This is a genomic window from Acidaminobacter sp. (assembly GCF_030247605.1).
Lineage (GTDB): Bacteria > Bacillota > Clostridia > Peptostreptococcales > Acidaminobacteraceae > Acidaminobacter.
In genome coordinates this window covers 1-56359 of the sequence record NZ_JAOTSB010000019.1, presented here as the reverse complement: position 1 = coordinate 56359, position 56359 = coordinate 1, and the positions used below count along the sequence as shown (strand labels likewise).

The 56359-nt window shown below is 50.5% G+C and carries 43 protein-coding genes, 17 tRNA genes and 2 rRNA genes; 14 read left to right on the top strand and 48 right to left on the bottom strand.

What is annotated here, in order from left to right:
• Positions 1 to 244 precede the first annotated feature (244 nt).
• Positions 245 to 1540 (bottom strand): S-layer homology domain-containing protein, encoded by a 1296-nt coding sequence (locus OEL90_RS10075; protein ID WP_300688320.1) that lies wholly within the window; start codon positions 1538 to 1540, stop codon positions 245 to 247.
• A gap of 392 nt (positions 1541 to 1932) precedes the next feature.
• Between OEL90_RS10075 and OEL90_RS10070 the strand changes: the two genes are divergently transcribed.
• Together OEL90_RS10070 and OEL90_RS10065 are read left to right on the top strand one after the other, a co-directional pair.
• Positions 1933 to 3159: a YibE/F family protein gene (locus tag OEL90_RS10070; protein WP_300688318.1), complete on the top strand. Its 1227-nt coding sequence runs from the start codon at positions 1933 to 1935 to the stop codon at positions 3157 to 3159.
• Positions 3160 to 3363: 204 nt separating this feature from the next.
• Complete coding sequence (locus OEL90_RS10065; protein WP_300688316.1) at positions 3364 to 4542, top strand: ISL3 family transposase; 1179 nt, start codon at positions 3364 to 3366, stop codon at positions 4540 to 4542.
• A 207-nt stretch (positions 4543 to 4749) separates the two neighbouring features.
• Here the strand turns inward: OEL90_RS10065 and OEL90_RS10060 are convergent, their stop codons facing one another.
• The 3 genes from OEL90_RS10060 to OEL90_RS10050 all read right to left on the bottom strand — a co-directional run bounded on the left by OEL90_RS10060 (position 4750) and on the right by OEL90_RS10050 (position 6854).
• Positions 4750 to 5304, bottom strand: a complete 555-nt coding sequence (locus OEL90_RS10060; protein WP_291399915.1) for a hypothetical protein — start codon at positions 5302 to 5304, stop codon at positions 4750 to 4752.
• Positions 5283 to 6416, bottom strand: a complete 1134-nt coding sequence (locus OEL90_RS10055) for an AAA family ATPase (protein WP_291399913.1) — start codon at positions 6414 to 6416, stop codon at positions 5283 to 5285. Before OEL90_RS10055 ends, OEL90_RS10060 begins: the two co-directional genes overlap by 22 nt.
• A gap of 180 nt (positions 6417 to 6596) precedes the next feature.
• Positions 6597 to 6854: a hypothetical protein gene (locus OEL90_RS10050; protein ID WP_291399911.1), complete on the bottom strand. Its 258-nt coding sequence runs from the start codon at positions 6852 to 6854 to the stop codon at positions 6597 to 6599.
• 330 nt (positions 6855 to 7184) lie between these two features.
• Here OEL90_RS10050 and OEL90_RS10045 point away from each other — a divergent pair, with 330 nt between their 5' ends.
• Complete coding sequence (locus OEL90_RS10045) at positions 7185 to 8588, top strand: ATP-binding protein (protein WP_300688311.1); 1404 nt, start codon at positions 7185 to 7187, stop codon at positions 8586 to 8588.
• A gap of 257 nt (positions 8589 to 8845) precedes the next feature.
• On the opposite strand, the gene OEL90_RS10040 is transcribed toward OEL90_RS10045, so the two are convergent.
• From OEL90_RS10040 to OEL90_RS10030, 3 genes are all read right to left on the bottom strand, one after another.
• A complete protein-coding gene (locus tag OEL90_RS10040) occupies positions 8846 to 9256 on the bottom strand; it encodes a hypothetical protein (protein WP_291399907.1) in 411 nt (136 codons plus the stop codon).
• 120 nt (positions 9257 to 9376) lie between these two features.
• Positions 9377 to 10210: a GNAT family N-acetyltransferase gene (locus OEL90_RS10035; protein WP_300688307.1), complete on the bottom strand. Its 834-nt coding sequence runs from the start codon at positions 10208 to 10210 to the stop codon at positions 9377 to 9379.
• 137 nt (positions 10211 to 10347) lie between these two features.
• On the bottom strand, positions 10348 to 10797 hold the full coding sequence (locus OEL90_RS10030) for a hypothetical protein (protein ID WP_300688305.1): 450 nt from the start codon (positions 10795 to 10797) through the stop codon (positions 10348 to 10350).
• Between the two features lie 529 nt (positions 10798 to 11326).
• Here OEL90_RS10030 and OEL90_RS10025 point away from each other — a divergent pair.
• Positions 11327 to 12079 carry a molybdopterin-dependent oxidoreductase gene (locus OEL90_RS10025; RefSeq protein ID WP_300688304.1) on the top strand — a complete coding sequence of 251 codons (753 nt, stop codon included), beginning with the start codon at positions 11327 to 11329 and terminating at the stop codon, positions 12077 to 12079.
• 139 nt (positions 12080 to 12218) lie between these two features.
• Here OEL90_RS10025 and OEL90_RS10020 read toward each other — a convergent pair whose 3' ends face one another.
• Positions 12219 to 13541, bottom strand: a complete 1323-nt coding sequence (locus OEL90_RS10020; protein WP_300688302.1) for an MFS transporter — start codon at positions 13539 to 13541, stop codon at positions 12219 to 12221.
• Between the two features lie 60 nt (positions 13542 to 13601).
• On the opposite strand from OEL90_RS10020, the gene OEL90_RS10015 reads away from it, so the two are divergent.
• A complete protein-coding gene (locus OEL90_RS10015; RefSeq protein WP_291399897.1) occupies positions 13602 to 14168 on the top strand; it encodes a TetR/AcrR family transcriptional regulator in 567 nt (188 codons plus the stop codon).
• Positions 14169 to 14433: 265 nt separating this feature from the next.
• Here the strand turns inward: OEL90_RS10015 and OEL90_RS10010 are convergent, their stop codons facing one another.
• From OEL90_RS10010 to OEL90_RS09975, 8 genes are all read right to left on the bottom strand, one after another.
• Positions 14434 to 15918, bottom strand: coding sequence for an alanine/glycine:cation symporter family protein (locus OEL90_RS10010; protein ID WP_291399895.1), 1485 nt, complete (start codon positions 15916 to 15918; stop codon positions 14434 to 14436).
• Between the two features lie 287 nt (positions 15919 to 16205).
• The gene (locus OEL90_RS10005) at positions 16206 to 16976 is read right to left on the bottom strand and encodes a dimethylarginine dimethylaminohydrolase family protein (RefSeq protein ID WP_300688300.1); all 771 of its coding nucleotides are present in this window, start codon (positions 16974 to 16976) and stop codon (positions 16206 to 16208) included.
• Positions 16977 to 17068: 92 nt separating this feature from the next.
• The gene (locus tag OEL90_RS10000) at positions 17069 to 18769 is read right to left on the bottom strand and encodes a M20/M25/M40 family metallo-hydrolase (protein WP_291399890.1); all 1701 of its coding nucleotides are present in this window, start codon (positions 18767 to 18769) and stop codon (positions 17069 to 17071) included.
• A gap of 114 nt (positions 18770 to 18883) precedes the next feature.
• Positions 18884 to 19759: a dimethylarginine dimethylaminohydrolase family protein gene (locus tag OEL90_RS09995; RefSeq protein WP_291399888.1), complete on the bottom strand. Its 876-nt coding sequence runs from the start codon at positions 19757 to 19759 to the stop codon at positions 18884 to 18886.
• Positions 19760 to 20157: 398 nt separating this feature from the next.
• Positions 20158 to 20811 (bottom strand): GntR family transcriptional regulator, encoded by a 654-nt coding sequence (locus tag OEL90_RS09990; protein ID WP_291399886.1) that lies wholly within the window; start codon positions 20809 to 20811, stop codon positions 20158 to 20160.
• A gap of 201 nt (positions 20812 to 21012) precedes the next feature.
• Entirely contained in the window at positions 21013 to 22446 is a 1434-nt protein-coding gene (locus tag OEL90_RS09985; protein ID WP_300688295.1) for an SLC13 family permease, read from the bottom strand.
• A 233-nt stretch (positions 22447 to 22679) separates the two neighbouring features.
• Entirely contained in the window at positions 22680 to 23702 is a 1023-nt protein-coding gene (locus tag OEL90_RS09980) for an anti-sigma-I factor RsgI family protein (protein WP_300688292.1), read from the bottom strand.
• Positions 23699 to 24454: a sigma factor gene (locus OEL90_RS09975; RefSeq protein WP_291399880.1), complete on the bottom strand. Its 756-nt coding sequence runs from the start codon at positions 24452 to 24454 to the stop codon at positions 23699 to 23701. The genes OEL90_RS09980 and OEL90_RS09975 overlap by 4 nt, the downstream gene beginning before the upstream one ends.
• 401 nt (positions 24455 to 24855) lie before the next feature.
• Here OEL90_RS09975 and OEL90_RS09970 point away from each other — a divergent pair, with 401 nt between their 5' ends.
• Positions 24856 to 26445: a sigma-54 interaction domain-containing protein gene (locus OEL90_RS09970; RefSeq protein WP_300688289.1), complete on the top strand. Its 1590-nt coding sequence runs from the start codon at positions 24856 to 24858 to the stop codon at positions 26443 to 26445.
• 217 nt (positions 26446 to 26662) lie between these two features.
• Here the strand turns inward: OEL90_RS09970 and OEL90_RS09965 are convergent, their stop codons facing one another.
• Positions 26663 to 28036, bottom strand: a complete 1374-nt coding sequence (locus OEL90_RS09965) for a cation:proton antiporter (RefSeq protein ID WP_300688287.1) — start codon at positions 28034 to 28036, stop codon at positions 26663 to 26665.
• A 610-nt stretch (positions 28037 to 28646) separates the two neighbouring features.
• Here OEL90_RS09965 and OEL90_RS09960 point away from each other — a divergent pair.
• Entirely contained in the window at positions 28647 to 29816 is a 1170-nt protein-coding gene (locus tag OEL90_RS09960; RefSeq protein WP_300688284.1) for a glycosyltransferase, read from the top strand.
• Positions 29817 to 30112: 296 nt separating this feature from the next.
• Here the strand turns inward: OEL90_RS09960 and OEL90_RS09955 are convergent, their stop codons facing one another.
• Together OEL90_RS09955 and OEL90_RS09950 are read right to left on the bottom strand one after the other, a co-directional pair.
• Entirely contained in the window at positions 30113 to 31027 is a 915-nt protein-coding gene (locus OEL90_RS09955) for a hypothetical protein (protein ID WP_300688281.1), read from the bottom strand.
• A gap of 334 nt (positions 31028 to 31361) precedes the next feature.
• On the bottom strand, positions 31362 to 32081 hold the full coding sequence (locus OEL90_RS09950; RefSeq protein WP_291399870.1) for a YebC/PmpR family DNA-binding transcriptional regulator: 720 nt from the start codon (positions 32079 to 32081) through the stop codon (positions 31362 to 31364).
• A gap of 302 nt (positions 32082 to 32383) precedes the next feature.
• On the opposite strand from OEL90_RS09950, the gene OEL90_RS09945 reads away from it, so the two are divergent.
• From OEL90_RS09945 to OEL90_RS09935, 3 genes are read left to right on the top strand one after another with little or no spacing between them, the layout of a single operon-like run.
• Positions 32384 to 33094 carry an ABC transporter ATP-binding protein gene (locus tag OEL90_RS09945; RefSeq protein WP_291399868.1) on the top strand — a complete coding sequence of 237 codons (711 nt, stop codon included), beginning with the start codon at positions 32384 to 32386 and terminating at the stop codon, positions 33092 to 33094.
• Entirely contained in the window at positions 33094 to 35484 is a 2391-nt protein-coding gene (locus tag OEL90_RS09940) for an ABC transporter permease (RefSeq protein WP_300688278.1), read from the top strand. The genes OEL90_RS09945 and OEL90_RS09940 overlap by 1 nt, the downstream gene beginning before the upstream one ends.
• A 43-nt stretch (positions 35485 to 35527) precedes the next feature.
• Entirely contained in the window at positions 35528 to 36790 is a 1263-nt protein-coding gene (locus OEL90_RS09935) for an efflux RND transporter periplasmic adaptor subunit (protein ID WP_300688275.1), read from the top strand.
• Positions 36791 to 37096: 306 nt separating this feature from the next.
• On the opposite strand, the gene nadE is transcribed toward OEL90_RS09935, so the two are convergent.
• The 5 genes from nadE to OEL90_RS09910 all read right to left on the bottom strand — a co-directional run bounded on the left by nadE (position 37097) and on the right by OEL90_RS09910 (position 42243).
• Complete coding sequence (nadE, locus tag OEL90_RS09930) at positions 37097 to 37876, bottom strand: NAD(+) synthase (RefSeq protein ID WP_291399862.1); 780 nt, start codon at positions 37874 to 37876, stop codon at positions 37097 to 37099.
• A 365-nt stretch (positions 37877 to 38241) separates the two neighbouring features.
• Entirely contained in the window at positions 38242 to 38637 is a 396-nt protein-coding gene (locus OEL90_RS09925; protein WP_300688272.1) for a CoA-binding protein, read from the bottom strand.
• A gap of 270 nt (positions 38638 to 38907) precedes the next feature.
• Positions 38908 to 39597 (bottom strand): YigZ family protein, encoded by a 690-nt coding sequence (locus tag OEL90_RS09920; RefSeq protein ID WP_300688270.1) that lies wholly within the window; start codon positions 39595 to 39597, stop codon positions 38908 to 38910.
• A complete protein-coding gene (gene hflX, locus OEL90_RS09915) occupies positions 39590 to 41092 on the bottom strand; it encodes a GTPase HflX (protein ID WP_300688269.1) in 1503 nt (500 codons plus the stop codon). Before hflX ends, OEL90_RS09920 begins: the two co-directional genes overlap by 8 nt.
• Positions 41093 to 41244: 152 nt before the next feature.
• Complete coding sequence (locus OEL90_RS09910; RefSeq protein WP_291399854.1) at positions 41245 to 42243, bottom strand: transposase; 999 nt, start codon at positions 42241 to 42243, stop codon at positions 41245 to 41247.
• A gap of 296 nt (positions 42244 to 42539) precedes the next feature.
• On the opposite strand from OEL90_RS09910, the gene OEL90_RS09905 reads away from it, so the two are divergent.
• Positions 42540 to 43334, top strand: coding sequence for an EcsC family protein (locus OEL90_RS09905; RefSeq protein ID WP_291399852.1), 795 nt, complete (start codon positions 42540 to 42542; stop codon positions 43332 to 43334).
• A 434-nt stretch (positions 43335 to 43768) separates the two neighbouring features.
• Complete coding sequence (locus tag OEL90_RS09900; protein ID WP_300688265.1) at positions 43769 to 47005, top strand: transglycosylase domain-containing protein; 3237 nt, start codon at positions 43769 to 43771, stop codon at positions 47003 to 47005.
• Positions 47006 to 47079: 74 nt separating this feature from the next.
• Here OEL90_RS09900 and OEL90_RS09895 read toward each other — a convergent pair whose 3' ends face one another.
• Genes OEL90_RS09895 through OEL90_RS09885 form a run of 3 tightly spaced genes read right to left on the bottom strand, consistent with a single transcriptional unit; the run spans position 47080 to position 50186 of the window.
• On the bottom strand, positions 47080 to 47772 hold the full coding sequence (locus tag OEL90_RS09895) for a B3/4 domain-containing protein (RefSeq protein ID WP_300688321.1): 693 nt from the start codon (positions 47770 to 47772) through the stop codon (positions 47080 to 47082).
• A gap of 30 nt (positions 47773 to 47802) precedes the next feature.
• On the bottom strand, positions 47803 to 49005 hold the full coding sequence (thiI, locus tag OEL90_RS09890; protein WP_300688262.1) for a tRNA uracil 4-sulfurtransferase ThiI: 1203 nt from the start codon (positions 49003 to 49005) through the stop codon (positions 47803 to 47805).
• A 2-nt stretch (positions 49006 to 49007) separates the two neighbouring features.
• On the bottom strand, positions 49008 to 50186 hold the full coding sequence (locus tag OEL90_RS09885; protein WP_300688261.1) for a cysteine desulfurase family protein: 1179 nt from the start codon (positions 50184 to 50186) through the stop codon (positions 49008 to 49010).
• A 352-nt stretch (positions 50187 to 50538) separates the two neighbouring features.
• On the opposite strand from OEL90_RS09885, the gene OEL90_RS09880 reads away from it, so the two are divergent.
• Positions 50539 to 51534 (top strand): asparaginase, encoded by a 996-nt coding sequence (locus OEL90_RS09880; protein WP_334296980.1) that lies wholly within the window; start codon positions 50539 to 50541, stop codon positions 51532 to 51534.
• A gap of 205 nt (positions 51535 to 51739) precedes the next feature.
• Here OEL90_RS09880 and OEL90_RS09875 read toward each other — a convergent pair whose 3' ends face one another.
• Positions 51740 to 52204: a nucleoside recognition domain-containing protein gene (locus tag OEL90_RS09875; protein ID WP_291399847.1), complete on the bottom strand. Its 465-nt coding sequence runs from the start codon at positions 52202 to 52204 to the stop codon at positions 51740 to 51742.
• 14 nt (positions 52205 to 52218) lie between these two features.
• A complete protein-coding gene (locus OEL90_RS09870) occupies positions 52219 to 52641 on the bottom strand; it encodes a nucleoside recognition domain-containing protein (protein ID WP_291399846.1) in 423 nt (140 codons plus the stop codon).
• A 47-nt stretch (positions 52642 to 52688) separates the two neighbouring features.
• Between OEL90_RS09870 and OEL90_RS09865 the strand changes: the two genes are divergently transcribed.
• Positions 52689 to 53660 (top strand): ribonuclease H-like domain-containing protein, encoded by a 972-nt coding sequence (locus OEL90_RS09865; protein ID WP_291399845.1) that lies wholly within the window; start codon positions 52689 to 52691, stop codon positions 53658 to 53660.
• A 79-nt stretch (positions 53661 to 53739) separates the two neighbouring features.
• Here OEL90_RS09865 and OEL90_RS09860 read toward each other — a convergent pair.
• From OEL90_RS09860 to OEL90_RS09770, 19 genes are all read right to left on the bottom strand, one after another.
• Positions 53740 to 53815: transfer RNA gene (locus OEL90_RS09860), tRNA-Phe, on the bottom strand.
• A gap of 46 nt (positions 53816 to 53861) precedes the next feature.
• A tRNA-Ile gene (locus tag OEL90_RS09855) sits at positions 53862 to 53938 on the bottom strand.
• Positions 53939 to 53956: 18 nt separating this feature from the next.
• Positions 53957 to 54033 (bottom strand) — tRNA-Pro (locus tag OEL90_RS09850).
• Between the two features lie 16 nt (positions 54034 to 54049).
• Positions 54050 to 54125, bottom strand: a tRNA-Trp gene (locus tag OEL90_RS09845).
• A gap of 25 nt (positions 54126 to 54150) precedes the next feature.
• Positions 54151 to 54242 (bottom strand) — tRNA-Ser (locus OEL90_RS09840).
• 6 nt (positions 54243 to 54248) lie between these two features.
• Positions 54249 to 54338, bottom strand: a tRNA-Ser gene (locus OEL90_RS09835).
• Between the two features lie 7 nt (positions 54339 to 54345).
• A tRNA-Lys gene (locus tag OEL90_RS09830) sits at positions 54346 to 54421 on the bottom strand.
• A 27-nt stretch (positions 54422 to 54448) separates the two neighbouring features.
• Positions 54449 to 54524: transfer RNA gene (locus OEL90_RS09825), tRNA-Gln, on the bottom strand.
• Between the two features lie 28 nt (positions 54525 to 54552).
• A tRNA-Gly gene (locus OEL90_RS09820) sits at positions 54553 to 54626 on the bottom strand.
• Between the two features lie 212 nt (positions 54627 to 54838).
• Positions 54839 to 54923 (bottom strand) — tRNA-Tyr (locus tag OEL90_RS09815).
• 17 nt (positions 54924 to 54940) lie between these two features.
• Positions 54941 to 55017: transfer RNA gene (locus OEL90_RS09810), tRNA-Asp, on the bottom strand.
• Between the two features lie 157 nt (positions 55018 to 55174).
• Positions 55175 to 55250 (bottom strand) — tRNA-Val (locus tag OEL90_RS09805).
• Positions 55251 to 55334: 84 nt separating this feature from the next.
• Positions 55335 to 55409 (bottom strand) — tRNA-Glu (locus OEL90_RS09800).
• 20 nt (positions 55410 to 55429) lie between these two features.
• Positions 55430 to 55506, bottom strand: a tRNA-Met gene (locus tag OEL90_RS09795).
• 16 nt (positions 55507 to 55522) lie between these two features.
• A tRNA-Met gene (locus OEL90_RS09790) sits at positions 55523 to 55598 on the bottom strand.
• Positions 55599 to 55639: 41 nt separating this feature from the next.
• A tRNA-Leu gene (locus OEL90_RS09785) sits at positions 55640 to 55728 on the bottom strand.
• A 6-nt stretch (positions 55729 to 55734) separates the two neighbouring features.
• Positions 55735 to 55809: transfer RNA gene (locus tag OEL90_RS09780), tRNA-Asn, on the bottom strand.
• Between the two features lie 93 nt (positions 55810 to 55902).
• A 5S ribosomal RNA gene (gene rrf, locus OEL90_RS09775) occupies positions 55903 to 56019 on the bottom strand.
• Between the two features lie 167 nt (positions 56020 to 56186).
• A 23S ribosomal RNA gene (locus OEL90_RS09770) occupies positions 56187 to 56359 on the bottom strand; the annotation flags it as partial.

Here is a 56359-nt window from a genome sequence, read left to right as displayed (position 1 = left end):
CACCCATTGGGTGAAAGAATGGTTTTGGCTTAACGATTATAAATACTTGCTTAAAGGGTTATATGAGTAGATTGCACGTAGAATCTAGGTATACAATAACTTTATCATGTCAAAAGTGATTTTAAAGGTCGAAGATTGTCGTATGTGTTACAAATATGTTAATAGTTTACATAACATAATTTTTGATGAAAAAGCGCCGGTTTGGAAATTTAGGATCTGGTTTCCAAACCGGCACTCGTGTTATTTAGTACTTAAACGGCTGAACATCAAAGGACATGGATCTCAAATAATTGACCACGCCATCCGCATTCACCGGATCATAATAATCGATGTAAGCTCCAATGGTATAGAACTCACATACCCTGAACTCAAATGGATCCTCCCCCGGTTCAAAGACCGGTGTAATCCAGGCCAGGAAATGATCGCTGTCAGCACTGATTTCTGTCATGGTGATGACGCTTTCGAATTGGTCGTAGGAAAACATCAGAACCTCCGCCGTCTCAACGACGTTTGGATCTGTGTTGAGATCCGGATCTATCAGATAAAGCTCAATGGGAACGTAAGCATAGTGCGTTTTGCCCTCCGGCAGGAGCATAAGGATTTCTGCGGTGTGGGTTGGTTTTGCCTCAGGTACCTGTGGCTGAGGGTCTTCAGTTTGCGGCTCTTCCGGCAACGGATCTACGGGCTGTGGATTTTCGGGCTGAGGATCCGTTGGCTGCGGGTCTTCCGGTTGTGGGACTGGATCCGGCTGAGGCGCTTCAATCACTGGCTCAACAGGTTCTGCAGGCTCTTCCGGCGTTTCGGCTGGTTCTGTATCAGCCGGAGGCTCAGAGACAACCGGAGGCTCAGTAGTGACAGGAGGTTCCGGTTGTGGGGTTTGGTCCGGATCAGGTTCAGGCTGTGGTTCAGGCTGTGGCTCCGGTACGGTGACTACCGGCTCTCCCAGTGGCGCCGGTGTTGGCACTACGGCCGTCAATCCCTCTCTCATCCACTGCAGCTGAGATTTTGCCACCAGACAGATGGCTTCGGCATAAGTAAGCCACTGGCGGCTTTTAAAGGAACCATCTGGGAAGCCTTTGAAGATCCCCTTCTGAGTCATGCCTAGAACGGATTCAAGGGCCCACTTCGGAATATCCGGCTGATCAGTATAAAGCTGCTGTGCCAGGATCCTTTCAGCTTTCATTAAATGATGAAGGTAGAACGCACCTTCCATTCTTGTGACATAGAGGGTTGCGGCAGCTTCGTGGTTTTCACCGCTCCCCGCAGGGATTTCAAAGGCTTCAAGACCCTCAAAGCTGTTCTGAATGAGGATTTCAAAAGCCCCCCGCGTCATAGGCGCGTCCAGCAGACCAAGGGACTCGAATTCATCAATCAAAGGGTGCCATTCCTGTGTTATGCCAGGTGACTGCTTGACCCAGTGCGTCGACTGTGCGGCGCTTGCGGCTAAACTTGTACTGAAAGAGGCGCTTCCAAAAATCAAGATTAAACTTAACAGCATGGACAATAGGTTTCTCGTTTTGTTTTGACGGCTAGCCTTCATGTAGTGCCACTCCTTCTGCGATGATTGCTAAAGTGGTTGTTGTTTACATTACTGTGTGCCCGTCTCAATTGTCATTTGAAGCGCTCTTTTATACCCAACCGGTACTGGATTGACGCTGGATCACCTCCCTGGATCCGAAGTCGCAGTCGTTGACATAAAACTGGGATAAATTTCCTTCCCAAAAGGATTGTATCTAAAAATATACACTGTGTAAAGAAGTTTTTAGGGATTTACTATTATTTTATCCTTATATTTACATAACATTTAATGGAAATTTTTAAGAGATTTCATAAGGGTTTCCAAGTCTCTTAAGGAGGGGTAACAATGTACCGTCCGCCTTGTGTCAAAAGGGGGTCTGATGGTACACTATAAGCATTGTGAGGTGGCAGATTATGCGAAGAAGCTTAAAATTTAAAAGTTATAGAACAATTGGTATCGCTATGCTGTTGGCGCTGATGCTGACTGTTCCCTTTGGAATGAGCAGCGTTTGGGCGGACAGCGCCAGTGATGAGGGTGCGGTGTCTGACACAGGGACCATCGGCGAAATCTCTGAAGAAGTGCAGTTAGAGGAAGACATGGCGGAAGTGCCTGAGGTGGACGAGGACTATATTACGCACTCCGAGAAAGCCCGGGTGCTGTCTGTAGTGGAGCGGACCCCTGCTCCGGAGGAGCAAATTACGCTGGAGCAAACGGTGCAGCTGGAGATCCTGACGGGGAAATTCAAGGGTCAGATTACGGAGACCATCAATGTTCTCAGCGGCAACTCGATTTATGAGCTGCCGGTGTCAGAGGGCGACAAGGTCATGGTGCACATTGAGGAGTACCCGGACTCAGGGGATTATGTGGTCTATGTCTCGGACTATGTGCGGGATACCTACATTTACTGGCTGGGCGGATTCTTTCTGCTGTGTGTGCTGGCCATTGGACGGATGCAGGGTCTGAAAACCATTGTGACCCTGGGGATCACCATGACCCTGGTTTACAAGGTGCTGCTGCCGGCGCTGCTGGCGGGGTACAGCCCTATTTTGATTACGGTGGGTATTGCGATAGTCATCAACATTGTGACTTACCTGGTGATCAGTGGGTTTCAGCGTAAAAGCTACGCGGCTATTATTGGGGCGTCACTGGGGGTTATTATTGCGGGGGTTCTGGCCTATACGGTGGGCTCCATGGTGCGGCTGACCGGACTGTCCGGGGAGGAAGCCGGGATGCTGCTGTACATCCCACAAGGGACGGTGTTCAACTTTAAAGAGCTCATGTTTTCCGGGATTTTGCTGGGCGCCCTTGGGGCGGTTATGGACGTGGCTATGTCGATTTCCTCTGCCATTGACGAGGTGCACAGGGCGAATCCTCTTCTGAAAAGCAAGGCACTGTTCGCGGCGGGTATGACCGTGGGCAAGGACATTATGGGGACTATGAGCAATACGTTGATCCTGGCTTATACAGGGAGCTCCATTCCCCTGCTGCTGATCTTTATGGCTTATGACACGCCGCTGGCGAGGATTATCAACCTGGATCTGATTGCCACGGAGATTGTTAGGTCTCTGGCGGGGACCATTGGGCTGGTGCTCACGATTCCAATCACGGCGGTGATTGCGGTGGGGATGAAGGGGAAGTAGATAGAAAATCAAAGCGCCCCACACTTATTCAGCTGGAGTACGCTGAATGAGTGTGGGGCGCTTGGTTTTTTGGGTTCTATAATAAATGTTGGGGTGGGTAATTCCTCCCCAGCATTATTTTTTTCAAAAAATAATGCACTTATATCTTTTGCTCCTTAAAATGTTGTTGCTGAGACAAACATTTAGAAAGGGGCTTGGATATAAGTGCACTCTCATTTTACCAGCAAACTCTTGAATTTAAAAGATTGCTTTGTCTATAAGATATCTCATTCTGAAACCGCTGTGAAAATATCAATCTCAACAAAACCCAGACCGTCTACCTGTCCCATCTGCGGCAAGGTGACCACCAAGGTACACGACTATCGAAACCAGGTCCTAAAAGACCTGCCCCTTATGACCAAGAACACGATCCTGCTCCTTCGAAAGCGCCGGTATGTCTGCTCTTGCGGCAAGCGGTTCTATGAGTCCTACGAGTTCCTTCCCAAGTACAGAAGAATGACCAATCGTTTAGCGGCTTACATTGTCCACGAGCTTAGAAATGCCATTCCAATGGCCGCTGTTGCTGACAAGGCAAATGTCTCGGCACACACCGTTTCAAGGGTCTTCCGTATGATTCAGTATGACAGACCAAGCTCCCTTCCCAAAGTGCTGGCCATTGATGAATTCAAGGGCAACGCCGGAAGCGAAAAGTACCAGTGCATTCTTGTGGATCCGAAAAAGAGAGCCGTCCTGGACATCCTTCCAGACCGAAGACAGAATCACCTGATTGACTATTTTAAGAGTTATTCCAAGCATGAGCGTTTGAAGGTGCAGTTCTTTGTGTGTGACATGTGGAAACCTTATGCGGATCTCGCCAGAACGTTTTTTCCCAATGCCTCCATTGTTGTCGACAAGTATCACTTCATCAGACAAGTCTCCTGGGCCATTGAAAATGTCCGTAAGCGCATCCAAAAGACGATGATCCCGGCATTGAGAAAATACTTCAAGCGAAGCCGAAGTCTGATTTTAAAGCGAACTGAAAAGTTGAAGCCCCATGAAAAAGAGCAACTGGATATCATGCTGCTGTATAGCGATGACCTAAGACAGGCCTACAAGCTCAAGGAAGCATTTTACGCTATTTGCCAACATGAACGTTACTCTGTCCAGAGAAAAGCCTTCTATGACTGGATCCAATATGCCGAACAAGTGCGATTGCCAGAATTCAACGCCTGTATCACTGCTTTTCGGAACTGGAGCAAAGAGATTCTGAATGCCTTCAAATATGGATACACCAATGGCTGCACAGAAGGTTTCAACAACAAGATCAAGGTTCTGAAACGTGTGAGCTATGGTGTGAGAGACTTTGACCGCTTTAGAAATAGGATTCTGCACATTTGCTCTTAGCTTGAATCTCTTTCCGGTAACCGCTGGTTCTTTTTGTCATGCCATGAATTCTTAAAATCTAACTTCATAACTATAATACCCTCAAAACAACGAAGGAGCAGGGATTCGAGGAATCCCCACCCCAACTATTGACTTAGAGCCGTTTTTTGATGTGAAGAGAAATACGATTTCGAAGACATACTGTAATGTGGTGAAAATATTCATACTTCATAAGTCCTTATTAAAAAGATCACTCAAACTGAGCTCTTTATAATTGGTTAGACTTTTATAAGTTTTTATAGCGTCCATAATTTGTTCTACACCTTCAAACTCACAAATAAAGCGGCCTTTAGACTTGATATTCTTAATTCCGTATTCAGCTTGGCAAAATTCACTGGGCTTGTTTTTTGACTTATGCTTTCTTGAATAACGTCCGTAATCTCCATTTTTGATAACGATCAGAATTTCAATTTCTGGTCTTGTGATAATATTAAAGACTTTATCTTCATAGCGATCTTCATAGACAGCATCCAATTTGAACTTCTCATTCTTTGAGTCGACAATTCTAATTATGATGACAGGTTTTTCAAAGTATAAACTCAAGAACTCTTCTTGAATCTTCTTAACAGCTCTCGTACGGGTGATTTTCTCAAAAAGCAGATCCTGTCTTTTGAATATCAGAAGATCGTTCTCAAGCAAATAGTTTATTAAGTCTTCTTCTGCCCTTCCCTCGCATATACAAAGAACATAATACTGCCCACTTATGAATTCACCAATTTGCATAATAGCTCCCTCACGTCTTTAATGAGTTCATAACTCGGCGAAGTGCCGTCGATATAATTCGACAACAGAATTTCACTTTTCTTTATATCATTTCTATTTACTATTTCTGAATACCTGATGACTTTACTGACGAAGTCCTGATCTCTTACAAGTACGTAAATATTGTCTTTTCTATCAATCACATCTATAATCTCAGAATAGTGCGTCGAGAAAATGAGAGTCGCTCCGAACCTGTTGATCTCCTCGTCTGTAAAAAGACCTATCAGAATCTGGACAAGTTTTTTTTGTATATGATTCTCAATTTCATCAATGATTAAATAACCACCGGATTTCATGACTAATGCAATTGTAAAAATAAGATTGCTTCCTTTTATTGTGCCGGAAGACAAATAATTTTCAGTTTCAAAAATGTTGGTTGTATACTGTTTATCTTTATTCTTAAATTTGATCTCACATTCTTCATTGTTTGACTTAATAAATTCGATGCTGTTATCAAACAAATTGACAAAGGGCATGATGTCATTCCCTCTATTATGGTAAATATTGATATTCGTCGCGCTAATGGTATCTCTATAAATGACATCGTTTCGAGTATAGATCGATACGATACTGTCTTGTGGTTTTAAAAAGTTATTTTTGTTATTTGTTACATCACTTCTTCTTAAAAGGATTTTCTCAAATTCATTGACGCTTTCCTTATTTCTTACTTCCGATTTAACTTTTGAATAAACAATCTCATCTTTGAAATAATACTTATTGTCCTGCAATTGGTCCTGTATGCCTATAGTTGAGATCAATCGATAAAAAATATCTTCATTATAAAAGTCAACTTTCATGATCGTTCCATCATTAATAACGCCACTAATAGGGCCAATATCATCAAGTCCTGCGTTATGAATTACTATTTTAAATGCCAGTCTAAGAAGTTTTAAAAGTGAGGTTTTGCCTGAAGCATTTGGACCTGTTACGGCCACTACATTCTGTGAGTAAATTGACCTATATATATTGGCAACTTGACTGGATTCAGTCACTCTATCCGCGGCAGTTAAATCGATTGTAAACCCTTTTTCAAAGATTCCAATGTTTTCAAATTCAATTTTAAGCAGCTTCATAGTCTCACCTCCAATTTAATTATATCACTCGAATTGCTATTGTAAACACAAAATCTGTTTATGTTTGCAATTTTATAATTTTATAATGCAAAGAGAGGCAGCGTATAGAGGATGACTCTTTTTGACATTACATCGAATATCTTGGGATGGTGTGCGTTGGAGGAACCATCGGCAAAAACATTATTGCTTTAAATTAAACATAATCTCCCCATACCGCCCGGTAGCCATCTCCGAAGGATCACCCATCTTGCAGAACTTGAGTTTTGCCAGCTTTGCATGTGGGCGTTCAACAATCAGCTGACCTTTGTCGACCAGCTTTCCGCGGAGGGCATCCAGCATCTCGAGAAAACGGGGATCATGCTTAGCTGCTTTATAGTAAGAAAGGACGTAAGTGGTATAGAACATGTTGTAGCGGAGGAAGGGATATTCAACTTTCATATACTGCGCGCCTATGCCAAGATGGCAGGGTCCCGTTGGGACGCGGACAGTCCAGTGATCCAGAAGTTTGCGCCGTTGTCGTGCCGGATGGAAAGGTAGTCGTCGAGATCTTGCGTGTACATAGACTCACCTCTTGGATGGATTCGGGTTTTGATTTGTTAAGTACTATTAATATAGTTTCCCTCCATAAAAGGGAAGGTCAAACAGACTTGAAAGAATGCAATTTTGTGATAGAATTATATTAACTACTTACGAGTAGTCAACTCATGAGTAGTCAACTTATGAGTAGTTATGTGACCATCGAAGCAATTCTTGAAGGGGCTGAGCCACTTGTTTATTGGAAGGACAAACGAATTAACGAAGCTTGAAAAGCTATACAAAACAAATAAATTCGAATTCATGATAATGTTTGGACGCCGCAGAATTGGTAAAACAAGGTTGTTAACCGAATTCATCAAAAATAAAGAGGCCATCTTCTTCTCCGCAGAGGAGAATAATGACAAACTAAACTTGTCAAAATTTACAGATGCCATTAGAGAACACTATCCGCAATTTAAGTATATCCCCGACTTCGATAAATGGGATCACGCTTTTAAGTTCATCGCTGAAATTGCTTCAGATCAAAGGATCGTTGTCGTTATTGATGAGCTGCCCTATATTGCCCAAAGTAATCCAAGCTTTTTATCGACGCTTCAGCATGTGATTGATCATACCCTTTCAAAAACAAATTTGTTCTTGATAGCATGCGGTTCATCGATCAGTTTCATTGAAAATGAAGTCATTTCAGAGAAGAGTCCGCTTTTCGGGAGAAAAACCGCTCAGATGCATGTACAACCTCTCGATTATTTTGACGCCGCGAAGTTTTTCCCGAATTACACCTATGAAGACAAGGTCAAGACTTATTGTCTCTTAGGCGGCATCCCCCAGTATCTGAATAAATTTGATGCTTCACTAAGTCTGCCAGAAAATATTATTGAACACATTTTGGATACCAGTGCCTATTTATATGATGAACCAAAAAATCTCATGCATCAGGAGCTTCGTGTGCCCGCAGTTTATAATGCAATCATTGAAGCCATTTCATCAGGCGCAACAAAACTCAATGAAATCTCGACAAAGAGCGGTGAAGACAGCCGCAAATTATCAAAATACATTTTGCATTTGGTAGACCTCCATATCTTAAAAAAAGAATTTCCAATCACTAATGAAAAATTTAAAAATACGATTTACAGAGTGAATGACTTATTGTTTAAATTCATCTATAGGTTTGTCTATCCTAATAAAAGTTTGATCGAACGCGACAAAAGCCGTTATGTTTATGAGGAGAAAATACTCCCTGAACTCAGTACATTCTTAGGAAGCGCCTTTGAAACTGTTTGCATGGAATATTTACTGCGAATGGACCATCAGTCCAAATTGCCATTCACCATTGAAAACATTGGCCGATGGTGGGGAAACAATCCCATTAAGCAAAAGCAGGATGAAATTGATTTAATTGCCCTTGGAAGAGATGCCGTCATCTTTGGCGAGTGCAAATTCAAAAATGACCTAATGGACGTAAAAGCGTTAAATTTGCTGGTAGAAAGAAGTCTTATGTTTGCGCACGAAAATAAATATTATTATCTGTTCTCGAAAAGTGGTTTCACGAAGCAACTGATTGAAAAGAGCAAAGAACAATCCAATATTAGGTTGATTCAATTGGACAATCTGTTTTTGGATGTGGTGGAAAGTTGAAAATTTTTGAATGACTTAAATGTTATAATGGATTTTTTCAAATAAAGGCCCACAGATCCCAGCGCGCATAAGAGGCGCTGGGATCTGTGGGCCTTCGTTTTCCTTTAAAAAAAGGAAGCGACAACAGCGGCTGCCGCCGCCATTGTCGCCTCTCCTTTGAATTATTTCCCTACGTACTCTTTTACCGCAGTCAGTACAATAAAGCCTGGACTGCCTTCCACCGGATCTCTCCACGAGACATCCTCATAAGCGAGGTGTCACGTTTCGCAGAAGTTGCCCTCGGCGTCATAGGCGAAGCTGTCAGAGACTTTGTAGCGGTTATTCTTGAAATCGATGTGCCACTGCTGTTCATCTCTAACCGCGGTGCCAGGGTTGTTTTTGTAGTCTATTCGGACCCAGACATCCAGGATTTCGTCGCCCTCTTCGTTGATCCAAGTCTGAAGCGAGGCAGGTTCGAAGCTGTAGTCGCGCCACGGGTCTGACCCCGCCTGTTCAAAAATTTTCTCCTGAGCTTGCGGGAGAGTTGGTGCTGCCGGGGTTTCTGCGGCAGGTGGCGTGGCAGGTGGTTCTACAGCCGGTGCACATGCTGAGAGGGTTGCTGCGGCGGTGAGGAGGAGGGTTAAGGTGACCATCGGCAGAAGCTTCTTTAGGTTTTTGGATGTTTGCATGAGGTTTCACCACTTTTCTTATTGGGGTGTTGAGCTGGGTTTGGTTAGATGATACCCATTCTCAACTGGATTATAGCACCACTATACCCCAAGGGTGAAATAAATACAATTAAGAAATGATTAACGTTTGATCAGCATGAGCCACTGGTCAATGGTGTCGAAGCCCAGGCGGTGGTAGACTGAGCCGGCGCGGGGGTTGTCGTAGAAGAGGCAGAGGGTTTTGCCTTCCCCGAGGAGGTCGCGGCAGAGGCTGGAGAGGCAAGCGCTCATCAGGCCTTGGGCGCGGTGGTCTGGGCGGGTGGCGACGCCCACGATCATGGCGGAGGCGGAGTTTTCGGCGGCGGTCTGGGAGACGGTCAGGAGGCGGCGGTTAGGGTCTTCTATGAAATAGACGCGGGAGGCGCCGGTTTCAATGTTTTCGCGCATGCGGTGCTCTGTAGTGGTGATGGAGTCGCTGAATTCATCGATTTCTTTGATGAGATCGAGGATCCGTGGGGCGTCGTCTGGTATGGCTATTTTGATGGTTTGGGTTGGATTTTCTGGGCTGAGCTGGGTGGCCTCTGTCAATTTACAGAAGTAGGTGACCTTTTCTATATAGGCCGGTTCAGGGCGTTCCAGGGCTTCGGTGGCTATGGCTATTGCCTCCTGGACTCTCCGGACCAGGGGCAGGCGGCCGGAGAGCATTCTGAAGTCGGGGTCTGAGAGCATGATATTGGCGAAAATGGCCGGGTTATAGTGATTGTTTTTGAAATAGGGAATGTAGTTGCTTTCGTAGCGAAGGAGAACGGCCTGAAGGTGATCCGTGTCGGCCTCAAAGTCGCCCCAGAGGGTTTGGAAGTGCGCGTCGAAGCCGAAGCGCTCGATGTCGCCAATGGCGAAGAGGTTGATTTCAGGTTCTTCCAAAAGGAAGTCCAGAGTGGTCTGGCGGTCGGCTTCGGTGAGTCTTCGGATCATGGAGGGACCTCGCTTTCGGGGGGGGGGAATGGGTTGGGGGCTTGGGTCTTGGAGGTGGTGGGTGGGTGTGTGGGTCGGTGGACCGGCGCGTCGGTGGGTGTGGGGATTGGGGTGGTCAATATTTGTTAATGCGTGAGTTATTTCTTCTGACTTTGTTCTTTTTCCCTGTGCAGAGGGATTTTAAACGCTTCCGGGATGCCAAAGGCTCTTAATTTTTCAATGAGGTGGTCGTCGAAGGCATAGGCGGCGGTGGCGCGCTTGATTTCAATGTCCTCTTCGGTGAAGGTGGCGATTTCGATGCCGCGGCAGTAGAAGGTGATGCCTGTTGGGGCGGAAGCTTGGAGGGTGTCTTGATCGTGGTCGTGATTCTGAGCGGTGTTCAAGACGGTGGTAAGGTCGCCGCGGCTCTGGAAGTGGAAGCGGTCGAGGTTGTCTATCAGGCGGGCGGCGTAGGTGAAGCTGTCTGCGGTAAATCTGAACATGGCGCTGGCCCAGCTGTTGCCGCCCTGGACGCGCTTGTAGCGCGGGGTTGGTGATGTTGTTAGACTTGCGAAGTCAGTGGACTTAATAATGTTTGAACTTGTCATGAGAATCTCTCCTTGGATTGGTTTCTTTTGGGGTGGATAACGGCTTTTAGATTTTGGGGGCTTTCAGAGTTATTCGTTGAGGTTCTTTTTTAGGCATTGGCGCTTTGGGGTGGACCTAAAATAACAAAAAAATAAAAAAACCTCTTTCAAGCAAAAGAAGTTAGGTCATATGGGCTCCCTCCTTATCGCTTTCAGCTGGACCACCTTGCTTTGCAGCAGGTTGGCGCAGGGTCATAGAGCTGAACCTCTACCCTGACTCTTGATAAGACTGTTTATGAAGTTGTGGGTGGTGCGGTGGTATGGATAAAGCATAGCATAAATTTGGAAGGAATGGAAGATGGAGATTTAGTGATTTAGGGTTTTGAGATGGGGACGCGGACAAAAACGGAGTTGGGGACGCGGACAGCTTTTGAAATCAGCCCCGACACATTTAATTGTTATTTAAGGTTTGGGGGTATAAATGGATTACAAATCCTATTATGCAATGCCATTTCCCTGCCTTCCCAGGTTTAAGAAAGGAGCACCCGTTATGAAACACAGACGATTACATAACCTTCTTCATAATCTTCCCCCTACACTCCCCCAACGCCTACCGCGTCACCTCTTCCTTCTCATCCTGCTGTCTCTTCTCCCCCTCCTCTCCGCCTGCAACATCGTTGACAGCCCCGAACCCGGTCCGGACGGTGTCACAAGCGCCACCGAAAAGCGCTATCAGGAACTGGAAATCAGGGAATATGAAGGGATGCGCCTCGATCCTTCAATAGGCCCCAGAGACAACTCCATCAGCGGCATTCAGCAGGTTGACATTGACAACTACGAGTTGACAGTTACAGGTCTCGTCGACACGCCGTTGACTTACACTTATGATGAGGTGCTGGCGTTGACAGCTTATGAGCGGCTGATCACCCTACACTGCGTCGAGGGCTGGGACGCCACGGTGCTGTGGGAAGGCGTGAGACTCGCGGATTTGATCGAGTCCGCCGGGGTTCAGCCGGAATCCGTCACAGTCATTTTTCACTGCGTTGACGACTACACGACCTCCATGCCGCTGGAAACCATACTGGAGCGGGACATGCTGCTGGCTTACAACTCCAATGGGATCCAGCTCCCTGCGGCCCTTGGCTATCCTTTTATTGTCATTGCGGAAGACAAGCTGGGCTATAAATGGGCCCGGTGGGTCAATGAGATTGAACTGACCGAGGATGCCGACTACGAAGGATACTGGGAAAGTCGAGGATACGAAAACGATCCGGATTTGAGGGAGAAAAGTACAACGCCTTGATGGCGTTTGGGCTTGAGAGCGCGTTGCATACAGAATTAAAGCCTTGATCTCCTGAATAGGTGGCGATCAAGGCTTTTTATCTGGATTTCAGCACTTTAACCTACAGCAGCTAAAGTGATGTGTATGTGCGTGTCTATAGTCAATTGACCTTCTTAACTGATTGCTCTATCCCCGCACTGCGTTTCTTAAACCGGTTAATAAACACAATCCACGCCAGAAAGGTTGACCCGGCAGCAAACAAGGTCGGAAGATTAAGATTAATAATCGTTAAAAATCCAGCCAAAATAGGCGGGATAGCCTGAGCCAAGCTGACAATGGACTGGTTGATCCCAAGTATTTCCCCTTGAGAAGAGCGATCTGACAATCCCGAAACAATCGCTGTGCTGTTCGGTTGGATCAAGCCCTGAAGAATTGCAATGAATGGAATGATGACGTAAATCCAAAGAGCGTTATCCGGGATCAGCAGAATTGGGAATACAATGGCAAGAAGCAAAACCGCATAAGACAATATTTGAGTGGATGAAAATTTTCTGGAAAGTGGACGCAATACCGCACCCTGGGCAATAGCTATCCAAATGCCCATATAAGCAAATAAGTCACCAATCTGTGATTGATTATACTGAAATTTCCCCACCAGGAAAACTTGAAAAAATTGGGTGAAGAAGTTGAAGCCTATGGTCAACAAAAAAACAACTATAAAGACGGTTCGCATCTCTTTGATCCCAAAAGCACGTCGAATGTTCCCAATGCCGGCAAAGAGATCCACACGCCCTGTTTTCCTTGCTTTGAGCGTTTCAGGGAACAATCTGAAGACCATCAGCAGATTGATTATGGACAATACAGCCGCCAGCCAAAAGGGTGTGTCAAAATTAAACCAACTTACAATTGAAGGGTCAGACAATTTACCACCTATAAACGGACCTATTACAAAACCCAAACCAAATGCCATACCAATCAGACCAAAGTTTCTGGCTTTGTTGCTTTCATCACTGATGTCAGCAATGGCCGATTGAGCGATAGAAATATTGCCGCCGGTGAAGCCATCAACGGACCGGCCCAAGAACAACAGCCAAATATTCTGCGTCACAATGCCTATTGCAAACAGGATATACCCTATCATCGTCCCAACCAGTGAAGCCAGCAGAATTTTTCTGCGTCCCATACGATCTGCGAGAACACCAAGGATTGGTGCACCAAAAAATTGCATGATCGGATAAGATGCAATCAGAAAGCCATAAATGATGGTCCGCAGGGAAAAGTCATATTGCATAGGCAGTAAACCTGCCACAGGATTGAGAATAACCGCCGGAAGTATTGGAATTATTATCCCCAGGCCAAGCAAGTCAATAAAGACAGTAAAAAATATTGGCAGTATGGTCATAGATTTGTTTTTCATGCTTTTGCCTCCGAATACACCTTTATGTAACGTTACACATAATTGTGTATTTTGTTTTGATTTCATGATATACTAATCTATAAAAACAAGCAAGCAAAAAGAAAGGTGATCAGGATGCACGAGCCTATGCCTTCACGGACAATGAAGAAGCGAGACAAACTTCATCATGATATCCTTAGCGTCGCGGCTAAACTCATTAGTGAAAAAGGCTCCCTCGGCGTGACACTTGAGGAAATTTCCTTGCATGCGGATGTGGCGCGAAAAACCGTTTACAATCATTTTGAAAATAAAGAAGCCTTAATAAAAGAACTGGTGATGCCAGTCTGCAACCATGCCAAAGCTTATCTGGAGCACTTTGGACTTGATCAGCCGCTTAGTATGGATCATATCTGGAACTACTGCATAGAATTATGGGAACGTGAGGATTTGCACGTTATGATGCTCTATCAGGTGAGTCCGGAAGACTATCCAAATCTCGCTAAAAATAGACATGGCTTTATCTTGATGTTCAAAATGCTGATGGAGCGGATTCCGGAGTTTAATGGGTGTTCTGCAGAACAACTGACACAAATGTCCAATTCTGTTTACATGACCTATATGCCGCTTTTACAAAGCCTGGATGGTCAAGAAGATTATCAGAATACATTCAGGCGTGCCATGACCGGCTTGACTCTGGGATTGCTGTCGGATTGAAGAGCCTGAATTCAAAAACTCGGCCCACATTTATAGTACACTGAGATGCCTGCCAGAGCTGAATGCAGATTCCTTTTTTTGACAAACAATATTCAGCATACAATTGAAGCAGTTTTTGCTAATAAAAAAGCGTCACTTTAAACAGCACTGAAATTTGATCATTTCAGGTGTCTATTTGAAGTGACGCTGATTCGTTAATATGAGAAAGATGGAAGGGGGGTGTCCGATCCCCCTTCCTTTTGGTTTAGGTGACCATCGGCTAAAGCTAAGCTTTTTTACTGGTTTCTACGGACGCAGCAGCCCCCGGAACTTCCTCATAGAAGACCTTGAAGTTCGGGTCGACCTTGCCTATGCCCATGTAGCGGGCTTTGTAGTCCTTGAGGAGGTCGGAGAATTTCGGGCTCAGGATGGCCAGGGCCACGACGTTGGCGAAGATTGGGAGGGCGGTGGACATGTCGGAGAAGAGCCAGACGGTGGTGCCCGGGAACGCGTAATAGACAGCGATCATGACCAGGGCGAGGCCTGGAAGCGGGTAGGTCCACTTGTAGATGTTCAGGATAGTGTTTTTCTGTTTGGAATCGCCGATCAGGTAACGGACGACGACTTCCATCTGGGCGAAGAGGCCGCTGGCGGTGGTGATGCCAAAGAGGAAGGTGCCGAAGGCCAAAACGACGCGGCCGGCGCTGCCAATGCCTGTTTCAAAAGCGGTCAGAGTCAGCTCGGCGCCGGCGAGGCCGGAGCTCCACTGGCCTGTGACCATGATGACGAGGGCGGTGATGGAGCAGATGAACAGGGTGTCCACGGTGACTTCGAAGACGCCCAGGATGCCTTGTTTGACCGGGTGGTCGACTTTGGCGGAGGCGTGGACCATTGGTGCGGAGCCCCAGCCGGCTTCGTTGGAGAAGACGGAGCGGGCCATGCCGGTTTTAATGGCGTGGGAGAACGCGGCGCCTGCGAAGCCGCCTACTGCGGCGGTGCCAGTGAAGGCGCTGCCAAAGATGAGTGCGAGACTTTCAGGGATCATGCCGATGTTCTTAAAAATTATAAATAAGCCAGCGCCTAAATAAAAGACGATCATGAACGGCACGAGGAATTCTGCGATGCGGCCGAGGCCCTTGAGTCCGCCGGAGATCATGAGGTAGAGAATGATGGTGAAGGCGACGGCCACCGGGATCATGTCGAAGTTGAAGGTAGTGGCTATGGCTTCCGAGACCGTGTAGATCTGGATGTTGATGAAGAACCCGACCAGGAAACCAAAGGCGAACAGCGCGCTGAGGAATTTGGCGACGCCCTGCATCTTCTTCTGGATCCCTATGCCTTTTTTCATGTAGTAGTTCGGACCGCCATAAGCGGAGCCGTCCGGGTTGTGTGAGCGGTAGTGTAGGGCCAGGGAGATTTCGGTCATCTTGATGACGGTGCCCAGGACGCCGGCTACCCACATCCAGAAGATGGCGCCCGGTCCGCCTATGGCGATGGCCGACGCGACGCCGCCTATGTTGCCGACGCCTACCGTGGTGCCCAGAGCGACGCTCATGGCCTGGAAGGACGAGATGACGCCGGCGTTGTCTTTCTTGTCTTTGCCGCCGCCGGTGAAGGCTTTAATGGCCTCCTTCATGGCGAAGCCGCCAAATCGGAACTGGAAAAAGCCAGTTTTAACCGTGAGGTAGATGCCGATAGCCAGGATCGTCACAATCAGCGGCGTTCCCCAAAGAACTTCCCATACGATATACTCGATCGTTGCCTGTGTCATTAGATTGCCCCCTTCATTTTAGGTTCTGTAGTGCTGGTAGATGGAACGAGTTCTAATAATGAACAATAACGAAATTATTTGTTTCGATTATATTACTGTACCTGACACCAAGTTCACCTCGGTGTCAGACACTCAACTTAACTCAGTGTCAGACACCAAACTTAACTCAGTGCCTGACACTCAACTTAACTCAGTGTCAGACACCAAACTTAACTCAGTGCCTGACACCCAACTTAACTCAGTGCCTGACACCCAACTCAACTCGGTGCCAGACACCCTTCTAAAACCTAAAACCTCAACGACAGACAGCTCAGCCCGCCATCGAGCTTTCTAAATTCCGACGTGTCAACCACAATCACATTATAGCCCATCGCCTCAACCTTCGCCTGGGTCTTTGGATAGCCCGCCGGTACAATGACATTATCGTTGATCCAGATGCAGTTGCAGGAATAGGCTTCGTCATCGGAGACTTCAAGTCTGTTGAACTTCTCAAATACCGGCGACGTGATAAATTCCCCGCCAACGATCAGGTTGTTGTTTTCAAGATACGCAAGACCCGTCTTAAGGTGAAGCATTTCCTTCATCTCCACAGCCTCACAGGTCATGCCGTGCTTGGCCAGTTCTGCGGTAAACTGATCGATGCCTTCTTGGTTAGTCCTTTCTGAAAGGCCTACGTAAAAGTGGTCCCCCACCATCATGACGTCGCCGCCATCGAGGGTACCCGGCGCCTGGATGTAAGCCATTTTCTCCTCGCCATAAAACCGCTTCACCCCGTCGACAATGTAATCCTTTTCCTTATTTCTCGATGCCGCACCCGGGTTCGTGATGATGGCGCAGGCCCGCGTGCAGACCGCCACATCCTCCACGAAGCAGGAATCCGGGAAGTCCTCCAGGGCCTCCAGCACCAGGACGTCCACGCCGCAGGCTTTCAGTGCCTCAATGTAGGCGTCGTGCTGCTTGAGAGCATTGGCGTGGTCAGGCTTGCCGAGCTCCGGCGCTGACGTGATGCCTTCTGTCATAGACTTTGCTGGTCGGCGAACAATCGTGTGTTTGAACATGGTGGATGACCTCCTAAAATGGGTTGTGTTGTCTCTCAGTCCAGAAACTTCATGGCTTTTATGCCGATGGTCGACCATCGGCATCCCCTTCCCTATTCCCCCAGCGCCAATTCCAGCGCCTTCAGAATCATAGCCGGCGTGCGCTCCAGCAGATCCGCCTTCAGGACACGCTCGCTGATCTTGTGAAAGTCCTTGCCCCAAGGCCCAATGTTGAGGCACGGCATGGCATTGCGGGCGATCTCCGTGAACGGGATCGAATAAAAGTCGCCGTACAGCGGCATCTGGTCGGCCACGGCCTCTTCCAGGGCGCTGATTTCATCATGCATCAGGGCGGCATAGCTGAGATCGGAAATGCCGGTGAAGAAGGCCTCCAGATCATAATGCTGGTCGTAGTGCACTGCGGTGAATTTGTTGAGCTCAATAGTGATCTCTTCAATGAACCGCTGGTATTCCGGTCGGTCCAGGTGGGACACGCTTGGATAGTACGGCGGAACGACGCCTATGATCACGGTGGGCTGTTCACAGCCAATGTACTCGAAGATCGCGTCCAGCAGGGACCAGGTGGCGGTGGCGTTGTTGGCCTCGCCGGTGGTCAGCTTGTCGTTGGCCTTTTTCAAAGCATCCTTGTAATAAGCCGTAAATCCTTCGCCGTAGCGGTGGGTACTGTGGGCCACCAGCTCAGAAAAGCTGAGGACCACAGGCTGCCACTTGACCTCACGCCGCGGCCGGTGGGTCTGCTGACAAAACAGGTCAGACGCGCGGTTGACGCGTTCTGCCACTTCCTGCGCCGCCTCCCTGGCGGTGTTCAGCAGATACCCGGAGATTCTGTCGGGTGTGTTTGTCAGGGGCTGCACGCTGAGACAGCCAAAGGCCGTCAGCGGCATGGACACGTCGTAGGCCAGCTTGCTGTCCCGGGCCATGAGCCACGTGGGCGGCGGGGACATTTCCCCGGCTTCCGGCCGGTAGTCTCCCAGTTCCGGGTTCATCTCCGTCCGGCGCACGATCTCACTGAGGAGGTGTACCGGGTTGAACCCTTCCGCGCTTTTACCTGCGTGGGCCAGGATCCCCCGCGCATAAACAAAGGGCAGTATTTTGCCGATGGATCCACCAGACAGCATTCCGCGCTCCGGCGTTTTTCGCTGATGGGGCTCTGAGTTGATCATGAGGACGTACTTCAGGTCGTGCTCCAGTCTGAGTCGCTCCAGCAGCGGCGCTGCGGCCCGCATGCCGGCGGAGAGGTTCTCCTCATCGGAAACGGCCAGCAGGAGCAGGTTGCCCTCGAAAGACTCAAGCTTGGTGTAAGCATCCATGATGGCCATTTGAATCGCCCCGCCCCCTTTCATGTCTGCGGTGCCGCGGCCGAAGATCCATGCGTTGGATTTGAGATCCTCGTAGGCCTCGCGGCTTAGGGCGTCCGGGTCATCGAGCAGCGATTTTTCCAGGGTCTCAGGCTGGAAGGCATAGGCCTTGTGGCGCTTGAAGTCCTCGATTTCCACAACATCAAAGTGATGGATGAAAACAGCGGTCTTTCTTCCGCGGCCCTTGACCAGCGCCCAGGCGACCTGGCGGTCGAAGGGGTCATTTTTGATCTTATGAAGACCAAAGTGGTCGGTCTTAATCCGAAAGTAAGGATTCTCCTTAAAGTGACGGTGGACAAAGGCGCTGGCAGCGTTCTCGGCCGATGTGCCCGACTCGGAATTGATCGCCACGTAGGGATAAAAGATGTTTAGAATAGCCTCCGGGGTAATGACAGGATGACTGGAGGCGTTTGTAGTTTGAGGTGAGGTTGTCACAGGGTGATTGCCTCCTTTCGGTTGGATGTGAAACTCGGTGTCAGACACCGAGTTTCATCTGGGGTTGATGTGAAACCGGGGCTTGATAGGCGACAGCCGCTGACACCCAGTTTCTCATCCCCGCCAGATCGGTGCTGTCAGGCACGTCGGGCCGCCGGTACCGCGATAGGACACCTCTTTGCCCGGGTAGGTGTAGACTTTGGCCCCGCAGGCTTCCAGGCCCTTCTTGACAGTGTCGTTGCCCGCCACTATCACGGCGACCCGCGGTGCAAGGGCCAGCACATTGGTGCCCAGGTAGTCGTACTCGTCATCAGGTGTCTCGATCAGGGTCATGCCACGGCTTAGCAGAAGCTCACGGAAAAACACCGGCATGTACTTGGAATACACCACTGCCAGATCCTGATCCACCATGGAGATTATGCTCATGAGGTGCAGGCAGGCCTCCGGTCCGTCACCGTGGGGCATTGGCACCACAATGATCTCGTCCACAATGCCACGGGTCAGCTCGCGAAAAGCCGCAATCCCGGCGTCGTTTGTCCTGTAACCTCGTCCTATAGCCACTGTCCGGGCGTCCAGCCATACCACGTCGCCGCCTTCAATCCGCGCCGGCGCTTCAATGACCCCCAGTGTCGGCACCCCTTTTGACTCCAGGAACTTGCGGGTGGCGGCGGCCTCGTTGGCTCTCAGGGCTTTTCCCATTGGAAAATAGATGGCGCCTTTTTCCGTGACCTTCAGCGGGTCGTGAGCGTAGATGGAGTCGAGGCCCACGCTGGCCTCCTCCGGAAGATAGAGCATCTCAACGCCCTCGGCCTGCAGCGCCGCCTCGAAGACTTTATACTCCTCGAGAACCGTCGCGAAGTCCGGTGCGCCCAGGTATCCAAAGGGTTCGGCGTCTGCGTTCAGGGTTCCCTGGTCCTTGAAGGCCGCCTGGGGATGCTTGATCAGCACAGTTTTCAGCTTTCCGGTCATGGACTGGCTTCCGTAATGCATGGTAATCACTCCTTGTGTAATGTGTTGGGTGCTTGAACTATGAATGCTGTGTTTTGTATTTTTGTTGTTTTTAATATATTATATATTGATTGTGTTAATTGTAGACCATTTGTGGGCAGACGTCAAGGTGTTGTGCAAATATTCTGACAACGGAAGAAGGTGTGCCGATGGTTGGGGAACCGCGACCATCGGCTAAATCTTTGGAAACTGAGTGTTGATGAAAACCGGGTGTCTGACACCGAGTTTCATCTTTGAAAACCGGGTGTCTGACACCGAGTTTCATCCCCGCGAAACCGGGTGTCTGACACCGAGTTTCAAAAACTAAAAAGCCCCCCGGCAATCCTGCGCCGAAGGGCCTGCAATTCTGTCAAAGCTCATATCAAAGCTCATATCAAAGCTCAAATCAAAATTTCCATGTCCGCGTACTTCACGTTCCAGTGGACATCCCGGACAAAGCGCCTGAGCGCCGCCTCATCCCCCGCCTCGAAGAGCTCGAGCATCTTCCAGTGCTCCTCGTTGGTCTTGCGCAGGGCGTCCTTATAAAGGGCCTCAGAGCCCGTGGCGTTGTAGGACTGCTTGATGAAGGTCTTCTTCAGGCTGGCCAGAATCCGGATCAAATCCTCGTTGCCGCTGGACTGGATGAAGGACTCGTGAAACCGGTTCTGAAGGTGGTAGTACAGGTCGTAATCCCCCTGGTCAATGGCCAGATCCATTTGCCGCGCCAGGTCCCGCATGAGCTCAAGGTCCAGGCTCTCCGGGTGCTTCAGGCAGTCCGTAGTCGCCAGTGCCTCCAGCACCCCAATGATTTCATAAATATTGTTGGCCCGCTCCAGAGACACTTCCCGCACGACAAAACCCCGCCGCGGAATTTGCTCGATGTAGCCCTCATTGCTGAGCTGGATCAGCGCCTCCCGCACCGGTGTACGCGAAATTTCCAGTGCATCGCAAATTGTATTTTCATTGATCTTCTCCCCCGGCTTCAGCGCCTTCGTGCGGATCTGCTCGGAGATGTAATCATAGACTATGTCCTTGAGAGAGCGGTAATTCAGCATAATGACCCCCGGCATGTAACGTTGTAGTTTGTATATGATTTAACATTAACATGTTTTGGCGCCTTGGAAAAGCAAAAAACTGTTTTTGCCGATGGTCGCGATGTCCAACAGAGTGATGCCGCACCCCCGTCCCCGGTTTGAAAGTTGTCCGCGTCACTGCTTTGAAAGTTGTCCGCGTCACCAAAATAAAATCCGTCCGTATCACTGCACCAATGAAAACCACGGCATATAAAGCAGCAGCACGATAACAGGCGTCAGAACCGTCATGACCACCCCAATTTTAAGGATGTGCCGTGGGCTGTAATGCTCAATGCCAATCAGCAGCACAATCTGCTGAAATGGCAGGAAAAAATGCAAATTGACCGTCACGTAGGACATGAACATAATGGCGATGGGGTTCATCGCTTCCCCCGCAATAGCCCGAAGCCCCGGGACCGTGATCGAAAGCGACGTCACCGTGCTCCCCACCAGCTGATGAATCACCGCGTTCAGTCCAATGATCGCCGGCACAAACCACGCTGTTCCCACCAGCGCGTCCATCCTGAACACCGAAAACATGGCCGCCGAAATCCCGCTGGACTGCATGACGCTCCCAATCGAAAACGCTGCCGTCAAAAACAACATCAGCGGAAAGTTGAGGGACTTCAGATCCTGAAACTTCAGCGTCCCCGTGAAGACCGCCAGCCCCGCCACGCATGCCACCGCCACCCAGGCGGATGAAATCCCGTGCAGCGACTCCGTCATCCAAAGCCCCACCGTCGCTAAGACCAGTGCCAGGACAATTTTCTCGCTCTTACTTAAAGGCGAATGGCTGACAATGTGCTCAGGGTCTTGTTCCCCTGCATTAGCCGATGGTCGCCCAAGCGCCACCTCAAACACCTTTCTATTCATGACAATCAACAGCCATGACATGATCAGCGTCGTGACAAAACTCGGCACGGCCATCCACTTCGCCCATTCAAACCAGCTGATGTCCGTCCCGCTCATCTCCACCGCGAAGTTGTTCAGGATCACGTCCGCCGTCAAAAACATCATCAGCGTTGTCACCGCAGTGACGAAAAGGTTCAGCATAATGATTTCGCTGGTGGCGCTTGGCAGCTTATGCCGCTTGATATATTCCACAAATATAGCCGCCAGCAGGATGGTTCTGGAAAATGGCTGGGGAATTAAAAACATGAGTAAAAAGTTCGCCGCGATCCCCACCCAGATCAGGTCCATGGGCTTCCTCACGAACCGCGCCAGCAGCGTATCCGCCAGCCTCGCAGCGATCCCGGAATTGACAATGGCCTGGGACATCAAAAACGACATGGCAATGGTAATGAAATTATCCGATAACGGAAACTTAAACACCTGCTGCAGCGGCGTCATGCCAAAAGTCGAGAACATGGCCAGCAAGAAGACCGCTGCCACCGACTGTGAAATCGCCTGAAACGCCCAGCTGAGCACCGTCAGTAGTAACGACCCAAAGACAATTTGCTGTTTGAGGTCGAGCCCCAAAGGATTAATGACCGTAAGACCTGACGCGATGGCCAGGCAGATCAAAAAAGTCTTGGTTTTCAAGTGAAGTAAATCTTTATATTTAGTTCCCGTACCCTTGGCCGGAACCGGTTCATTTGCCTTTGGAGGTTGAGCCACGTCAGAATCTTCCCTTCTCTCTGTAAAGTTCGTGTACGAAGTATGTAAAATTGTATCACGAAATGTACACTGTGAAAAGTGGGAAGGCGGTGTCTGACACCTCCTTCCTCCCATCTTTTTCCTTTGATAGAAACTCGGTGTCAGCGGCTGGTGCCTATTGACCCCGAGTTTCTCCTAATTTAAAAGGAACCAGCGCGGGGCGCCGGTTCCTACATTTAATCAATCAGTTTCGCTTAATTTCCGCCGTTCTTTCCGCCGGCATTGCTGCCATTGCCGTTTTCGTTAGCGTTTTCGTTTGGAGACTTGTCTTCTTTATCCTTACCTTCAAGGCCAAGAGCGGATTCTGGTTTGCCTTTGTCGTTTTCGACGACATCTTCACCATCGGCAGCTTCATTGCCTTTGTCTTTGGCTTGGTCTTCAGGAAGGACATCTACATCAAGACGGTTGCGTTTGATTTCTTTCATGATGTCTTTGACGGTGAGGTCTTCAAGGGTTATCGGTTCATCATCATCAGAAACATCATTCAACCTGTCGATAAGTTCTCCAATGAGTACTTCAATATCTTCAACGGTCGCTAATTTTTCTTCGTTGCCCTGAGCAGCGTTAAGTTTTTCAAGAAGGTTCAATTTTCCAGGTGTCAAGGTATACTCAATATTATTCTTTTCATTGAAATCAGCAGCAAGTTCAACGCGGTCTGCGCCAATGCCTTCGACTTCAACTTCGGCTTCAATGCCAGCATTCTTTACGAAGACATTAACTTCTCCGTTGAGATAGACTGTCATTTCTTCTTGCTTCGTTTCATTCTTGTGCATGACTGAAATCATGACATTGGCTTTGTCATCATCTTCGTCGAGGAACTTCTGCTCAACCATTTCATCGAGTGCAGCCTCAATTGCTTTTTCAATGTCCATGCCCTTCATGTCGAGTTCTTCGAGAATCTGCTCGCCGTCGTCATTCATTGCTTTCACACTTATAACTTTGTCAAAGCTGTTCACTCTAAATTCAATCGAAGGATTCACATCCAAACTCACCGTCGCAACCGGATTCAAATACGCGTAAGATGCCGCGCCGGATGTAATCATGAGCACAGCCGCTGCTGCAGCCACCCATTTAGTTGCATTGTTGTACCATTTAGTTGTTTTCAATTCTACCACCTGTCCAATCTTGTAATTCTTATTTTCGAGAAGTCGGATGCTGCCGTCGTCTTGCAGTACAGCTGCTTTCGCTCCCCTGATCTCTGTAATGACAGCTTTCATCTGGAAGTCCCCCTTTTAATGAAGCTCATGTACTGCGATAAGTGAGGATAGTCCCCACCGACGATTTCAGTTGCCGCTATAATATACTTTCGATGACGCTCGATGATTTTTCGGGGTACCCCAGACATTTTTTCCAAACTTTTTATTGGGAGCTGGCCGTTTCTCTTTAGTTCCTGAAGCAGGACAGGTGATTCCAGGATACAATTGACTGCCAGCGCGCAGGCTGCTTTGGTTTTTTGGGCTTTTGGGGAACTATCGGCTAAATCAAAGAAAGAAAAGCCGAAATCCGAGAACCGCTGATTGGCGGCTTCGATCTCGAGCGTGATGGACTCGTCAGGCTCGACGCTGAGCTGGCGGACCACCTGGCTGCGCATGCCCTGGTCCGGGTAGGCGTCTTCCTGCTCGCTATTACTCTCAAAGACGTAGGGGTCGATGGGCACCTCTTTCAAATGCCGGGCTTCTCGCCGGGTATGGTCGATCAGGCGCCGCTCGATAACCATGGAGGCAAAGCTGTAAAAGCTGCCCTTGTCGTAATGGTAGGTCTGCATGGCTTCATGGAAGGCCTCCAGGGAGATGGCCCAGTGATCCTCGCTGTCCGAAACGTACTGTCTGGCGCTTTGGGAGGCGCCTGAGCGGTTCTGAAAGCGGCGGATGCAGTTGCGGATAAAGGCGTCATTTTCGAGTATAAAGGCGTTTGCCTGCTCCGGCGCCAGCTGTATGTCGATCACTTTTTGGTCTACGGTGCGTTCCATGGCAAACCACCTCCTTGTTGTGTTATGTCATGGCTTTCCGAATGGATTATATCATTTGTACTTGTGGATCGTCTACTACAGGGGGGTTACATTCACTTAAGGTTTTGAAATGTACAGCTAAAAGTAAAAATATTTTTACGTTTGCAGCACAGGTTGCGCCAACCTCTGGTATAATTAAGAAAAGCAGCTCTGGCACCAAATTCAACTTGGTGTCAGACACTCACTCCAACTTGGTGTCAGGCACTCACTTCAACTTGGTGTCAGACACTCACTCCAACTCAGTGTCAGACACTCACTTCAACTTGGTGTCAGACACTCACTTCAACTCAGTGTCTGACACTCACTTCAACTTGGTGTCAGACACTCACTTCAACTCGGTGTCTGACACTCACTTCAACTCGGTGTCTGACACTCACTTCAAACCAGAGACAGTCACCAACCGCAGGTCGGTGACTGTCACCCACCTCAACCCATCCCAAAACTCCCCCAATGAAAGCGAGGTCCCCCCCATGCTCGAAGCGTATTACGACGTGATCACCAAGATCGAAAATTTTGTTGATGGTCTCATGATCGTTGACGATCAGTGCCGCATCGTTTACAATAAACAATTTCTGCCTGGCACCTTTGATTTGAAGGAAAAGGAATCCATCGGCAAAACGCCTATGGAAGTGTATCCGAACCTGAAGGCGGAGGATTCGACGTGCTACCGGGCAATCCAATACGGCGAGACCACGGTGAACCAGATTCAGAAGCTCGAATATATGGGCGGCGGCGAGATGCTGGTGCTGGACAATACGTTTCCCATCATGGAAAACGGCAAGATCATTGGCGCGGTGAGCACCTCCAAATACCTGGATACCGCGGCGCTGAAGAATTTCATCGACCTGCCCAACATGACCAGTTCTCACAAGGATGGGCTATATGAGGTCAAGGACATTGTCGGCGAATCGGCGGTGATCCGCAGCCTGAAGCAGAAGCTCGTCAGAGTTTCCAAGGCAAGCGCCAGCGTCCTTATCTACGGCGAGACGGGCTCGGGCAAGGAGCTGGTGGCCCAGTCCATCCACAGCGGCAGCAGCCGGCGGGGCGCCATGTTCGTTTCCCAAAACTGCGCGGCCATCCCCCACACCCTCCTGGAAAGCATTTTCTTTGGCACGACCAAGGGCAGCTACACCGGCGCGGAGAACAAGCCCGGCCTTTTCGAGATCGCGAATGGCGGCACCCTCTTCCTGGACGAGCTCAACTCCATGGACCTCAGCATGCAGGCCAAGCTACTGCGGGCCATCGAGGAAAAAAAGGTCACCCGTATTGGCAGCCACGAGCCCAAGAAGTTTGACGTCCGCATTATCGCCGCTGTGAACGAGCATCCCCAGAGCTGCATCGACCGCCAGCTGATGCGCCCGGACCTCTTTTACCGGCTTTCCAGCGTCCAGATCAAGGTGCCTTCCCTGCGGGAGCGCGCAGAGGACATCCCAATGCTGACCGACCACTTCATCAAGCTGTTCAACCGCGAGTACGCCATGACCCTGAAGGGCGTGACCCCGGAGGTCGCCGGCATGCTGCAGGACTACAGCTGGCCCGGCAACGTGCGGGAGTTCAAGAATGTGATCGAGAGCGCCTTCAACTTCGCCACGTCGAGCCACATCAGCGTGGAGGATCTGCCCGAGTTCATGGTCGAAAGTGCGGCGCTGGAACAGGCGACCATCGGCATATCCTCTCTTCCAAAAGGCCCCTCTGGTGCACAGCCCCTTTCAAAAACCCAAGCATCAGCCGATGGTCAGCCGCCAAACCAATCCCCGCCAAATTACGCCATGACCATGCCGCCGGCGTCTGTCAGCCTGAGCGACGCCCTCGATGATTTTGAGAAACACCTGATCCTGTCCCGGTCCGAGGGCATCCGCTCCCTCTCCGAGCTGGCCGGCCGCCTGCAGATTTCGAAGCAGTCGCTGAATTATAAGCTGCAGAAGTATCAGTTACAGATTCGCGAAAGGTAAAGACGTGCATCGAAAGCTTAAGACGTGCATAAACAAAACTAACGCCGTGCAGCCGAGAGCTTGTTCTCGGTTGAATGGCGTTAGTTTTGTTTATATAGGGCGCAGCCCTAGACCCGAGTGCAGCGAAGCGGAACGAGGGTCTATGCACGTCAGCTAGCGGCCTAGTTTCTGCAAAGGAAACTAGGTGTCAGCGGCTGGCGCCTATTGACACCCAGTTTCACTGTGCCAGCAAATACACCGGGTAAGGCTCTTCGAGGCAGTCCCGGCTGTAGTGCTCATCGCCGCTTGGGACGCTATAAGGATCCGTTACGGTGTCGTCAGTGTTTGAAAGGGTTGAGGTGGTGGGTTCTGTGACCATCGGCAGAGCTTCTTCGAGCTTTAAGAGGCTCGCGAGCAGTTTCGCCGTGCTGGCCTGGAAGGTCAGGGTGATGAAGATGGCCGCGAAGGTCACGGAGGAGATGATGCGCGCGCCCGGGACGTCTGCTGCCAGCATCATGCCGGCGAGGGCTGCGGGGATGACGCCGGTTTCGCGGACCCAGCACATGTAGAGGATCTCTTTGAGGCTCCATTTGGCCTGGCGGTCCCAGAGGACGCTGACCATGACGGACAACGGCCTGGAGATGAAGATGAGGACCGCAACCACCAGCAGCGCGCCGCCCAGGTGTGAGAAGAGGATCGAGAAGTCGATGCTGGCGCCCAGCAGGATGAAGATCATCATCCGCAGGATCAGCGTCAGGACCTCTTTGAAGCGGAGCTGCGTTTCGTATTGCTCTTCGGGCACCCAGAGGCCTATGATTTTCTTGTTGCCGCAGATCATGCCGACTACGAAGACCGCCAGGAAGCCGCTGAACTCAAAGTGAGAAGCCAGGATGTAGGCGCTGATCACTGTTGCCAGCCCAATCTCCGATGGATGCTCCGAAAACACGCCGTGCCTGCGGCTGGCGATCAGGTACGACGCCGGGAAGCCCACGGCCAGTCCCACCGCTATGCCGCCAATGGCACTGGTACCCAGTTCGAGCAGTGTGCCGCTGAGGGAAAACGCGCTGCCCGCGATGAGCCCCAGCAGTGTCAGTGTGGTGATGGCGCCCACCGCGTCGTTGAACGCTGACTCCGCGATAATGGTCTGTTTCAAGCGCTTGCTGATGTTCATGGTCTTGAACAGAGGCACCAGCACTGACGGATCTGTGGAGGCGATCACGGAGCCCAGCAGCAGCCCGGTGAGCAGGTCCACGTGCAGGATCATGCTGGCTGCCACCCCTGTAATCACCGTAGAAACCACCACGCCGATGGTCGCCAGCGACAACACCGAGAATTTGACTTTGTTGAGGACTTTGAGGTTGATCTCCCGGCCGCCGTCATACAGGATGTAGGCTGCCCCAAAGGTGAGGATCAGCTGGTTCGCTGCGGGGTACTCGTTGATATCTATAAGGTTGAACGCCGCCGGGCCGATTAAGATCCCGGCCAGGATATACATAACGACGTCCGGCATATGAATGAGCTTGCTGAGTTTAGAAAAAAGGACACCTGAAAATAAAACAATGGCTATAAGTTCGAGCATTTGATTGGTTTCAAACGCGATTGTACTGGACATGACAAAGACCCCTTATAATTTTGGATATTTCGCCCTGTCGTTTGGTCATTCAAATTGTTATTGAATGCAGATGGGCGGTTTATAATTAATGAATAAATGAAGGCTAGTTGTTGATTGTTGATTGAAGATAGTTGATTCTTGTTGTTAAAACTATAACGAAAATGCAGGAATAATTGCATACCGTTTCAGAATTAACCGCCGCGACCGTGGACAAATCCGGCTAAAGCATGTCTTCTCATGATGATCACTGTCGGGCACCTCCCATTATTTTATAATTAAAACCCGCTATTTTGCTTGTTCTTAGGCGGTCTTTTCAGATTTTCGTCTGCTCGACCTTTGATATTAACGATCATACGCCTCTGCAAGAAAAATTGCAACCCCCGAAATACAAGTTCACAAATATTTAACATCTGGGAAGGTTTGCAGGTTGGTGACGCGGACAAAAACAAAATGAGTGCCTGTCACCAACTCAGAAATTGTACCAGACACATTTAATGATTAATTAAGATTTGAATTCTCTAAATTGAACCAATAATCATCCCTAATCGCCAATCCTGTATTGACGTGCTATACTTTTCCCAATGAATCATTTGGCGAAAGGAGCAGACTCATGAACATAGCGCTTTTGACTGATACCTGGCACCCCTTTACTAATGGCGTTATTACTCATATCGAAGTCCTGGCTGAGGGTCTCAGAAGCTTAGGTCACCAAGTGTTGATTCTCGCCTCCGATCCACATACCAAACACCATTATGTAGATCATGAGGGCGTGCTCCACTGTCCCGGATTTACCTTAAAACGAATCTACGGGTATGGAATTGCGTTTCCTTTTAGTTTCGAGCGTCTTAAGATCTTAAAAGCATTCAACCCTGATGTCATTCATATCCACAATGAATTTGGCATGGGCACCTTTGGTATGCTGGCTTCTCGAAAACTTAAACTTCCAATGGTCTACACCCTCCACACCGCTTACGATGACTACCTCCATTACTTGGCACCCAAAATATTCATGCCGATTACCAAAGCCTTGTCACACGGCTATGTGCGATTCCTGGCTAATTATGCCAGTATTACGACCGGCCCTTCAGAAAAAGCTGCCGCCTATTTGAAAGCTACGAAAGTGACTTCACCCTTTTACTATATCCCTAACAGCGTTGACCTTCAGAGGTTCGATACCAATAACCTCGAACCCGGAACCAGACAAAAGATCCGTCATAAATACAATATCCCCGATGATCACCTCACCGCAATTTTCGTCGGACGCCTGGGAAAAGAAAAGAGCGTTGAAACGCTGCTGGATCTTTGGAAATCCAGTATTCAACCTAATGCTCCCTTTTGTCTGATGGTCGTGGGAGATGGCCCTGAGCGGGATACCCTGGAACAATTTGCGACGGATGCCGGCATTGCCCATCAGATCATTTTCACAGGCAAAATTCCTTATGAAAACATGCCCCAGTACTACGCTACCGCTGATGTTTTTGTCAGCGCTTCCCTTACTGAAATGATGTCCATCTCTCTGCTTGAAGCCCAGGCTATGGGCCTTCCGGTACTTCAGCGACTGGATCAACAGTCCAGAAATCAGGTGATTGACCATGTCAATGGCTTTGTCTACTCAAACGCTGCTGAATTTGAAGCCCATCTGAAAGCCTTTGGTCAGTTATCTTCCTTAGAATGGCATGACTGGCAAACCCGCTGCAGAAATCACGTCGCCCGCCAAGGCGCAGAGGATCTGGCAAATCACCTGCTGGAGCTCTATCGCCAGGCATGTGGAACGAAGTGAGTGACAGGCACCAAAGTTAACTGAGTGTCTGACACCAAAGTCAACTGAGTGTCTGACACCGAAGTGAACTGAGTGTCTGACACCGAAGTGAACTGAGTGTCTGACACCGAGTTCGAATTTGTACCAGACACTCTTTATACATTTTTAATACTTTGCTGCATTTTTTCGGGTATAATATGACCATAGAGTCATGTGACTTATGAGTCATATTGAGCATAAGAAAAAGTGCGGGATGGGGTCCCGCACCTCAAAATAGTTTCAAATATTAGATATTGTCTTTATTTCACTAAAACGAATTATTTGTCTCTACCTTTTCCACGACCTTCGTTATCGTCATCTTCATCGTCTTCATCTTCATCGTCTTCATCTTCATCGTCTTCGTCTTCGTCTTCGTCTTCTTCTTCGTCTTCATCTTCTTCGTCATCGTTGTGATCATCCACAAATTCAGGTTTACCTTTTTCGACATCAGGCTTCATGACTGGCTTCCCTAAGTCAGCGATCTCGTCAAGAAAATCTGAGAGTTCTCCGCCATTTTCATCTTCAAACATCAATTTCAGTTGACCAATCAAGAAATCTTCTACAGCATCCTTGTACTCATCAACATCATCTTTCTCGACGCTGTCAAATGATTCATCTTCATCCATCATTGCCGCAACAAGCGCAATCAGGTTTTTCTCGCCTACGCGATTCGGAATTCCAGCTTCTTTCAGGAGTTTATTCGCTACAGCTGGAGCAGCTGGATACATATCATCGTCCATGTCTTCTTCATCGTCTTCGTCTTCTTCGTCGTCGTCATCTTCTTCGTCAAGATCTTCCAAGTCAACTTTTTTAGTGAGTAAAAGTTCACTATCAGCATCATCATCTAACGAAATAAAAACTTTGACTTCAAAATCATCCAAAGGCGTATACTCTATAGCATCAAAAGTGTACATGTACATTATTGTGCCAAATTTTTCAACCTCTTCAGAATCATAATCATTGGACGTTTCAATTACATCTTCACCTTCAACAACCTCAACCAAAAGTTCATCTAGTTCATCGCCAATTTCCTTATCAAGCCACACAGTTATAAACAATTCATCATCCAAAATAAACGCATTGACTTGGGATTTATCCTTATCATTCGTTGGATTCCCATTTCCCGCAAACGAAAACGCAGACAACATCAGTACCATGATCGAGATCAACAATAAAGCTATAGGTCTTTTCATGTGTACACTTCCTTTCAATACAATGGTTGAATTTCTCACTTTACCGGCTATGGCCACGGACCTCCAAGGTCTGAACTTCACATTCAATGGCCCTACAGATTGAGTCCTCCGCCCCCCCTCTCTCGGCAACGACTTTTACATGCCTATTAATTAGTTTCGAGAAAGTTTCTGCTAATTTTGGGGTCGCCCTAAAAATTAATTGTTCAATTTTCAAAAAACGAAAAAGCACCCTTGTGTCATTTCTGATCAATCCACAGTCCGCGATCAACCATTTCGACACAAGGATGCCCATCAACATCCATTTTAAAATTCAACTAGCATGACGCCTAAACCCTTACGCCTGCTCCCAGTTATGGTAAACGTTCTGCACGTCGTCCGAGTCCTCAAGGAGATCAATCAGCTTATTCATGCTCTTGATGTCCTCCTCGTCCGTCAAAGCTGTCGAGGTCTGCGGGAGGTAACGCAGCTCGGCCATGGAGAATTCGTAACCATCGGCTTTAAGGGCATCTCGCACTGCCCCAAAGTCTTCAATAGAAGTATAAATCTCGAAGTGATCCTCCTCGGCAATGAAGTCCTCCGCGCCCGCTTCCAGGGCCTGCATCATGACCGTCTCCTCGTCCATGCTCTCCAACCGGTCAATGACCAGGACGCCTTTGCGGTCGAACATAAAGCTGACGCAGCCGTTGGTTCCCAGGTTGCCGTTGCCCTTGGAGAAATACGAGCGCACGTCCGCCGCCGTACGGTTCTGCTTGTCCGTGAGACACTCCACCAGAACCGCCACGCCGCCCGGGCCGTAACCTTCATAAGTCAGCTCCGTAAAGATGGCGCCGTCCGACTCCCCCGTGCCCTTCTTGACGGCACGATCAATATTGTCATTGGGCATATTGGCCGCCTTGGCCTTCTCAATGGCACTCATCAGCGCCGGGTTGTACATGGGGTCGCCCCCGCCTTCCCGCGCCGCCACCATGATGTACCGCCCAAGCTTCGTAAAAATCTTCGCGCGTTTTGCGTCCTGCTTGTTCTTTCTGTTCTCAATTGTTCCTATACGACCCATTTATCTTTCCTCCAGGCATTAAAATTCAACATCACATTATACCACCAAACCTGAAATGCCGTCTAGTGCCAGTGAAAAATCCAAAAACTGTCCCCTGCCGATGGTCCCCCACCAACATTTCCTCCCCCTCCACCACCCTCAGCGTTTGACACTGTGCGGTTACGGTATAAATTACAATAATGAACGAAACTTGGGTTGATTGGCGCCAGCCACGGGAAACTCGGTGTCAGACACCCAGTTTCTCAGACACCGAGTTTCTCCACAACACCGAGTTTCTTCCACCCCACGAGGAGGCACGCCCCATGGAACAAAACCAGATCCTCAGCATCAGCCAACTTAAGAAGCATTACCTCATGGGCGAAGTCACCGTCGAAGCCCTCAGGGGCGTATCCTTTGATGTCAACGCCGGCGAATTCGTCGTCATCCTGGGCCCCAGCGGCTCCGGCAAGACTACTATGCTCAATATTCTAGGCGGCATGGACCAGGCCACTTCCGGCACCGTCAACTACCGCGGCGAAATCCTCAGCGACTTTTCCGAAAAAGCGCTGACCGAGTACCGCCGCAACGTCGTGGGCTTTGTCTTCCAGTTTTACAACCTGCTGGGCAATCTGACCGCCCGGGAAAATGTGGAGCTGGCCACGGAAATCATCTCTGACCACCTCAGTGTCGACGAAGTTATGGAAGACGTTGGCCTCACCGACCGGGCGGACCACTTTCCGGCTCAGATGAGCGGCGGCGAGCAGCAGCGCGTGGCCATCGCCAGGGCCGTCTGCAAGAATCCGGACCTCCTGCTGTGCGACGAGCCTACGGGGGCACTGGACTTCGAGACCGGCATCCAGATTCTCAAGCTTCTGAAAAAGATCAACGTCAAATATAAGAAAACCGTCATTATCATTACACATAACGCGTCCATCGCGATCATCGCCGACCGGGTGCTGAAGATGCGCAGCGGCGAAATTGTTGAAAACATCATCAACGAGATGCCGATGGACCCTGAAAGGGTGACGTGGTGATGGGTGTCCTGAATCGCCGTCTCATCCGCATGATCATGAGCTCAAAGGGCCAGAACCTGGCCATTGCTATGGTCGTCGCCCTGGGCCTCATGCTCTACGTGGCCATGTCCTCGGCCATCACCAACCTGGACGACGCCGTCCAAAAATACTTCACTATAACCAATGCCGCGGACATCTACGTTGAAATCCCTGCCATTTCAGGCTCAGAAGTCAACAGCCTCCTCTCCGTCAGCGGCGTGGAAGCCGCCCAGGGCCGGGTTGTCTGGGACGTCAATTTCCTCTCTGACCAGAAAGCAGACGAAAACCAAAAAATCACCCTCCGGGTCATCTCCATTCCCGAGGATGCGGAAGACTCCAAAGATGGCATGATCCACAGCCTCTACTTCCAAACCAAGGCACAGACTCTAGCCTCAGATGATGAGGTCTTCCTGATTGAGTCCTTCGCCCGGGCCCGCAGCATTGAAGTGGGCGACGAGATTAAGATCCAGTACGCCGGCGAGGACCACGCCCTCAAGGTCAAGGGGATCGTCTCCAGCTCAGAGTACATCTACCTGATGCAGAGTGAGCAGTCCCTGCTGCCGGATTTCAGCAATTTTGGCATTCTATACGTCCGTGAGTCCTTCGCCATGCGGTCCATCGCCTCAAACGGGCAGTATAACCAGGTGCTGCTGACCGTCAGGGACAGTTTCGACGGCAATCATGAGTCCGTTCGCAAAGCCGTGGAGAAGAAGCTTGAGCATCTGGGCGCCCAGCGGGTCTACCTCAGGGAGGACCAGGTCAGCAGCCGGATGGTGCAGGAAGAGATCCGGGGCAACAAGCAGACCATGTCCATTGTGCCGGTGATTTTCCTGGGCATCGCGGCAGCCATTATGTTCGTGATGATTGGCCGCTTCGTGAGGAACGACAAGGTGACCATCGGCGTGTTAAAGGCTATGGGCTATAACAACCGTAAGATCATGACCCACTACAGCCTCTACGCCGTGAGCATTGGCATTACCGGCGCGGTGCTGGGCGTGATCCTGGGGTCCCTCATGTCGGTGTACGTGACGACCCTCTACGCCACCGAGAGCTTCAATGTTCCGATCCTGGTCTTCAAGTTCCACGCCTGGATGCTGTTCGCCGCCCTGGGCCTTGCCCTCGTGTTTTCCGTTACGGCAGGCTATATGGGCGCCCGGGGGGTCATCCAGATCGATCCGGCAGCGGCCATGCGTCCTGAGGCGCCGCAGTCCGGCAAGCATATTGGCCTGGAGCACACGCGATTCTGGAATTTCTGGGTCTCTTTTACAGAAAAGATGGTTATTCGCAACCTCATGCGCCACAAGCTGCGAATACTGGTCCTATCCATCGGCATAGCCCTGACCTTTATGATGATTATGATCCCGATCTACCTTCTCAGCGCGTTTCTGGACATGTTCGAGTTCCAGTACAGCGTCATGCAGCGCATGGATTACAGCGTCAGCCTGAACGGCTTCATGGCAGACCGGGACCTGGTCCGCAGCCTGAGGGACTACGACGAGATCGACTATGCCGAGGGCCGGCTGGAATACCCATTTGAGGTCGAGAATGGCTACAGGAAGAAGGCCACCACCGTCATAGGCCTCTCGCCGGACACCAAAATTATCCATTTTTACGAGCTCAATACCATGGTGCCGATGGTCTTCCGCCCCAACAGCGTCTTCATGACCAGAGGGCTGGCCGACAACCTCGGGCTGAGGGTCGGGGACCCCTTCGTGATGAAGCCCTACCTGCCTGATCGAGAGGACCAGGTGTATAAATTGACGGGGATCATTCGCCAGGACCTGGGCTCCAACGTTTACATGCCCCTCGGCACCCTTCAGCGGGATTTCTTTGGGGAAGATGCCGTCAACGGCGCTTACATCCAGGGCGGCAGTGACGTCAAGGACGTGCTGACGGATGCCCGTTCCGTCTCCTCGTTTATGTCCAACGAGGATCTGCAGAACGCCTATCTGGACTTTATGCAGCTGACCTATATCTCGATTGGCATGATCGTGGTGATTGGCATGTTTCTGGGTGTGGCCATTGTCTACAACACCGTGGTCCTGATGATCAATGAGAGGACCGTGGAGATCGCCTCCATGCGGATCCTGGGTATGAGAATTGGCGAAGTCTTTTCGGTCATCTCCAGGGAGATCGCGGTGATCAGCGGTGTGGGGATTGTGCTTGGAATTCCGCTGGCTTCTTGGGCGCTGGCAGGCATTGGTGCCTATTTCACCACGGACCTCTATAGTTTCGCCACAAAGCCGCAGTTCATAGATTACGTCTATGCCGGCATCATAACTTTGGTATCCATAATCATTTCCCTTGCCCTGTCCTACAGAAAAATCATTCGCGCCAATTTTGTCGACGCGCTGAAGAATCAGGTGTCCTGATGGCCATAGGCCAAAATAAAATCCCCAAGCGGAGGTGTCGAAGTTGAAAAAGAAAATTAAACTGCGCAATATGTTGCTGCTGGCTGCGGGGATCATCCTGGTGTTTGCGGGGGCGGCCTATAATTACATGAGCAGTCAGGTGAAGCTGGAGCCTTATGTGGTGACCCAGGGAGACCTGAAGGAAGTGGTCGAGGCTTCCGGGACAGTGGCCAGCCAGAGCACAGCGGTGATCTACGCCAAGCAGGGCGGGTTTGTCAGCGAGCTGTCGTTTGAGGTCGGCGGTGTTGTGAACGCCGGCGAAACGATCGCTGTTCTGTCCTCCGAGGACCTCTACTACAGCATTCAGACTGCCCAGGCTCAGGTGAACGGTGCCCGTGCCCAGTACGCCCAGGCGGCGGAGAAGAACGATCCCCTTTTGGCCAAGATGGGCGAAACGGCGGTGGCGAGCGCCCAGCTGAACTATGATACAGCGGTGAAAGCCCTGGAGGACGTGCAGGTGCTCTATAACGCCGGCGCTGTCAGCCAGGCAGAGGTGGATGCGGCCACAGTGGCGGCTTCACATGCCGATGCGTCGCTGAAAACGGCTCAGGATCAGCTGGCCCTTCAGAAGAAAGGGACGTCCGGCAATCTGCTGCGCTCCATCAGCGCCGGGATTACCGCAGCCCAGTCCGAGCTGAACCGCCTGAAGGCCATGGACGGGAACCGCACCATCGTTTCCGACCGGTCCGGCGTCATGACTGAACGTTATGTCTCCCTAGGGACCTTCGTGTCCCCTGGCATGCCGCTGGCTGAGATCTCCGCCCTTGACCAGCTCAAGGTTGAGTCCGACGTGGTGGCCAAGGATATCCCGAGCTTGTCCGTGGGCATGAAAACAGATTTGTATGCCGATGGTGACTTAATCGCCACCGGAACCATTACCAAAATCCATCCTAAACTAACTGAAATCATGTCCAGCCTGGGCATTGTCCAAAAGCGCGTCCGCGTTGAAATTGATATTGATGGCGATGCTGGAAGTGCCGGCGGTACCGCGCCTGGAACAAGCCTCATGCTGGGCCAGGATGTGGACGTCCAGTTCATTAAGGCCGAGAAAAAGAACGTCCTCCTGGTGGAGTCCGACTATGTTTATGAAGACGGGGATTCCAAGTACGTTCTGGTGATCGAAGATGGCAAGCTGGTCAAGCGCTTAGTAGAAACCGGCCTCCAGGGCGAGCTCTATTATGAAATTCTCTCAGGTTTATCTGCCGATGAAAAAATTGTCGGTGAGATTGAGAACACGGTGTTGGTGGGAGATCGCGTATCGTGGTAGGCTCAAGAAGTGCATAACATAAGCGACGACACACGAAAGAGAGCTTGCTCTCAGTAGTGCGTCGTCGTTTTATGTTATATAGGGCGCAGCCCGCGAACTGAGTGCAGCGAAGCGAAACGAAGGACGGTGCACGTCTGGTGAAAGGGTAATTTTTTCAACTTTGAAGCGAAACTCGGGGTCGATAGGCGCCAGCCGCTGACACCCAGTTTCTGTTCAACGGAAATCGGGGGTCGATAGGCACCAGCCGCTGACACCGAGTTTCTTCCAATTAAAAAGGCAGCGCCGCGGCGCTGCCTTTCCTTGTCCTTACTCCTCCGCCTCAACAGGCGGCTTCGGTGGCATCACGCGTTTGTGTGCCGTCACATTGTATAAATGCTCAATTCTTGCCTTAGCCGCTTCGCTGATGTCTTTACCTTCAAGGTAATCGTCAATGTCGTTGTACTTGACACCCAGCTCAGCTTCGTCCGTTTGACCTTCCCATAGACCGGCGCTTGGCGCACGGTCGATGACTTGCTGAGGAACTCCAAGGACCTTTGCCCATTCGTAAACCTCGCGTTTGGTCAAGTTGGCGATAGGAAGGAAGTCGACCCCGCCATCCCCGTACTTGGTGAAGTAGCCCGTGAGCACCTCCGCTGCGTTGTCCGTGCCGGCGACCAGGTAGCCCAGGCTGTTGGCGACGCCGTAGAGCGTGCTCATTCTGAGCCGCGCGCGAAGATTGGCGTCAGTCATTCTGGCTCTGCCGTTGAGGTCGCGGTCGAGTTTGATTTTGATGTCGTCAAAAATCAGTTCGTGTGAGACGCTGAGATCCATCTCAATCCAGTGCAGGCCGCACTTCTCGGCGACCGCCCGGGCGTCAATGGAATCCTTGGTTGAGCTCTTCACAGGCAGAATGACCCCTATGGAATCCTCCGGAAACGCCCGCTTGACGAGGTTGGCGACGACAGCTGAATCGATGCCGCCTGATAAGCCTACGACGACGCCATTTTGATGGGCGTTTTGTACAGTTTCTCTAATCCACTCAACCACGCGGTCAATTTCTCTGAGGCGGGTCTCGTGGTCTTCAATTCTCGTTACCATAATGGACATTGCATTCCCTCCGTACTAAAAAATCAAGTGTTGGTGACAAGTGCCATGTAAGATGTCTGGTTTTAGTGTTTACTTGGCACTACCTTAATCATCCCAAGTACATGCGGATCTGCTATGGACAGTTGATTTCGAAGTGACTTCGGGTTTTTGCCTCGTTAGCGCTTCTATGGGTCACTGGCTGCAGATTCTCTTTTAAAATTGGTATCGGCGACTTCTAACTTTAAAGAAAAAGGCCGAGAGTGAGGTTTTTGGATGATGTGACCATCGGCAACCTTACTTTAGGCCCTATCTTATCATGGATTTGTCGAAATTTCGACTGTTTTTTATTTACAAAATAGATCGTGTCGAAAACGTAAAATTGATATTTATTTCCCTATTTTTCCTAGTTCTACCAAAACGCAGTGATGATACACTACCAACAGCCCTTTTGCTTTTGCGTAGTTAATCACGTCGTCGTCAAAGGTACCCGGCTGGAACCAGATGTACTTGACGCCGAGCTCCGCCGCCTCGTCGATGAAGGGATAGCCGCGTTTAGGCGACACGACCATATCCACGCAGGCAGGCACGACGGGCAGTGCTTTCAGACTTTCGTAGCACGGGGTGCCGTCGATCTCCTGATACATTGGATTGACTGCGTAGGTTTCGTAACCGGCAGATCGCAGCCGCATGAGGATTTTGTAGCCAAATTTGTCCATGCTTTGGGTGGCGCCAACGACAGCCCAGGTGTGCTCCGCCAGCATTTCTTTAATGTTTTCAGCCATAAGCTCAACACCCTTTCGAGATGATTTGTTCCGAAGTTGTAAAGTCTTAACATAATCCTGTCTCTTTGATGAGAAGAAGGTCTATTTGCTTTCTACCCTTAATTATGAGTTGAAAACGGGTGAAAAAAAGTGTTAAAAGTTTGGTGACTGTCACTCATTCAACTTTGGTGACTGTCACTCATTCAACTTTGGTGACTGTCACTCACTCAACTTTGGTGACTGTCACTCACTCAAATTCAGTGCCAGAGCTTCACACAATTCAGAAACAATTCAAGCGTCCCCATGCCCATGCGTCCTTAACACCGCCAGGCAGGAGATCTCCTCCAGCTCCCCCGGCACCCAGTCCAGCTGGGCGCTCGTCAGGTCGACCATTGCGCTGTGGACCGCGGCCTCTTCCTCCGGCAACACCAACAGCTCCAGGGTCACGTGATCCGTGTAAAGGGTATCCGCCACGCGGATCGTCGGATGGCCGGCCAGGTAGTTCTGCACCTTGCCGAGCAGCGTATAGTCCACCACAGCCGACACCCGGCGATGGATCACCCTCTCAATCACGCCCGCCGCCGCCAGCCCCAGCTGAGCGCTTTGGGTATACGCCCGCACCAGACCGCCGGTGCCCAGCTTGACGCCGCCAAAATACCGCGTCACCACCACGACCACATCTGTGATCCCTTCATTTTTCAGCATGGACAGAATGGGAAGTCCCGCTGTGCCCTGGGGCTCGCCATCATCCGAAAACTTCTGGGCGTGGTATTCCGGCCCCAGCACATACACCGGCACATTGTGAGTCGCGTCCCAGTGCTTCTTGCGGATTACGGCCATAAAGGCCTGTGCCTCTTCCTCCGACTTTACCGGCTTCACGTAGCCAATAAAGCGCGACTTCTCTATCACCGTTTCCGCTGAGGCTTCCCGCTCCACGGTTTTGTAATTCAACAGTTTGGGCGATTTGTCGGAGCTACTCATCCGTACTCACCGTCGAGTTGGAACTTTGGGTCACCATCGGCGAACCATCAGGCCTTACCTCAAAGCGCTTGTACCGCTGATAATCCTTGGCGTCCAGCTCCACCTCAATGAGGGAGCCGCTCTCCACGTACTCGGTGCTCGACACGTGGTGATTGTCGCACAGATAGGAGTACACCGCGCCCTCGGCGTACGGAATCAGCATGTGGACCTTGACGTGGCCACGGAAGATCTTGGAGCGGAGCTTCTCGATCAGGGCGTCAAAGCCCTCGCCGGTGCGCGCGGAAATCCGCAGCGCCTCGTAGCCGTCAAACAGCCCGGCCTTGGGCACCATCACCGTATCGTGGTCCTCAGGCGCCAGCAGGTCGATCTTGTTGAGGAGCAGCAGCGTCGGTTTTCCGTAAGCGTCGAGCTCCCGCAGCACCTTCTCCGTAATGGAAATCTGGTTGTGCACGTTCTCGTTGGTCACGTCCACCACGTGCAGCAACAGGTCCGCGTCGTGCACCTCCTCCAGTGTCGCCTTGAAGGCCTCCACCAGCTTGTGGGGCAGCTTGGACACGAAGCCTACTGTGTCGACCAGCACCATGGCCTTGTTGTCCTCGAACTCCACGCGCCGGTGGTACGTGTCCAGCGTCGCGAACAGCATGTCCTTCTCGAACACGCGCTTGATGCCGTCCTCCACCTGGCCGCTTCCGTCCTTCTGAAGGCTGCCTGCTTTTCCCAGTACAGGTGCCCCCGCCGATGGTCCCTCCTGCACCAACGTCAGCATACGGTTCATCACGCTGGACTTACCTGCGTTGGTGTAGCCGACCAGCGCCACGAGGGGTTCGCCACCCCGCTGCCGCCCAGCTTTCTGGGTTTCCCTGACCTTAGTTTCTTCCTTGAGCTCATTGCGGATGTCGCTGATCCGTTCGCGGATGCGCCGCTTGTCGATTTCAAGTTTCTGCTCGCCGGGACCCCTGGTGCCTATGCCGCCGCCCGTTCTGGAGAGTGCGTTGCCGTAGCCGGTAAGTCTCGGCAGCCTGTATCCCAGCTGGGCCAGCTCGATCTGCAGTTTGCTGGTCCGGGACTGGGCTCTTCTGGCGAAGATGTCCAGGATGAGCGCCGTCCGGTCGATAACCTTAAGCCCTATCTCACCTTCCAAGTTTCGGATTTGGGACCCAGACAGCTCGTCATTAAAGACGATCACGTTGGCATCGTTCGCCTCCGCCAGCTGCTTCACTTCCTGCACTTTCCCACTGCCTATATAGGTCGCCACCTCAATAATCCGCTTATTCTGTACGATGGTGCCGACGACCTCCGCTTCCGCCGCCATCACCAGCTCTTCCAGCTCATGCATGGAATACTCTATATCGATTTCTTCCCGGTCGTCCCCGAGGCCGACGAGAATCGCGCGTTCAGTCAGACTGCCGGAGGTCTCGAAGTACGTGCTTTTTTCGGTTGTTGCCGCTTGTTTTTCACTTGATAAATTGAATTGATTGGATTGATCCTGGTTCATAAAACCACCTCCGACACCATTATATCACGCCAGCTCGGTTGGGGACAGGGCGTTGGTTAAGTTGGGGTCAGGTTCGGAGTTACACTCGGGGTCAGGTTCGGTAATAATTCTGCAATACAAGCCCCGTCCCCGTACGTCTTGAAAGTCTTCCCTCAGCTTTCAGTGCGCTGAGGGAAGGTTTGTCGGTAAACTTCAATGAGGCCTTGGACTTCAAAGTCGATTTTAATGGCATCCTTTGCTGTTTCGCTGTTCAAGAAATCTGGCGGAAGTTTCAGGTAAGAATTCACTTCATCCGGGGTCGCAATTTGAAGTTCCTGGCTAATCTTTGAAAGCGCGAGTCCGACTTTCTTGAAGCGTTGGAAGGTCGTCTTCTTCGTTATATTATCTCTGACTTGGTCGCGAATCGTTGGATAGTCGAGTTTGTTCATGAGACACAATCGGCCAAATACAAGGTCAAGGTGGCCTTGGATGTTGACACGCGTCTCGCATTGAGGGCGTGACAGAATGTACTCGTGGTCTCCAGGGAGCTGGATATCCTCTATGCGGTTGACATCCCGTTCACTTAGAATTTTTTGCGCGACAAGTCGTTCAACGTCCCCCATTTTGTTTACGAAATTGAGGTAGTTATTCTTTGCATTTGAAGTGCCGTCTTTGAATAATTCAAGACCCTCACTCGCCTCAAACCAGGCTTTTTCAGGCCGGCCTATATATATGTGGTGACTGCTCCAAGGATAAATCAGCGTTTCAACCATGTTGGCTGCGAGAGGGTTTCTGTGGATGTATTTGATGGTTTCTCGAACTTTTTCATCGCCTAAAATTGGATACGCCTTGAATCGATCCCCAAACAAATGCCCATTTCGCCCCATTCTCTTATTGACGTCAAAGGCAAACTTTTGGTTTAGCCATTGAATGACGCTCGAAAGGGAATTGGCGTTCATCCTCATGATCAGGTGGACATGATTGTCCATAATGCAATAGGCAAAGAGATTGAAGTCGTACCTCTGTTTCGCTTGCTTCAATAGGGTGAGGTATTTATCTTTACAGTGGTCGTTTTCGAGCAAAAACTCTTGGTTATTAACTCGACTGATGACGTGGTAAGGAACTCCCGGCTGTATCCGGCGATGACTCCTGGTAATATTGATCACTCCCATTTATTTTTTACATTATTTTACATATTTAATTCATATTATCATTCCATCTTTTGTAAATCAATGCAAATATTCTTGTCATTTTTTTACATATTTCATCAAATCTTCTCTAAGTCACTAACGATTACAGGTGTAAATGACTTATTCTTGGCTGATTCAATGACCATCGGCTTAACTATCCCTTAAGTATTTCTTTGTTAAGTGCATGATCTTGAGGAATCGTGGTATCTTTAAGATGTAAATAAGCACTGCAATTATCACCAAATCATGCAAAATCACTCACACAAGGAGTCCTGGTCATGGAGAAATTTATAGACAAACAACTGAAGCGCGTCTCAAGGCAGGAGCGGCGGCTCATGAAAGATCAGCGCGAATCCTGGATCAGTTATAGGACGCGGCCGGCCAGAGAAAAGCTGGATGCCGCCATCCCTGACAAGTTGAAATCTACGCTGGAAACCGCTTTTTACAAAGGTTTTAAATTGGTTTTTGAAAAAGGGGCGCCGGTGATTGACAAAACCTATAATAAGGAAAAGATTTTGTTGCAGCATGAAGCGCGGGATGAAATTTTTATGGACGCGCCAACGCATAGAAATTTGAATAAGGTGCACCGTCGGGCTAAGAATGCAGGCTCGGCCAATACGCTGATCACTGCGGTTGAGGGTGGGGCGCTGGGACTGCTGGGCATAGGGCTGCCTGATATCCCGCTGTTTATTGGGATGCTGATGCGAACGCTGCATGAAACCGGCTTGAGTTATGGTGTGGATACGGATCTTTATGAGGAAAGAATATATGCCCTTTTGCTGATTTGCGCGGCGTTGACAGAAAATGAGGAGCGGCGAAGCTTTAACCATAAGATTCTGCTTTTTGAAAAGCGGCAGCAAAACGGCATATCGCTCGGGATGAATTTGGAGGATCAGATTAAAGAAACGGCCGCAGTCCTGTCACAAGCCTTGTTGACGGCGAAATTTGTTCAAGGTCTTCCGGTGGTGGGTGTTGTGGGCGGTGCGGTGAATTATGCTGTAACGCGTAAGGTTTCCAATTTTGCTCGGTTGAAATATAAGAAGAGATATTTGTTGGCAAAGATTAACGAATAGAAGAATGGCGTGATTCCTTAATTGGGGATCACGCCTTTTTTTGTGGTTTGATTAGGCAAGCTCTGGCACCAAATTCAACTGAGTGTCAGACACTCAACTCAACTGAGTGTCTGACACCCAACTCAACCGAGTGTCTGACACCCAACTCAACCGAGTGTCTGACACCCAACTCAACCGAGTGTCTGACACTCAACTCAACCGAGTGTCTGACACTCAACTCAACCGAGTGTCTGACACCCAACTCAACCGAGTGTCTGACACCCAACTCAACTCAGTGTCTGACACTCAACTCAACCGAGTGTCTGACACCCAACTCAACTCAGTGTCTGTCACCCACCTCCCCCCACCCACAATTCCATTAAATTTCAGTGACTTTAATGCCGCCTCAGACCATTATATGGTATAATTACGCTGAAATTATAAGGAGGATTTACATGGACAAAAAACCTACAAGACCTACCGGCTCAGCACGTCCAGCCAATCCACACAGGACGGAAGGCAGAAATGGCGAGGGTGCGTCAAATAACGGATCGACCAGACGGTCATCAGGAAGTAAAAAGAAACCAAAAAAGCCATTACGCAAACGCATCTGGAAAGCCATCTTCAATCTCATGATCTTATTCGTCATCCTGGGCATGATTGGCGCAGGCATTGCCTATGCCTATGCTAAAAATGTCGTTTCTGACCTGCCACCCATTGATCCCTCAAAAATCAATGAGCTACTCGGAGAGAACTCTGTCATCCTGGACTCCAACGGGGAGCTGATGGAAACCCTTCAGAACGACGGCCTCAGAACCATCATCAAATATGAGGACATGAGTCCCAACCTGATCAACGCCTTCGTTGCCGTTGAAGACAAAACCTTCTTCGAGCACAACGGATTCAACTACGTGCGACTGGTCGGCTCTGTCGTCAACAGTGTCACTAAGGGCGTCCGGATTCAGGGCACCAGCACCATCACCCAGCAGCTCGCCAGAAACCTTTACTTAGTGGAGAGCAAATCCGCGCGCACCCTAGATCGTAAAATCAAAGAAGCTTATTATACCTTGGAGCTCGAAAAACTGCTCAACAAAGAACAGATTATCGAAGCCTACCTGAACACCATCTGGCTCGGTGCAGGCGCTAACGGCGTTCAAGCCGCAGCCAAATCCTATTTCAGCAAAGACGCCAGCGAGCTCGACCTAGTCGAGTCGGCCATCCTGGCCGGTATCCCTTCCAGCCCGGCCAACTATACGCCAATGCTGCGGCTCGAAAAAGCGGATATCTCTGACGGCAGCCGGATCATTGACGATTCGGACAGCCAGTACACCCTGGTTTACAATGACACCGCAGAAAAACGCTACAAGACCGTCACCAAGCTCATGCACGAAAATGGCGTGATCTCCCAGGAAGAGTACGACAGCATCAAGGACGTCGACCTCTTCGAACGCATCAAGCCCAGCAAACAGAGCAATGATGACATCAGCTCCTACTTCGCGGATATGGTTCGCGACGACGTCCTGGACGGTCTCATGACGCAGTATGGCTATACCAAAGAAGAAGCCACCAGCATGCTCTTCACCAAGGGTCTGCAGATCCACACCACCATCGACCTCGAGCTGCAAAAAAAGCTGGAGGCGACTTATGACAAGTACTACGACAGCATGCCAAAGGTCGTCGTCCGCTTCAATCCGGGCGGCAACGTCATTACACCGGATGGCCGCATTCTTCTTTATAAGTACGAGAATCTCGTCAACGACGCCGGACAGCTGGTGATCCCGGATGGCGACTACAAATACGACGACTGGGGCAACCTGGTCATCTTCAAGGACCGACGCTTCAATCTCTACGCCAACCGTCAGGACGGCAAGCTCGTCTCCGTCCAAATGGTCATCAAGAACGTCTTCAAGGCCAGCGAGCTCAGTTCCAGCCCGAGCGGCGTGAAAAACATCTCGAACTTCAAAACCTACTCCGGCCGGGAAGTAGCCATTCCCCATGAGGTTAAGACCCTGGACGAACAAGGCAACCTGGTCATCAGCAAGGACTTTCTGACCAAGAATCCAGAGTTTTTCATTCCTGGCGACAACAACGCGCTTCTGGTTGCCAAAGACCATTTTGGCTTCAGCGATCAGGGCATTGTCCAGCCTCAATCCTCAACGGTCATCATAGATTACCACACCGGCCAGCTTAAGGCAGTTGTGGGCGGCCGCAACATCACCGGCCAGAAAATCTACAACCGCGCAGTCAATCCGCGTCAGCCCGGTTCCTCCATCAAGCCGCTGGCGGTGTATCTCCCGGCTATCGATACGAAGAAGTTCACCGCAGCCAGCATTGTGGATGATGCCCCGGTCTATCTCAAGGGTGGCACGGACCGCTGGCCGCTGAACTGGTATGAAGGCTCGACCAAGTATTGGGGTCTTCAGACGATTCGCGAATCCGTCGAATGGTCCATCAACGTCAACGCGGCCAAAGTCGCGCAGGCAGTGGGGCTTCAGACCTCTGTGGATTACCTGAAAAAGATGGGCATCACCAGCGTGGTGGAATCCGGAGCTTATAATGACATGAACCTCGCCGCAATGTCCCTGGGCGGTATGTCCATGGGTATTTCCCCTCTTGAAATGGCGCAGGCTTACGGGTCCATCGCCAACGGCGGCGTTCTGAATAAGACGACGACGTTTACGAAGGTCATCGACAACCGCGGCAATGTCATCCTGGAAAACGAGCCGCATCTCACCCGCGTCGCGGATGAAAAGGCCGCCTACATCATGCAGGACATCCTTCGCACAACGGTCACCAACGGCCTTGCCAAAGTCGCCGCGATTCGAAACGGCAACACCGGCATTCCTGTCGCCGGCAAAACCGGTACGACCTCGAATCAGATCGACGCATGGTTTGTCGGATTCACCCCGTACTACACTGCCAGCGTCTGGTTCGGCAACGACGTCAACATGCCGCTGGACCAAGGCTCAAAAGTCGCCGCCCAGTTCTGGAATCACGTCATGACCACCGTCCATGAAGGCTATGACAACCGGGATTTCAAAGCAGTCGACGGCCTGATTACCCTCGCGGTAGATACCAAGTCCGGGATGCTCCCATCTGAGCTGTCAGCCCTCGACTCGCGCGGCACGGTCAAAAATGAAATTTTCATTCCGGGTACAGAGCCTACCATCGTGGACAATATTCACGTCGAGGCGCAGATCTGCAAGGAAAGCAACTTGCTCGCCAACGAATTTTGCCCTGTGGAGACTGTTGAATCCAGAGTCCTCGTCCAGCGGCCAATCCCGCTTTCCCCGGAAGATCTCGCCTTTGTCAGAGACGCGGCCTTTGAGCTTCCTACGACCCCTTGCGACATTCACAGCGAAGCGACTTATGTCCCGCCTGCCCAGGCACACATTACCCCTATGGGCGACGGCCGCTACTATGTCATCCTGCCATTCCAGCTTAAATTCCTGGATGGGTCCGTCTTTACCGCTCCGGTGGATTCCATCATCAACGAAGACCTCTCCATTCAGCTGCCGGATGGCACGATTCGGGAGCCAATGAACTTCCAGTATCCGCCGGATATCGAGACCCTCCTCGGCCCGAAACCGACCACGAACTCCGGCTCCAATGCAGAAGGCAGCCCGGCAGCCGTTCAGCAGCCGAGTGCGGATGAGCTGATCGACGAGGTCGACAGCGCGATCAATAACTAAAAATGCCTCAAAAAATTAATTATGCCGATGGTTATGGCAACACAACCATCGGCATAATTTTTAGTTTTTTGAAATCACACCTGAATGTACCGGTGATCTTTATCAATCAGTTGCACGCTCACAAGCGCCCCAAACTCTCCCGCCAGCGCTGCTGCCAGCTGATCCCGGGCAGCGAGAACCTGATCCAGGTTCTGACCGCTGAAGCCGTCCACCGGAAACAACACATTTCTGGAATCCTGTGTGACCTTGCCCCACTCGGATTGCCGCCAGATCCACCGGCGAGTTCTGACGCGGCTGGAATCGCCGTAGATGAGCTCTCCAGCGGGTAATACCTCTTCCTGATCTGAGCCCAGGGCTACGAAGGTCTCTCCCTCCCTGGAGAAGCGCACCTCGAAGTCCCCGCCCAGCTGGTCCAGGTCGTGAGCGCCCATGGGCACCGCGAAGTTCAGGGAGATGCCGTTGACCAAATCGATCACCGGGTGAATAAAGGGAAGCGCCGCACCGTTCAGCACGCGCTTGCCCATGGCTTCAATCGAGCTCGGAAAGCGGTTCGGGTTGATACCTATGGTCTCAAAAGCCTCCCTGTACGGCACCAAATCCGGATGCGCCTTATAATCACAGTGGCAGTGCCGGTCGCGAAACACCGCTTCGCCGGAGCGCAGCACATCCTGAGGCATGTGCGTGTGTCGGTGGACATCGATCCCGCGGGCGACCACGACGCCGACTACGTATTCCGGCAGTTTCTCAAACACTGCGTCTTCTACCATAAACTTCACTACAAACGACTCCTTTCGGATTTAGTCTTTTTTAGGTTCGGCCTGCTGCCACCTCTGAAAACGCTGTATTTCTCTCCCCTCAAAAGCCCGCTGGATCAGGCCTTCCACGTCCAGCTTCGACTCTGAGGCTTCAATGTGATTCAGCTTGGGCTTCGTGACCACCTTGGACGGCAGGAACACCGTGCAGCAGTCCTCAAAAGGCAGGATGGAGGTTTCATAGGTGCCTATGGTTCTGGCCACCTCTACAATGTCATTCTTGTCGTACGCGATCAGCGGACGGAAGACCGGCAGGTTTACCCGGGCATTCGTTACGGTGAGGCCTTCTATCGTCTGCGAGGCCACCTGGCCAATGTTCTCGCCGGTGATCAGCGCCTGTGCCCCGGTCTCCAGGGCGACTTGCTCTGCCAGAGCCATCATGAACCGCCTGGAGAGGATCGTCATTTCTTCCTCTGGACAGTTTTCCATGATTGCCTGCTGGATTTCCAGCAAATTGATGGAGGTGACTTCAATGCTGCCCGTGAAAACCGCCAACTGTCTGGCCAGGTCGTAGACCTTCTCCTGGGCCCGCTCACTGGTGAACGGATAGGAATGGAAATGGACTGCGGAAAGCATCACGCCACGGCGCGCCATCATCCAGCCGGCCACTGGGCTGTCAATGCCTCCGGACAGCAGCAGAACCGCTTTGCCTGCTGTACCGTAGGGCATCCCACCATGGCAGCGGATTTCTCTCGAATAAATGTAGGCTCTGTCCCTAATCTCGACATTGACCAAAAACTGGGGCGCGTGAACGTCGACCTGCAGGCCTTCCACCTGGCTCAGCAACACACCGCCCAGGGCTTTGCAGATCTCAGGAGAAGTCATGGGGAAGCGCTTGTCGCTGCGTCTGGCTTCTACTTTAAACCGCGTCATGCCCGTCTCGGCTTTCAGGGCTTTCACCTGAACAGCCGCTGCTGCCGCGATTTTCTCAAAGTCAGGATCCACCTCCACACCAGGGCAAAGAGCCACAAGTCCAAAGACGCGCTGGGCTTTTTCCAGCACCTCGGACTCGTCCTCCAGATTGTAGTTCATGTACATGCGGCCGAATTCCTTGGCGACCTTCACGTGCCTGATCCCTCTGACTGCCCCTTTGAGATTGTCCATCAGGCGGTTTTCGAAGAATTTTCTGTTTAGTCCTTTTAAGGTGATTTCGCCGATCTTGACCAGTGTAAAGCCTCTCTCACTCATAGTTACCTTCTCCTCATGATCCGTCCCAGGGAGGTGCTCGCCTGTCGGATGATCTTAATAGCTTGGTCGATGTCGTCTTCTGTGGTGTGGACGCTCAGGCTGAACCGCAGCGCACTGTCAATTCTGGCATCCGATAGGCCGAGGGCCGTCAGGACGTGGGACGCCTTTCGGTCCTTGGAATGACAGGCAGAGCCGCTGGAGACGTAGACGCCCTCCTTCTCGAGGGTGTGCAGCAGCACTTCGGATTTCAGACCGGTGAATGATGCGTTGATCACGTGGGGCGCTCCGTCAGCCGGGCTGTTGATGGCGACGTGCTCTATGGAGACGAGTCCCTCCCAGAGACGGTCTCTCAGGGTACGGAGGTGGGTGGCGGCGTTTATCGGCAGAGCCTTGAAAGCGGCCTCCATGCCCAGGATGCCCGGCACATTCTCTGTCCCCGGGCGGATGCCCCCCTGCTGGCCCCCGCCGAAGACGAGGGGCTTCAGACGGATGGCTTTATCTCTGTAGAGAAATCCAATGCCTTTGGGGCCATGGATTTTATGGGCGCTGGCGGTGAGCAGGTCGATGCCCATGGCGCGCACGTCGATGGGCAGCTTGCCAAAGGACTGGACCGCATCCACGTGGAATACCGGAAGGTCGTCTCTGTCACGGACAGATCGCAGACGGCCCTTGAGGTTCGCGCCCAGGTCAAAGATGGCCCCTGTCTCGTTGTTGACATGCATCAGGCTGATCAGCCCGGTCTCGGGTCTGACGGCCTCCAGCACCTGCTCCGGCGTAATGGTGCCGTTTGTGTCAGGTTTCAGGAGCGTCACCTCAAACCCGCGCTTTTCCCATTCCAGGACCACCTCCAGCACGGAGCTGTGCTCCACGGCGGAGGTTATGATGTGGCGCCGGCTTTGCCGCAGGAGTGCCGCCACCCCCGAGATGGCCAGGTTGTTGGCCTCTGTGCCGCCTGAGGTGTAGAGGATCTCCCCTTTGTCCGTTGGCGCTTTGATCGCGTTCAAGAAGGTCAGGCTAGCGGCTTTGATCCGCTTCTCCGCCTCGAGCCCCTTCCTATGAAGGGACGATGGATTCCCATACCACCCCGCCAGTGCCCCATTCATTGCCTCAATCGCCTCTGAACACACCGGTGTGGTCGCGCTATGATCAAGATATATTTCATGATTTTCTCTATTATTCATAAATTTCACCTTCCCTAACTTAACTATTATACCGTAAGGTGGGGGTCAGGTACAAAGATAAATTTGGTGTCAGACACCGAGTGCGATTCGGTGTCTGACACTAAGTGTAATTCAGTGTCTGACACCAAGTGCAACTCAGTGTCTGACACCAAGTGCAACTCAGTGTCTGACACCAAGTGTAATTCGGTGCCAGAGTGTTGCAACATTTCTGTAACATTCCCCCCTAAGCCCCAACCCTCCCATCCCACTTCTGCAACATAATCCCGCAATAATAATGACCTGCTCCTCTAGATTTGTTATACTTATAGAGGTCTTATAATTTATTTGTTATTCAGCATACTGTTGAGGGGGCATTTCCTTGAAGAAAGTCGCAGTAGTCTTTACCGGCGGTACCATTTCCATGAAGGTCGACAAACGCCTTGAAGCCGCTATACCCGCTATGTCCAGCCAGGAGATCCTGTCCATGGTCACTAATATTGACAAATTCGCGGATGTGGAAACCATCACCTTTGGCAAATTCCCCGGCCCGCATATGAACCCGGATCGCATCATGGAACTCAATCAGCTGGTGAAAGCTCTGATCGCCAGAGACGACATAGACGGCGTCGTCATCACCCACGGCACCGACTCCATCGAAGAAACCGCTTTCTTCCTCGATCTCAGCCTGCCGGACCACAAGCCCATAGTCATGGTCGCCGCCATGCGAAACGGCTCCGAGCTCGGTTACGACGGCCCAAGCAACCTCTCAGCCGCCATCTGCACCGCCATCTCGGACCAAGCCCGCGGCAAAGGCGTCCTCCTCGTCATGAACAACGAAATCAACTCCGCCCAGGAAGTGACCAAAACCCACACCATGAGCCTGGACACCTTCAAATCTATGGAATTCGGTCCCCTGGGGATCATCGACAACGACGAGGCCATTTTCTACCGTGACATCATCCGCCACCCCCACATCGACACCGACTTCTACGTCAAAGATGTCTACCTGATCAAAAGCGTCGTGGGCATGGACTCCGAATTCATCGACTTCTGCATCGCAAAAGGCGCCAAAGGCATCATCATTGAAGGCATGGGCCGCGGCAACCTCCCGCCTGAAATGGTACCCGGCGTTATGCGCGCCATCGAAAAAGACATTCGCGTGGTCATGGTCTCCCGCTGTCCTATGGGCCGCGTCTACGACTCCTACGGCTACGAAGGCGGCGGCAAAATGCTCCGCAACGCCGGCGTCATCTTCGGCGGCAACCTCAACGGCCAAAAAGCCCGCATCAAACTCATGCTGGCCCTCACCGTCTATCACGACCTCGCCAGCATAAAGCAATTCTTCGAAAAAGATCTCTACAGCAAGTAACTGATTAAAATAGTACAAAAAAAAAGAGAGCCAAGACCGTTTTTGCCGATGGTCATGGCTCTTTTCACTCCATCACAACCAGCCCTATTGGCCGGCGTCACATTTGGAATAACCCCTGCGGAAAATGACACTTTTGAAGCCTATGACAACTTGCGTCAATGAACTATAGCTTTTACCACCCATGATGCCAGGGGCACCTTTTGCCTTATTGCGCCTCATACGCCAGCTTCACGCTCTTTGACACCAGCATGGTCACAATAAACGCGGCCAGAGTCCTGAGACCCAGCAGCAGCCACCCATTTGCGCCAACGGCTACAAACAATAGTGTGTCCTCCACAACCGCATGACAGCACGCCAGGAATATGGACACCAGCGTCAAACTGCGCAGGTCGATCTCGCCTTCCTGAGCGCTCTGAATGATGACCCCGGACCCATAAGCCAACCCAAAGATCAATCCAACTGCCAAGGGAAACGCTGCGGATCTCTGAACCCCCAAAAACCTCGTTAATGGCCGAAGTCCCGCAGAAATAACATCCATGACTTTGTATTTTCGAGCGAACTCCATTACTATCATCAAAGGAAAAACTATAATTGCGATGCTCCAAACAGACTTCAGAGATCCAAACACCGCTTCCTTCAAAACCTCAATTACATTAAATTCAATCCCCATCTCAACGCGGCCCCCTATATCGTCAAATTCAGCAAAATACCCGAAATTACTGCCAAGCCAATTCTGACTGACAAAATCATAGGGATGCTGACCCCGACCCGTTTCGAGACAGCTGTCTCTACCAGAAGTGAATGCGAAAACGACAGCATCACTGCCATGATGGTAATCTGCTTCATGGTCAGCGGCAGTGTGGCCATGACCCCAATCCCTGCGTACAGATTAAGCAGGTTGCCCATGACCATCGCAATAGCCGCCTCTCCAGGCAAACCAAAAAGTTGCATCACCGGCTCAAACAAAATGGCAATCCAGCCGATGACTGGGGTATACTTAAGAATAGTGATAATAATATAAATTGGCACAATGACCTTCGCCAGCGTCCAAGTTGTCTTCAGACCCTTCATAGTACCATCTCTCAGGGTAGACATAAATACGTTCATTAAACCACCTGCTTTATTAGTTTCACTTTAACAAAGGAGCGAGCGCCATGATGAACACTCAAAAGTCCTTACAACCCAGCAAAGAAAGTCACTTCATCGCCAGGCACCTGGAAGTGGATTCACCCATTGTTTTCTTCGACATCGAAACCACCGGCTTCCACCGCGATTATTCCAAACTCGTTTCTATCAGCCTCATTGAACTCCATCAGGATCAACTGAATTATTACTATTTTTTCAATGAGACAGGTAAAGATGAAAAAGACATTCTTACTGCAGCACATACACTGCTGTCCTCAAAATATCTCATTTCCTTCAACGGTGACGCCTTCGATGTGCCCTACCTGATGCACAAATATGCCAAGCACGGTCTGACTCCGCCACTTACAGTCGCTCGCAATTTGGATCTTATGAAAGTCGCCAAAGCAAGTCTTCATCTTGATAGCTATAAACTGAAAAGTATTGAAACCGCCTTGGGCATCCTTAGAACGGACACACTCACTGGTCTCGACTGCATTGATGCCTATAACAACTTCCTTGAGACCGGCGACCGCAGCTATGCAGACAAGATCGAACTTCACAACGAAGAAGATACGTTAAACCTGCTCGAATTGACTTATCGATTATTGGAGCACCACTCCGGCGTCGTAGAGCTTTACAAGCCTCATTACTTTGAATGGCGCGATATGGAGCTCAACTTAATCTCGCTGAAATTGCAGGGCGATTTCGCCATAATTACTTTTGAGCCTGATAAAAATACTGAAGAGATGCACTGGTATGATGACCGCGGTCATATCTTTAAGACACATCTAACTGGAACCATGCCCCGTCTGGAAGTTACAATTCCAGTTGAACACCATAGTGTCGATGGCTTTGACTTAAGTATTGGTCTCTACCTTGAAGGACAATCCCGAATGCGTGTGCTCAGCGTGGATGGACATCCACTTTACGAGAACATGCCTAACCTTCTGCGGCACATGGATCAACTTATGAGTTCGAAGCAAAAAATTGTTTTTGGTTAAACCCATTACCAGTGTTGTGTCATTCCAGAAATGAGCAAAAGCCGCTCACGGAATCAATTTCGCGTGAACGGCTTTTTAGTGGTGCCCAGAGCCGGAATCGAACCAGCGACACGAGGATTTTCAGTCCTCTGCTCTACCGACTGAGCTATCTGGGCAGAATGTAACAAAACCATCTATTTCGATTGAGTTACAAGGGTTTGTTGGTGGGCATGGATGGACTCGAACCATCGACCTCACGCTTATCAGGCGTGCGCTCTAACCACCTGAGCTACACGCCCACGAGCTTAAAGTGTTAATGGTCGGGGCGGCAGGATTTGAACCCGCGACCCTCTGATCCCAAATCAGATGCGCTACCAAGCTGCGCTACACCCCGACATATTAAATTAAATTGGCAGGGGTGATAGGATTTGAACCCACGGCACGCGGTTTTGGAGACCGCTGCTCTACCAGCTGAGCTACACCCCTAAGTACGATACTACTTTTGCGCTAATGGCGGAGAAGGAGGGATTTGAACCCTCGCGCCCCTCATCAGGACCTACTCCCTTAGCAGGGGAGCCTCTTCAGCCTCTTGAGTACTTCTCCATAAATTGGCGGAGGGGGTGGGATTCGAACCCACGTGGGCTATTAACCCTAACGGTTTTCAAGACCGCCCCGTTGTGACCGCTTCGGTACCCCTCCAAGTTGTTGGTGACCCAACCGCGGCTCGAACGCGGGACACCTTGATTAAAAGTCAAGTGCTCTACCGACTGAGCTATTGGGTCATATAATGTTTCGGTTATTAAATTGTGTGGCTGGGGATGTAGGACTCGAACCTACGAATGACGGAGTCAAAGTCCGTTGCCTTACCGACTTGGCGAATCCCCAACGTTGTAAGACTACATCATAAAGTAGTTGGAGCGGGTGAAGGGGATCGAACCCTCGCAACCGGCTTGGGAAGCCGGGGCTCTACCACTGAGCTACACCCGCAGGGTTTTACAGTGGTACGATAATTTGCAGAATTGATGGAATTACATTACTGAAGGTGGGTTTTCACTTTTTGTGAAAACTGCTTTTTGTGCTCTGCGGTTGATACCCCGCATGCGCTAAAAAGCTTATTAAGGTAATTTTTCTCTCCTTCGGAGAGAAACCGTTTTTTCAAAAATTCGTTTGGTGCCACGAATTTTATGAAAAAACTAATTTGGTGGGGGGAGAAGGATTCGAACCTTCGAAATCGTAGATAACGGATTTACAGTCCGTCCCCTTTGGCCACTCGGGAACCCCCCCATGTTTTAAATTGTAATTGGCGACCTGGAAGGGACTCGAACCCTCGACCTCTAGCGTGACAGGCTAGCGTTCTAACCAACTGAACTACCAGGCCGTGGTTTCTTACGGCTTCCTTTTACCTCGCGTTTGAGATGACGCGGATATTCTTACCACCATGATCTTACCTCTAGAACAAGGTAATTTCTTTTCCCTTCGGGAAAAGACAGTTTTTTCCTCAGCGGCTAATGCCCCGCATTCGGAAAAAACTAATATGGTGGGAGCTACAGGGATCGAACCTGTGACCTCTTGCTTGTAAGGCAAATGCTCTCCCAGCTGAGCTAAGCTCCCGTATTAATGTAGTTTTTTTCTCCTTCGGAGAAAAATCGCTATTTCAGAAAGCGGTTGATGCCCCGCTTTCTAAAATAACTAACGTGGTGACCCCTAGGGGAATCGAACCCCTGTTACCGCCGTGAAAGGGCGGTGTCTTGACCGCTTGACCAAGGGGCCGAAATTTTAAAAAATGAAATTGGTAGCGGTGGGCGGAGTCGAACCACCGACCTTCCGGGTATGAACCGGACGCTCTAACCAGCTAAGCTACACCGCCATATTGAGAATTGAAATGGTTGCGGAGACAGGATTCGAACCTGCGACCTCCGGGTTATGAGCCCGACGAGCTTCCATCTGCTCCACTCCGCGACGAGTGTGGTACATTGTTTAATTACTACTTGAAAGGTTCTTGGTGCCGGAGACCGGAATCGAACCGGTACGGTCTTTGAGGACCGCAGGATTTTAAGTCCTGTGCGTCTGCCAGTTCCGCCACTCCGGCAAGAAATGGCTCCAAGGGTGGGGCTCGAACCCACAACCTACCGGTTAACAGCCGGTTGCTCCACCATTGAGCTACCTTGGAACGTGAGTTACCAGAAGTAACGTTTTAGCGTCTCTAGCTGTGAATCTTGATTAATTCTGTTGAAGACTTGCGTCTTCAACAGATCAATCATTTACCCGGCGACGACTTACTCTCCCAGGGGGCTGCCCCCCAAGTACCATCAGCGATGAAAGGCTTAACTTCTGTGTTCGAGATGGGAACAGGTGTGGCCCTTTCTCCATTGTCACCGGGTCGTTAGCTTCGAGAGGCAGCACAGCTTTGTTGCGCGTTCGAGAAGCGGTTTTTTCACCGGAGGTGAAAAAAAAACTTCCTTGCCCTCTGTTCTAACCAAGTCTGAAAGTATTATTCACACCTTCAAAACCGCATACGGAAGATTACTTTTTATATCTAGATAAACCTTGATCAAGCCCTCGACCTATTAGTATCTGTCAGCTGAAAGCGTTGCCGCTCTTACACCTCAGACCTATCAACCTGTTAGTCTATCAGGGGTCTTACTTCTTTCGAATGGGAAATCTCATCTTGAGGGGGGCTTCGCGCTTAGATGCCTTCAGCGCTTATCCCTGCCGCACAT

Bases quoted from the DNA above. Each gene is read 5' to 3' on its own strand.
- OEL90_RS09965 (WP_300688287.1), bottom strand. From the start codon at position 28,036: ATGTCCAGTACAATCGCGTTTGAAACCAATCAAATGCTCGAACTTATA.
- OEL90_RS09895 (WP_300688321.1), bottom strand. From the start codon at position 47,772: ATGGTAGAAGACGCAGTGTTTGAGAAACTGCCGGAATACGTAGTCGGC.
- OEL90_RS10030 (WP_300688305.1), bottom strand. From the start codon at position 10,797: ATGACAAGTTCAAACATTATTAAGTCCACTGACTTCGCAAGTCTAACA.
- OEL90_RS09920 (WP_300688270.1), bottom strand. From the start codon at position 39,597: ATGAGTAGCTCCGACAAATCGCCCAAACTGTTGAATTACAAAACCGTG.
- OEL90_RS09925 (WP_300688272.1), bottom strand. From the start codon at position 38,637: ATGGCTGAAAACATTAAAGAAATGCTGGCGGAGCACACCTGGGCTGTC.
- hflX (WP_300688269.1), bottom strand. From the start codon at position 41,092: ATGAACCAGGATCAATCCAATCAATTCAATTTATCAAGTGAAAAACAA.
- OEL90_RS09940 (WP_300688278.1), top strand. From the start codon at position 33,094: ATGGGTGTCCTGAATCGCCGTCTCATCCGCATGATCATGAGCTCAAAG.
- OEL90_RS10010 (WP_291399895.1), bottom strand. From the start codon at position 15,918: ATGACACAGGCAACGATCGAGTATATCGTATGGGAAGTTCTTTGGGGA.
- OEL90_RS10070 (WP_300688318.1), top strand. From the start codon at position 1,933: ATGCGAAGAAGCTTAAAATTTAAAAGTTATAGAACAATTGGTATCGCT.
- OEL90_RS09975 (WP_291399880.1), bottom strand. From the start codon at position 24,454: ATGGAACGCACCGTAGACCAAAAAGTGATCGACATACAGCTGGCGCCG.
- OEL90_RS09995 (WP_291399888.1), bottom strand. From the start codon at position 19,759: ATGCATTACGGAAGCCAGTCCATGACCGGAAAGCTGAAAACTGTGCTG.
- OEL90_RS09955 (WP_300688281.1), bottom strand. From the start codon at position 31,027: ATGAAAAGACCTATAGCTTTATTGTTGATCTCGATCATGGTACTGATG.
- OEL90_RS10055 (WP_291399913.1), bottom strand. From the start codon at position 6,416: ATGAAGCTGCTTAAAATTGAATTTGAAAACATTGGAATCTTTGAAAAA.
- OEL90_RS09905 (WP_291399852.1), top strand. From the start codon at position 42,540: ATGGAGAAATTTATAGACAAACAACTGAAGCGCGTCTCAAGGCAGGAG.
- OEL90_RS09885 (WP_300688261.1), bottom strand. From the start codon at position 50,186: ATGAATAATAGAGAAAATCATGAAATATATCTTGATCATAGCGCGACC.
- OEL90_RS10060 (WP_291399915.1), bottom strand. From the start codon at position 5,304: ATGCAAATTGGTGAATTCATAAGTGGGCAGTATTATGTTCTTTGTATA.
- OEL90_RS10015 (WP_291399897.1), top strand. From the start codon at position 13,602: ATGCCTTCACGGACAATGAAGAAGCGAGACAAACTTCATCATGATATC.
- OEL90_RS10005 (WP_300688300.1), bottom strand. From the start codon at position 16,976: ATGTTCAAACACACGATTGTTCGCCGACCAGCAAAGTCTATGACAGAA.
- OEL90_RS09945 (WP_291399868.1), top strand. From the start codon at position 32,384: ATGGAACAAAACCAGATCCTCAGCATCAGCCAACTTAAGAAGCATTAC.
- OEL90_RS10035 (WP_300688307.1), bottom strand. From the start codon at position 10,210: ATGATCCGAAGACTCACCGAAGCCGACCGCCAGACCACTCTGGACTTC.
- OEL90_RS09910 (WP_291399854.1), bottom strand. From the start codon at position 42,243: ATGGGAGTGATCAATATTACCAGGAGTCATCGCCGGATACAGCCGGGA.
- OEL90_RS09900 (WP_300688265.1), top strand. From the start codon at position 43,769: ATGGACAAAAAACCTACAAGACCTACCGGCTCAGCACGTCCAGCCAAT.
- OEL90_RS10050 (WP_291399911.1), bottom strand. From the start codon at position 6,854: ATGAAAGTTGAATATCCCTTCCTCCGCTACAACATGTTCTATACCACT.
- OEL90_RS10020 (WP_300688302.1), bottom strand. From the start codon at position 13,541: ATGAAATCAAAACAAAATACACAATTATGTGTAACGTTACATAAAGGT.
- OEL90_RS09980 (WP_300688292.1), bottom strand. From the start codon at position 23,702: ATGAAAGCTGTCATTACAGAGATCAGGGGAGCGAAAGCAGCTGTACTG.
- OEL90_RS09865 (WP_291399845.1), top strand. From the start codon at position 52,689: ATGATGAACACTCAAAAGTCCTTACAACCCAGCAAAGAAAGTCACTTC.
- thiI (WP_300688262.1), bottom strand. From the start codon at position 49,005: ATGAGTGAGAGAGGCTTTACACTGGTCAAGATCGGCGAAATCACCTTA.
- nadE (WP_291399862.1), bottom strand. From the start codon at position 37,876: ATGTCCATTATGGTAACGAGAATTGAAGACCACGAGACCCGCCTCAGA.
- OEL90_RS09950 (WP_291399870.1), bottom strand. From the start codon at position 32,081: ATGGGTCGTATAGGAACAATTGAGAACAGAAAGAACAAGCAGGACGCA.
- OEL90_RS09875 (WP_291399847.1), bottom strand. From the start codon at position 52,204: ATGGGGATTGAATTTAATGTAATTGAGGTTTTGAAGGAAGCGGTGTTT.
- OEL90_RS10075 (WP_300688320.1), bottom strand. From the start codon at position 1,540: ATGAAGGCTAGCCGTCAAAACAAAACGAGAAACCTATTGTCCATGCTG.
- OEL90_RS09990 (WP_291399886.1), bottom strand. From the start codon at position 20,811: ATGCTGAATTACCGCTCTCTCAAGGACATAGTCTATGATTACATCTCC.
- OEL90_RS09870 (WP_291399846.1), bottom strand. From the start codon at position 52,641: ATGAACGTATTTATGTCTACCCTGAGAGATGGTACTATGAAGGGTCTG.
- OEL90_RS10040 (WP_291399907.1), bottom strand. From the start codon at position 9,256: ATGCAAACATCCAAAAACCTAAAGAAGCTTCTGCCGATGGTCACCTTA.
- OEL90_RS09960 (WP_300688284.1), top strand. From the start codon at position 28,647: ATGAACATAGCGCTTTTGACTGATACCTGGCACCCCTTTACTAATGGC.
- OEL90_RS10025 (WP_300688304.1), top strand. From the start codon at position 11,327: ATGAAACACAGACGATTACATAACCTTCTTCATAATCTTCCCCCTACA.